Origin of the sequence: Methanobacterium formicicum, assembly GCF_029848115.1 — an archaeon.
GTDB lineage: Archaea > Methanobacteriota > Methanobacteria > Methanobacteriales > Methanobacteriaceae > Methanobacterium > Methanobacterium formicicum.
The window spans coordinates 1-44033 of the sequence record NZ_JARVXG010000023.1 but is presented as its reverse complement, the minus strand read 5'-3'; the positions used below and the strand labels follow the sequence as shown (position 1 = coordinate 44033).

At 37.4% G+C, this 44033-nt stretch carries 49 protein-coding genes; 25 read left to right on the top strand and 24 right to left on the bottom strand.

Translation table 11 applies throughout. The annotated features are described in order from the left end of the window. Window positions 1-224 precede the first annotated feature (224 nt). The 4 genes from QC759_RS01575 to QC759_RS01560 all read left to right on the top strand — a co-directional run bounded on the left by QC759_RS01575 (window position 225) and on the right by QC759_RS01560 (window position 2975). The gene (locus QC759_RS01575) at window positions 225-614 is read left to right on the top strand and encodes a hypothetical protein (protein WP_048073612.1); all 390 of its coding nucleotides are present in this window, start codon (window positions 225-227) and stop codon (window positions 612-614) included. Between the two features lie 82 nt (window positions 615-696). Then, on the top strand, window positions 697-1191 hold the full coding sequence (locus tag QC759_RS01570; RefSeq protein ID WP_048073995.1) for a hypothetical protein: 495 nt from the start codon (window positions 697-699) through the stop codon (window positions 1189-1191). A gap of 118 nt (window positions 1192-1309) precedes the next feature. Continuing rightward, entirely contained in the window at window positions 1310-2077 is a 768-nt protein-coding gene (gene ku / locus QC759_RS01565) for a non-homologous end joining protein Ku (protein ID WP_048073611.1), read from the top strand. A 10-nt stretch (window positions 2078-2087) separates the two neighbouring features. Next, window positions 2088-2975, top strand: a complete 888-nt coding sequence (locus QC759_RS01560) for an ATP-dependent DNA ligase (protein WP_048073610.1) — start codon at window positions 2088-2090, stop codon at window positions 2973-2975. Window positions 2976-3123: 148 nt separating this feature from the next. Here QC759_RS01560 and nikR read toward each other — a convergent pair whose 3' ends face one another. Then, entirely contained in the window at window positions 3124-3534 is a 411-nt protein-coding gene (gene nikR / locus QC759_RS01555) for a nickel-responsive transcriptional regulator NikR (RefSeq protein ID WP_048073609.1), read from the bottom strand. 302 nt (window positions 3535-3836) lie between these two features. Here nikR and QC759_RS01550 point away from each other — a divergent pair, with 302 nt between their 5' ends. From QC759_RS01550 to QC759_RS01540, 3 genes are all read left to right on the top strand, one after another. After that, window positions 3837-4247 (top strand): PepSY domain-containing protein, encoded by a 411-nt coding sequence (locus QC759_RS01550; protein ID WP_048073607.1) that lies wholly within the window; start codon window positions 3837-3839, stop codon window positions 4245-4247. A gap of 411 nt (window positions 4248-4658) precedes the next feature. After that, window positions 4659-5282 carry a carboxymuconolactone decarboxylase family protein gene (locus QC759_RS01545; protein ID WP_048073606.1) on the top strand — a complete coding sequence of 208 codons (624 nt, stop codon included), beginning with the start codon at window positions 4659-4661 and terminating at the stop codon, window positions 5280-5282. Between the two features lie 42 nt (window positions 5283-5324). Beyond that, on the top strand, window positions 5325-5681 hold the full coding sequence (locus tag QC759_RS01540) for an iron chaperone (protein WP_048073605.1): 357 nt from the start codon (window positions 5325-5327) through the stop codon (window positions 5679-5681). A gap of 90 nt (window positions 5682-5771) precedes the next feature. Here QC759_RS01540 and QC759_RS01535 read toward each other — a convergent pair whose 3' ends face one another. The 3 genes from QC759_RS01535 to QC759_RS01525 form a co-directional block, all read right to left on the bottom strand. Continuing rightward, a complete protein-coding gene (locus QC759_RS01535; RefSeq protein WP_048073604.1) occupies window positions 5772-6173 on the bottom strand; it encodes a RidA family protein in 402 nt (133 codons plus the stop codon). Between the two features lie 115 nt (window positions 6174-6288). Continuing rightward, window positions 6289-6828, bottom strand: a complete 540-nt coding sequence (locus QC759_RS01530) for a flavodoxin family protein (RefSeq protein WP_048073603.1) — start codon at window positions 6826-6828, stop codon at window positions 6289-6291. Between the two features lie 54 nt (window positions 6829-6882). Beyond that, complete coding sequence (locus tag QC759_RS01525; RefSeq protein ID WP_048073602.1) at window positions 6883-7287, bottom strand: DUF5518 domain-containing protein; 405 nt, start codon at window positions 7285-7287, stop codon at window positions 6883-6885. 188 nt (window positions 7288-7475) lie between these two features. Here QC759_RS01525 and QC759_RS01520 point away from each other — a divergent pair, with 188 nt between their 5' ends. Beyond that, window positions 7476-7637, top strand: a complete 162-nt coding sequence (locus QC759_RS01520) for a hypothetical protein (RefSeq protein WP_243687023.1) — start codon at window positions 7476-7478, stop codon at window positions 7635-7637. A 10-nt stretch (window positions 7638-7647) separates the two neighbouring features. Here QC759_RS01520 and QC759_RS01515 read toward each other — a convergent pair whose 3' ends face one another. From QC759_RS01515 to QC759_RS01495, 5 genes are all read right to left on the bottom strand, one after another. Continuing rightward, a complete protein-coding gene (locus QC759_RS01515) occupies window positions 7648-8160 on the bottom strand; it encodes a DUF6448 family protein (RefSeq protein ID WP_048073601.1) in 513 nt (170 codons plus the stop codon). Window positions 8161-8343: 183 nt separating this feature from the next. Beyond that, window positions 8344-9150 carry an EFR1 family ferrodoxin gene (locus QC759_RS01510; protein ID WP_048073600.1) on the bottom strand — a complete coding sequence of 269 codons (807 nt, stop codon included), beginning with the start codon at window positions 9148-9150 and terminating at the stop codon, window positions 8344-8346. A 207-nt stretch (window positions 9151-9357) separates the two neighbouring features. Beyond that, window positions 9358-10203: an MBL fold metallo-hydrolase gene (locus QC759_RS01505; protein WP_048073599.1), complete on the bottom strand. Its 846-nt coding sequence runs from the start codon at window positions 10201-10203 to the stop codon at window positions 9358-9360. Between the two features lie 416 nt (window positions 10204-10619). Next, complete coding sequence (locus QC759_RS01500; RefSeq protein WP_279844765.1) at window positions 10620-12203, bottom strand: MFS transporter; 1584 nt, start codon at window positions 12201-12203, stop codon at window positions 10620-10622. A gap of 260 nt (window positions 12204-12463) precedes the next feature. Further along, window positions 12464-13246 carry a CPBP family intramembrane glutamic endopeptidase gene (locus tag QC759_RS01495; RefSeq protein ID WP_048073598.1) on the bottom strand — a complete coding sequence of 261 codons (783 nt, stop codon included), beginning with the start codon at window positions 13244-13246 and terminating at the stop codon, window positions 12464-12466. A gap of 411 nt (window positions 13247-13657) precedes the next feature. Between QC759_RS01495 and QC759_RS01490 the strand changes: the two genes are divergently transcribed. The 8 genes from QC759_RS01490 to QC759_RS01455 all read left to right on the top strand — a co-directional run bounded on the left by QC759_RS01490 (window position 13658) and on the right by QC759_RS01455 (window position 19548). Next, window positions 13658-14017, top strand: coding sequence for an ArsR/SmtB family transcription factor (locus QC759_RS01490; RefSeq protein ID WP_048073597.1), 360 nt, complete (start codon window positions 13658-13660; stop codon window positions 14015-14017). Window positions 14018-14109: 92 nt separating this feature from the next. Continuing rightward, the gene (locus tag QC759_RS01485) at window positions 14110-14610 is read left to right on the top strand and encodes an arsenate reductase ArsC (protein WP_048073596.1); all 501 of its coding nucleotides are present in this window, start codon (window positions 14110-14112) and stop codon (window positions 14608-14610) included. 12 nt (window positions 14611-14622) lie between these two features. After that, window positions 14623-15279 carry a DUF166 domain-containing protein gene (locus tag QC759_RS01480; RefSeq protein ID WP_048073595.1) on the top strand — a complete coding sequence of 219 codons (657 nt, stop codon included), beginning with the start codon at window positions 14623-14625 and terminating at the stop codon, window positions 15277-15279. Window positions 15280-15289: 10 nt separating this feature from the next. Continuing rightward, complete coding sequence (gene arsB, locus QC759_RS01475) at window positions 15290-16393, top strand: ACR3 family arsenite efflux transporter (RefSeq protein WP_048073594.1); 1104 nt, start codon at window positions 15290-15292, stop codon at window positions 16391-16393. Between the two features lie 91 nt (window positions 16394-16484). Then, complete coding sequence (locus tag QC759_RS01470; RefSeq protein ID WP_048073593.1) at window positions 16485-16679, top strand: hypothetical protein; 195 nt, start codon at window positions 16485-16487, stop codon at window positions 16677-16679. A 208-nt stretch (window positions 16680-16887) separates the two neighbouring features. Next, window positions 16888-18075 carry an aspartate aminotransferase family protein gene (locus QC759_RS01465; protein ID WP_052660026.1) on the top strand — a complete coding sequence of 396 codons (1188 nt, stop codon included), beginning with the start codon at window positions 16888-16890 and terminating at the stop codon, window positions 18073-18075. A gap of 205 nt (window positions 18076-18280) precedes the next feature. After that, window positions 18281-18508, top strand: a complete 228-nt coding sequence (locus QC759_RS01460) for a hypothetical protein (protein WP_048073592.1) — start codon at window positions 18281-18283, stop codon at window positions 18506-18508. 146 nt (window positions 18509-18654) lie between these two features. Next, window positions 18655-19548 carry a cation diffusion facilitator family transporter gene (locus QC759_RS01455; protein ID WP_048073591.1) on the top strand — a complete coding sequence of 298 codons (894 nt, stop codon included), beginning with the start codon at window positions 18655-18657 and terminating at the stop codon, window positions 19546-19548. Between the two features lie 65 nt (window positions 19549-19613). On the opposite strand, the gene QC759_RS01450 is transcribed toward QC759_RS01455, so the two are convergent. Continuing rightward, window positions 19614-20039, bottom strand: coding sequence for a hypothetical protein (locus tag QC759_RS01450; RefSeq protein ID WP_048073590.1), 426 nt, complete (start codon window positions 20037-20039; stop codon window positions 19614-19616). Between the two features lie 315 nt (window positions 20040-20354). Here QC759_RS01450 and QC759_RS01445 point away from each other — a divergent pair, with 315 nt between their 5' ends. Continuing rightward, a complete protein-coding gene (locus QC759_RS01445; protein WP_052660024.1) occupies window positions 20355-21014 on the top strand; it encodes a zinc dependent phospholipase C family protein in 660 nt (219 codons plus the stop codon). A gap of 125 nt (window positions 21015-21139) precedes the next feature. Here QC759_RS01445 and QC759_RS01440 read toward each other — a convergent pair whose 3' ends face one another. Then, window positions 21140-21418, bottom strand: a complete 279-nt coding sequence (locus tag QC759_RS01440) for a hypothetical protein (RefSeq protein ID WP_048073589.1) — start codon at window positions 21416-21418, stop codon at window positions 21140-21142. Window positions 21419-21645: 227 nt separating this feature from the next. On the opposite strand from QC759_RS01440, the gene QC759_RS01435 reads away from it, so the two are divergent. Continuing rightward, complete coding sequence (locus QC759_RS01435) at window positions 21646-22722, top strand: type I restriction endonuclease (protein WP_048073588.1); 1077 nt, start codon at window positions 21646-21648, stop codon at window positions 22720-22722. Between the two features lie 311 nt (window positions 22723-23033). On the opposite strand, the gene QC759_RS01430 is transcribed toward QC759_RS01435, so the two are convergent. The 8 genes from QC759_RS01430 to QC759_RS01395 form a co-directional block, all read right to left on the bottom strand. Then, window positions 23034-24848 (bottom strand): PAS domain S-box protein, encoded by a 1815-nt coding sequence (locus QC759_RS01430; RefSeq protein ID WP_144405550.1) that lies wholly within the window; start codon window positions 24846-24848, stop codon window positions 23034-23036. Window positions 24849-24975: 127 nt separating this feature from the next. Then, window positions 24976-25635, bottom strand: coding sequence for an SOUL family heme-binding protein (locus QC759_RS01425; protein ID WP_048073587.1), 660 nt, complete (start codon window positions 25633-25635; stop codon window positions 24976-24978). A gap of 118 nt (window positions 25636-25753) precedes the next feature. Next, window positions 25754-26350: an HXXEE domain-containing protein gene (locus QC759_RS01420; protein ID WP_048073586.1), complete on the bottom strand. Its 597-nt coding sequence runs from the start codon at window positions 26348-26350 to the stop codon at window positions 25754-25756. Between the two features lie 725 nt (window positions 26351-27075). Continuing rightward, on the bottom strand, window positions 27076-28062 hold the full coding sequence (gene bsh, locus QC759_RS01415; protein WP_048073585.1) for a choloylglycine hydrolase: 987 nt from the start codon (window positions 28060-28062) through the stop codon (window positions 27076-27078). A 296-nt stretch (window positions 28063-28358) separates the two neighbouring features. After that, window positions 28359-30278 carry a DUF11 domain-containing protein gene (locus tag QC759_RS01410; protein WP_048073584.1) on the bottom strand — a complete coding sequence of 640 codons (1920 nt, stop codon included), beginning with the start codon at window positions 30276-30278 and terminating at the stop codon, window positions 28359-28361. Between the two features lie 70 nt (window positions 30279-30348). Beyond that, window positions 30349-30831: an HXXEE domain-containing protein gene (locus tag QC759_RS01405; RefSeq protein ID WP_048073583.1), complete on the bottom strand. Its 483-nt coding sequence runs from the start codon at window positions 30829-30831 to the stop codon at window positions 30349-30351. Between the two features lie 160 nt (window positions 30832-30991). Continuing rightward, a complete protein-coding gene (locus tag QC759_RS01400; protein ID WP_048073582.1) occupies window positions 30992-31417 on the bottom strand; it encodes a DUF3792 family protein in 426 nt (141 codons plus the stop codon). A gap of 57 nt (window positions 31418-31474) precedes the next feature. Further along, entirely contained in the window at window positions 31475-32377 is a 903-nt protein-coding gene (locus QC759_RS01395; RefSeq protein ID WP_048073581.1) for a DUF5518 domain-containing protein, read from the bottom strand. 449 nt (window positions 32378-32826) lie between these two features. Between QC759_RS01395 and QC759_RS01390 the strand changes: the two genes are divergently transcribed. Both QC759_RS01390 and QC759_RS01385 read left to right on the top strand, forming a co-directional pair. Next, a complete protein-coding gene (locus QC759_RS01390) occupies window positions 32827-33408 on the top strand; it encodes a dienelactone hydrolase family protein (protein WP_048073580.1) in 582 nt (193 codons plus the stop codon). Window positions 33409-33984: 576 nt separating this feature from the next. Next, window positions 33985-34443: an SHOCT domain-containing protein gene (locus tag QC759_RS01385; protein WP_048073579.1), complete on the top strand. Its 459-nt coding sequence runs from the start codon at window positions 33985-33987 to the stop codon at window positions 34441-34443. A 205-nt stretch (window positions 34444-34648) separates the two neighbouring features. On the opposite strand, the gene QC759_RS01380 is transcribed toward QC759_RS01385, so the two are convergent. Genes QC759_RS01380 through QC759_RS01365 form a run of 4 tightly spaced genes read right to left on the bottom strand, consistent with a single transcriptional unit; the run spans window position 34649 to window position 38494 of the window. Continuing rightward, on the bottom strand, window positions 34649-36055 hold the full coding sequence (locus QC759_RS01380; RefSeq protein ID WP_048073578.1) for a hypothetical protein: 1407 nt from the start codon (window positions 36053-36055) through the stop codon (window positions 34649-34651). Between the two features lie 46 nt (window positions 36056-36101). After that, window positions 36102-36338 carry a DUF2188 domain-containing protein gene (locus QC759_RS01375; RefSeq protein ID WP_048073577.1) on the bottom strand — a complete coding sequence of 79 codons (237 nt, stop codon included), beginning with the start codon at window positions 36336-36338 and terminating at the stop codon, window positions 36102-36104. Window positions 36339-36390: 52 nt separating this feature from the next. Continuing rightward, window positions 36391-37512 carry a 5'-methylthioadenosine/S-adenosylhomocysteine nucleosidase family protein gene (locus tag QC759_RS01370; protein WP_048073576.1) on the bottom strand — a complete coding sequence of 374 codons (1122 nt, stop codon included), beginning with the start codon at window positions 37510-37512 and terminating at the stop codon, window positions 36391-36393. After that, a complete protein-coding gene (locus QC759_RS01365; protein WP_048073575.1) occupies window positions 37478-38494 on the bottom strand; it encodes a hypothetical protein in 1017 nt (338 codons plus the stop codon). The genes QC759_RS01370 and QC759_RS01365 overlap by 35 nt, the downstream gene beginning before the upstream one ends. Window positions 38495-38945: 451 nt before the next feature. On the opposite strand from QC759_RS01365, the gene QC759_RS01360 reads away from it, so the two are divergent. From QC759_RS01360 to QC759_RS01350, 3 genes are all read left to right on the top strand, one after another. Further along, on the top strand, window positions 38946-39827 hold the full coding sequence (locus QC759_RS01360; RefSeq protein ID WP_048073574.1) for a CBS domain-containing protein: 882 nt from the start codon (window positions 38946-38948) through the stop codon (window positions 39825-39827). A 443-nt stretch (window positions 39828-40270) separates the two neighbouring features. Then, window positions 40271-41191, top strand: a complete 921-nt coding sequence (locus QC759_RS01355) for a deoxyhypusine synthase (RefSeq protein WP_048073573.1) — start codon at window positions 40271-40273, stop codon at window positions 41189-41191. 39 nt (window positions 41192-41230) lie between these two features. Beyond that, a complete protein-coding gene (locus QC759_RS01350; RefSeq protein WP_048073572.1) occupies window positions 41231-41827 on the top strand; it encodes a hypothetical protein in 597 nt (198 codons plus the stop codon). On the opposite strand, the gene pyrF is transcribed toward QC759_RS01350, so the two are convergent. Then, a complete protein-coding gene (gene pyrF / locus QC759_RS01345; protein WP_048073571.1) occupies window positions 41771-42421 on the bottom strand; it encodes an orotidine-5'-phosphate decarboxylase in 651 nt (216 codons plus the stop codon). The two genes, QC759_RS01350 and pyrF, sit on opposite strands and share 57 nt — an antisense overlap. Before the next feature lie 354 nt (window positions 42422-42775). Here pyrF and QC759_RS01340 point away from each other — a divergent pair, with 354 nt between their 5' ends. Together QC759_RS01340 and QC759_RS01335 are read left to right on the top strand one after the other, a co-directional pair. Then, on the top strand, window positions 42776-43000 hold the full coding sequence (locus tag QC759_RS01340; protein WP_048073570.1) for a TRAM domain-containing RNA chaperone: 225 nt from the start codon (window positions 42776-42778) through the stop codon (window positions 42998-43000). A 104-nt stretch (window positions 43001-43104) separates the two neighbouring features. Beyond that, the gene (locus QC759_RS01335; protein WP_048073569.1) at window positions 43105-43329 is read left to right on the top strand and encodes a TRAM domain-containing RNA chaperone; all 225 of its coding nucleotides are present in this window, start codon (window positions 43105-43107) and stop codon (window positions 43327-43329) included. The last annotated feature ends 704 nt before the right edge of the window (window positions 43330-44033 follow it).

Below are 44033 nucleotides of genomic sequence, written 5' to 3'. Positions count from 1 at the left end.
TTTTTTTTTTTTTTTTTTTTTATTTTCTTAAGGGTTTCTTGTTTTTCTAAGGATGGAATTAATCTCACGGTAATAAATTATTTTCACCTATTTTCAAGTCTCGGGTGAGGTTTCTATTTTTGTGAATTTAGAGGTACTTCTCAACTACACTCTCTACCACAACGCCCATGGCCTGGGGGGTGTATAAATTAGGGCATGTACCCCAACAGCGAAGGTGATTCACTTTGAAAGTAAGCCAGGGAGTGCTTTTTGGTAGGAAAGTGTATCTTTATCATCCTGAATACTTTAATGAACATGAGGAAGTTATTATTTTCACCAGAGAAGAGTTCAGGAGGATGTACCAGTCCATGAGTGTCCAGATGGAGCAGATCAACCGGACGTACCTGACCCTGGATCCGGGTGAAGAATGGAGGGTTATAGGGGTTTGGTTTAAAATCATGGAAAGCATTCACCGTCTAAATTTAAATCTGGATGATATTTTCAGTAATAAACCCTTACAAACCTACCTGGACACCTATATCCAGGATACCATTGATTCACCGCCAATGGTTCTCCCTTCTTCCTTGAACGAAGTGGTTACTCCTGAATCCCTGGGTGTTAACTGGTCCCGGTGACCGGTAGTATAGAATAATGATAATCTTAGTTAAGGGGACTAAATAAATAAAAGACATGATAATCGTCTAAGCGTTGATAAAAATGAGGTACAGTTACGGAATTGTTCAGGGGAAGACAATAGTCACTTATCAACCCCACCTCTTCCAGAATTACCAGGATTTGCTGGTTTTCCCTGCAGAAAATTTCCGGAAATGGCACAGCCAGATCAACGAGTACCTGGACGGAGTTTACCAAGTAAATGCCCATAAACAGGAGAAGAAAAGACCCGTAGATAGGGATGATTTAAATCTGGTGCTGGGAGTGCTGTGTGAAATTACCCTGGAAATGGAAGAACTCTTTAACCCGGAAAAGGAGACAGATAACACCTACTACTATATTTCAACCATGGATGAAGATTATAAAAAGATCAAAACCACATTCTATGGAAGATACCGCTATAAAATAGAGAGAAAGACCCTCCCTATTACACCCGAATTAAAATACCAGCACATCCTGGAAATCGTGCAATACGCTCATAAATTATGGGGTCAAAATAACCGGGGCCTTAAACTGAACATGGTTTCCAGAAAGGAATAATCATTAAGATTGAAGGTGGATAGGAAGAGGTCCTGTTCCATATTTCCCGCGGAATCTGGTCCCTATAACAAACTATTACTCTCTTTCACAACATATACACAGTGGGAGATGAGTTTCTATGCGATCCATTTGGTCAGGCTCTATAAAATTTGGAACTATTTTTATACCCATCAGATTGTATGCTGCCAGTGAAAACCTCCATATCGGTTTTCACCTGGTCCATAAAACAGATTGTGGCCGAGTTCACTACAAAAAGGTTTGCGAAAAGGATGGTAAAGAATTAGAACCCCACGAAATCGCTAAAGCAATAGACATCGCCGGGGAATGCATCCAGTTCACCGATGAAGAGATAAAAAATCTCCATCCCTTCTCCACCAGAACCATGGAAATACTGGGATTCTGTGAATATGAAGAAGTACCCCAGATATCCCTTTCCAAACCCTACTACCTGGGAACTGAAAACCCCAAAAAGGGGGGTACTGCTCAGAGTTTCCACCTGCTCCGGGAGGTTATGGAAAGGAAGGAGAAGGTGGCAGTGGTGAAATGGGTGCAGCGCAACAACGAGTATATCGGAATGCTACAGTCTTATGAGGAGGGATTCCTCCTGAAACAGTTACTGTATTTTGAACAGGTACGATCACCCCAGGAGGTGGAAATCATTACTGGAGATGTTGACCCCGCTCTCCTTAAAAAGGCCTCTCTGGTGATGGATAACATGATCTTTGATTTTGACTGGACCAGTTACACCGAAACCTACACCCAACAGTTAAGGGAACTTATTGAGAAAAAAGCTGCTGGTGAAGAATTAATACCTGAACTCAAGCCTCCAGAAACCAGGTCACTGGAAAAAGAACTGGAAAAAATGTTGGCCATGATGGAAGAGTAGGTGCAGGTCCATGGAAATGCTGGAGCCCATGCTCAGTAAACTGGCAGAGGAAGATGTTCACCTGGAGGGTGTCTGGGTAAGCGAGCCTAAACTGGATGGTGAGAGGATCATTGCCCTGCGCAAAGGGGACCAGATTGACCTGTGGACCCGCAGACATGTAGAAGTTTCATACAAATTCCCTGAAATCATTTCCAGCCTTAAAAAAAATATAAAAGGGGATAACTGGATTTTGGATGGGGAAATAACTGTCCCCGGGGGTTTCCGGAAACTTTTAAAACGTAATGTTGAGGATAGGTTTAAAATCTCCCTTCTGGCCAAGAAACTCCCGGCAACCCTTAACCTCTTTGATATTCTCCGGTTTCAGGGGGAGGATCTAACCTCCAAAGCACTGGTTCAGCGCAAGAAAATATTATTAAAGGTCGTTCAGGAGGGGGGCCATATTAAAATAGTCCCCTTTAAAACAGTAAACTCCAAAAAAATTAAAGACCATTTTGTTGAATCCATCCACAGGGGTTATGAAGGATTGATACTTAAAAATGCCAGTTCTGAGTACGAATCAGGGAAACGATCATCCCACTGGTTGAAGATCAAACGATCAGAGACCATAGATGTTAACGTAATAGGGGCCACCAAAAGCACGGGAAGCATAGCCTTCGGGGCGTTAATACTAGAGAAAGATGGTCAGTACTTTGGCAAGGTAGGTACCGGATTCAGTGATTTAGATAGGAAGGAGATACTGGAATTTTTAGAAAAAAATAGGGGAGTAACTGATATTCCACTTCCCGCTGATCTGGATATTCTCCTGACCACCCGACAGTTACCAGCCGAAATAAAGGCCAATGAAATTGTGAAGGGTAAACCCCGGGCCCCGGTATGGGTGCGATTTAGATGGGCTTAATAAATAGGGTTTAAAAAATAATTTACCCAACAGGGGAACCTAACACAATTGAAAATATACCCCCTTGGAAATCCAACACTTCTACATATTGGGCTGTTTGGTCATGTAGAATGGGTGTGTTTTTCAACTTTTTTTAAGGTTTTACCCATTATAATTTTTCCCCACCAGAGGTGGTGGTTAGTTTGACGTGTTCCACGCCCTTAAGCCTCATGATCTTTTCGGTTAGGTCCCTGATTTGCTGGGCGTCTCCCTTGACTACTATAACTTCCAGGCATTTATTTTCAGTCATATGGATATGCATGTTGGCGTTTATATATTCCCGGAACTGGTGCTGGATATTGGTGAGATCTTCCATCACACCGGTGTAATGGTGGTCGTAGATAACAGCCACTATTCCCACCCGATCTCCTTCCATATCCCTCATCCACTGGTAGCGCACTATGTAGTCTTTCAAGGCATCTCTGATACCCTTTGATCGGGAATTGTATCCCCTGTCCTTCAGAACATCATCGAATTCAGTTAAAAGCTTTTTGGGCAATGACATGCTTATTCTCATCATATACACCACTAGTTAATATGCTTGTTATAACTATTATTAAGTTATTAATTAATAAATATTTTCCTCCAAGGGCAAAAATTAGTATTAACACAACCCAAGCGGTTTCATATTTCCTTAAAGAACAGGGGTTATAAGGGATGAAAATTATTTTTTCAAGTTTTTCGTGATCTGTATCTGATTTTTTGGAAAATAAGGCCATCAAACTAAATTTAAGGATGTAGAAGAAGGTGAACACATCATTACATTTATATATATTTCTCCATGATAGTAAGGATGATAATAATTTAAGGGGAGGTGAAATAATGGACAGAAAAATTATAGCCTTAATTATAGTTGTTCTTTTAGTCATTGTGGGAGTGGGGGCTTATTTTATTTATAGCAATTCTCAAACCCCTAATATAACCGTGAATAACTCTACTAACTTACCCACCACTACTACTCATACCTACAAACACAACGAATCCAACCATCCCAGTCACACCAATGTAACCAATAACACCAAGACCAATATCACATCCCAGCAGGCCATGAGTATTGTTAACAAACTGTTAAAAGACGATGGATTCACGGACTACTCAGCATCAACTCCTCAACTGATGAAAGCACCGAACAACAAGATGGTATGGCATGTGCCAGTGTTGGACCCCAACAAAAAGTATGTATGGTCCGTGGATGTTGATGCCCAAACCGGTGAGATATATACTCTGTATTAAACCTCACCAAACCCTTATTTTTTTTAATTACAATTAAAGATCATTTCTTAACTTAACAGGCCCAACAGTCCTTTCTAATTTCTTCAGTATGCTGGGAGGGATTATAAGGTCCTTAATAGTTTTTTTGAGCTTGTATGTGGGTGTTGATATTTTTCATGTTTTTAGGAACTTAATAATTTTTAATAAGGAATTATCAAGACCTTAAAAAATCTCTCTTAGTTTAGTTTACAGAAATTACCAGAGATAAATAAGCTTTTTAAAGGAATAGAAATCATTCAACCTTAACCGAAGGAATAGAAGGTAATAAATCAGGGCAATTGATTAAATTAAGGAATGATACCAACTTTCAAATACTTTCCCACTCATAAAAAATAATCACACCTATCATGGGTAGCAATCTGGGGAGAAGTCATGAAGACCAAAGAAGGAGAAGTTAACCCGAAAAAAGAACCCGGATTTGGGCGGGAACTTTATTCAGTTAGAGAATCCTACTGGATATTTTACCAGGGAATGCGGACCATTAGATTTATGTTTAAAGCCAGAAGGAACCGGGAATTAGACCAAAAATTTGTGGAAAGACTAATGTTAAGGGTGACGGAGGTCAATGATTGTGCCCTGTGTTCCTATGCTCACTCCAAAAGGGCCCTGGAGAGTGGAATGACCAGTGAAGAAATCCAAAAAATGCTCCATGGTATAATGGAAGATGTCCCTGCCCCGGAACTCCCGGCAGTGATGTTTGCCCAGCACTACGCCGACACCCGTGGAAACCCCACCCCCGAATCATGGGAACGTATAGTGGAAATCTATGGGCCATCCAAAGCCAAAGGTATCCTGGGATCCATACGCACCATAATGATTGGAAACACCTATGGTATTCCCTGGAGCTCATTTTTCAACCGGTTGAGGGGTAAAGCAGACCCAAGGAGCAGTTTATCCTATGAAATCAGTATGATTTTAGCCACCTTTTTAATTCCCCTATCCTTTATCCATGCCTTACTATCGGATATCTTTAGAGTGCCCCTCAAATATTCCTAATCTTTATTCTTATCCAATAATATCTTCCGGGAGGTTGAATCCATGGTATCAAAGAAAATTCAAACAGTAGACGAGTACATATCTTCATTTCCCCCAGATATTCAGGGCATTTTGGAGGAAATGAGGGAAACTATCCGGGAATCAGCACCCGAAGCTGAAGAAACCATTAGCTACGGAATGCCCACTTTCCGGTTAAAAGGTAATTTGGTACATTTTGCTGCCTATAAAAATCATATAGGATTTTATCCCACCCCTTCTGCAATAAAGGCCTTCAAAGAAGAACTTTCACATTACAACACATCAAAAGGGACCGTACAATTTCCCCTGGATGAACCGGTACCCCTGGACCTGGTGAGAAAGATGGTCCTCTTCCGGGTGCAGGAAAACCTGAAAAAATAGCTCTCGGGGGTACTTGGAATTTTCATCAAATCAGTTTATTTCAAACCCTGTTTATGTAGGGGATAGAGTCAAAAACATCGGAATAGGGATCTATTCCGGGGTTATGGCCACGGCATCTATCTCAACCAGCCAATCGGGATTACCCAGTCCGGATATGAAAAGAACGGTTACAGTGGGGAAATTAATATTCCCCTTCCATTTTTCCTGGAAAACCTGAAAGCCCTCCTGTGGATTCTGTCCCTGAACAAGGTAAATGTTGAATTTAACCACATTCTCCAGTTTAGCATGGCATTCTTCTAGAATTTTATCAATATTGGATAGAACCTGTTCTGTCTGCTTTTTAAGATCACCCTTTCCTACTAGAACTCCCTCCTCATCAACCGCATTCTGTCCACCAATATAAATTGTCTGGTGATTTCCCTTGACTGATATTGCCTGGGAGTAACCCCGGGGTTTGACCATATTTTCCGGGTTTATGTAGTTAGTTTTCATTAAAACCTCTCCAACACGCTCATTACGGTTTTTAATCCTGTATTTTAAGGAGAAATATTACTTTGACCTTAGGATATTAGGAATAAATGAGCTTGTATTGTGGTTAACTTTTCCCTTACACGTTTTTCCCCATTTCATAAGCTTCGGCCATGGTTTCGCTTTCTTTGATGTCACCCACATTCCAGGCGCCAGTTCCGTAGATAATACCCCTTTCATCTGCACCGTTAAGGCAGGATGTGAATCCTCTGAAACCTTCCACTGTCCTTTCCATGGCTTCCTTTTGGGGGTTGGCTGCGGTGAGAATGAAATACATTTCTTTGGCACTGATTTCAGTGTAGCGGGCATAGGTTCGGTCAATGAGTGTTTTCAGCTGGGCGTTCATGGTGTAAAAGTAAACTGGTGTGGCCATGACAATCACGTCAGCAGCAGCCATTTTATCCATGATTTCGCCCATGTCATCATTTTGAGCACATTTACCACCGTTTCCCTGACAGGTATCACAGGCCACACAGTAGTTGATTTCTTTATCCCTCAGGAAAATTTTCTCAGCCTTATGACCTGCTCCTTCTGCTCCTAGAATGAACTGATCGCATAAAATATCTGAATTTCCGCCTTTTCTGGGGCTGGCCGATAGCACCACTATATTTTTACTCATCAAGTTAACCTCCATTGTTTTTATTTAGAATACTAAATAAAAGCTAAAATAATATCAACTTTTGGCCCGTATTCCCATTAATCCGCCCAGGGCTCCCAGAGTGATGCTTATGATTAGGGATAGCTGAAGAATAACATAAGCTGCTACCACGGCATCAACCCCGGGTATCAGGTTGACATTTAGGGATATTAAATTTATGAGGCTGTTAATGGCTTCAAATCCGGTTATCAATATTAAAGTGATAATTAGACCACCGATCATTCCGGACATTGTTCCCACAATAGCCCCGTCTTTTATATCTATTTTACTGTAATCTTCATATTTCTGGCTAAAGTATGCTGCCAGGAACCCTCCCATTAACGGGCCTAAAAAGAAGAGAGGGTAGAATAATATAATTAGAATGATAGTTAAGGTTGCGTTAAGGAGTCCACCTAGTCCGATGATTTTCCAGTCTGCCATTATAATCCCCAGATTTATTATGGTAATTGTTTTTACTGCATTTTATGGTGTTTAACTTTTTTATATGTATCTTTGGTAATTCAGCATATAGATAAATTGTTTACTTCCCAGATACAAGCTTTAAGAAGTTGATTTTAATAGTTATGAGATTTATGGTATATTATAATGGAATGAGGGGATGGTAAAAAATGGTTGAACTATGGGTTAAAATTCTATCTTTAGTGATTTTCATTGCTCTAATTGTAGGTGTGGATTTCCTGTACCTTAAACATGACTTCCGGAAACGTCTGACCTTCAATGTGGGACTTTTCCTGGTGTATTTAGCTATATTTATCGCATTTTTGGATTAGCATAATTTTTTTAGTGTTTTTCGCCGGAAATTATGTATTTGTAGGTATGGTGGGAGGATAAGACAAAGTTAAGCATTGATTCAGTGTATTCTCTGGCGGCTTCAACATCTTCCAGGTCGTAATTTTTAAGGGACATGGCCTTATTAAATTTTTTTCTCAATTCTTCTTCTAAAACCTTTTTTAAAAACCCTATGGTTTCATTGGGATCTCCTTTTTCAATGTCTGCCTCTGCTCGAGGCACAACTGGCCCCCAATCCAAACCTGCTGGTTTAAGGCCGGTGTAGGGCGCTCCTTCACCTTCACGATGTAGTCGCACCGCGGTTTCAAAGAACCAGAGATCCGCAACTTCTGCGGCGTCTTCACCTAACTTCCGGGCCCTAAGTGTTTTATTAAAACTTCGGCTTAACTCTTTTTCTGCAGTTTCAGGTACAAAGGGAAGTACATAATTCACATCCATCATTTCTAAAGCCTTTTTACAGGCACTAACAACCGGTCCGTCCATGGTATCACAATGGGGGGCCATTTTAAACACCTCCAACTGATTACATATAATAAAATATGGAGCTCAAAATCATTATTTCTTTCTATTTCCTAATCAGAGTTGATATTAACTCGGTAAGGATTATGGGGGAAAGTGATGGTAATATTTGATATGTAGTTCTACCTAATGGATTAAGCCATTTTCAGGGAGTGGACAGTCAAAAACTTAGGGGAGGATCATATCTGAAATTTTCACTTCAGGGTGATGATAATTTTTAATACCCAGATCAGAGTCTCCCGGGTTGATGGATCCATTCGGGCACCAGTTTAGGCAAGCGAAACAACTTATGCAGTGATCCGACCACTGTGGTTTGTTATCCACTAGTTCAACGTTGTGCTGGATGCAGATTTTTTGACAAGTTCCACAGCCAGTGCAGTTTTCATTGGAGGTAAAGGCCAGTGAATCCACACCTTTAAAGAGCACCTGATTAAGGAATGTTAAATAAACCGGGATTAATTTCAAGTTTTGTGTTTTAAACATATGGAAAAACAGGATACTGGTCTCTATTTCCCCTTTTTGCCTGTTTTTTATAACCTCAGAAACCTTCTTTACCCTGTTTTTCCATTGACTGAACATTATTTCCTGTTGAGTCTCAGTCACCTTTCTGGATCCTAAGCCATTCTGGGGCATACCCACAGCAAATCCTGCAGATAAGTGCCCGCCATATGAATTAATGGTTGTTTCCAGATGTTTCAGAGATTTAGAGGGGGTTACTCCATAGGTGCATTGAGCGAAAATGTACTTGGACTGGATATCTTTAATTCTGGAAATGAATTTTTCCATGAACTGGGGAGGTTTAAAGTCATAAATGGGAAATACAAACCCTATAATATTGGCTTCAGTATCTACACTTTCCTGGTCAATAACCGCCATAATTGGGGTTAAAACAGCATTTAACTCCAGGGCAACATCTCGGGCTACTGCCAATGAATTACCGGAACCTGAAAAATAGTATATTTCTACCTTATCCATATTCCCACCCCTGTAAAATGAGTTTTCCCAGATTTTATTGCTTATTATTATATGGTGTTTTCATATTATATCAACCTGAACTTTAGGTTTCTAAAAGAGGCGGATTCTCATGATCCATCCCTAAACTAGGCCAAAAAGATGGATAAAAATTGCTTAAAAACAAGTTAAACAGTCATTTTGAGGGTGTCTGGAAGAATGAAATTTAGTTTATAGCTTTACAGTATCTCCCGTGGCAAAATAATCCACACTATCTCCCAGAACATTTTTCAAAAGAGGATAACCCTTTCTACCAGTGCAATGCCCGGTATAAACCCGTTCTATTGGATATTCTGCCAGTTTCATCCCGATATTTTCAATGTTTTCCTTACTCTCTGCGGTGTGATTTAAAAAAGGAAGGCCAATAAAATGGAATCCTCCAAAAAGGGCCTTTATAGGAGTGTTTGGAAATTGATCAAGGGCGGCTTCAACCATGTTTAACACCCCGTGATGTGAGCAGCCTGAAAAAATAACCATTCCATCCTCTTCCTGGATAACCATCATCTGCTCATGGGAAAAATCATCAGGGACCAGCTGGTTACTTTTTTCCACGTAAAGATATTTTCCACCAGCAGGAGCAGGATATTTCAGGGGCATATCAGTAAAAAGGTAGGTATCCCTGGCAATTTCAGTTAATTTGTTTATTAAATGAATCCTATTTGCATAATCAGCGAATAACTCTTTATCCAGGCCAACATCTTTTTTTAAAAAATAAAATGCTTTAAAAAAATGGTTCCCATTTGCTTGGGGGCGTAGGTAAACTGGGGAGGATTCGTTCAATTCCATAAATCTGCCCAGGCCCCCGCCATGGTCAAAGTGCCCGTGAGATATGGCGGTTACATCAACCGCTGCCAAATCGATTCCTAATTTAAGGGCATTATCTACAAAAGCACCGGTTACTCCGGTGTCAAAGAGGATGTTATCATCGTCCCTTTGAATGTGGATTGATAATCCCTTTTCAGAAAATAAATCTGAATTATCCGGTTTGGTGTCTTCAATCAGGGCTGTAACTCGCATTTTTCCCCCTCCTAACATTACTGTTATTTTTTCCCTACCAAGGCTTATTAATGGGAAAGATTAAATAGCCCGTACCATTAATCAAGAATCTTATTTAGATTTTAGGGGGCTTTAAATATAAATAAAAAATTTATTGGTCACTATTTTTTTTATTATAAGTGTTATATGCATTTTTCTACGTAAATGCAGCAATATACATCGAGATATCCAATATGATATTTTCTGAAAAATAAATAATTTATTAACCTATCATTGGCAATGAAACGAAAACTGGGGGTCAAAATCAAAATTTATCAATGCTACCGGATGGTTAGGATAATGGAAAACAATCATATGGAAATAGTTAGTGGTTAAATTTTTCCCGGCAACATTTTTGTCGTGTTTTTAAGTTTTAATATTGTTTTTTAGTCCTAATACTAATTTTCAGCGTCAATTTCACAGTACTGGGCCAGTAATTTTTCCTCTTCCTCTTTTTTGGGGAATTTAAAGAATACTATGGCGGCTCCAATCAGGATGGCAATAATCCCGGCCAGGTAAGCCCAGTGATCCCCGGCTAAAAATGAATATTTGGCTGCAGATATGATCTGTGCAGAATACTGGGGGTGCTGCTGGGCCAGGGTGGCTGCACTGGAGAATGATTTCTGTAGGGTGGTTTCCACGGTGCTGGTTATCTGCTGCTGGGCATAGGTCGGTAAACTGTCAATCTGTGCGGCAATTGACCGGGCATAACCGGCGGTGAGCAGTGCACCGAATATGGAAGTCATTATAGCCCCCCCAAAATCACGCTGCAGATCTGCGGTTCCCGAGGCCATACCCACCCTTTTCACAGGAACAGAACCAGTAAGGGAATGGGAAGCAGGAGTTCCCGCCAATCCCACCCCAATTCCTACAAAGGAGTAGGCCAATCCCACCTTCCAGTAGGGTATGTGGTCCTGCCACAGGAATAGCATGGTTAAAAAACCCAATAAACAGAAGAGGTAACCGGCCAGGAGGGTGAAACGGGAGCCACGGGATTCAATGAGCCTGGCAGATTGGGGTGCCACTAAAATCATGAATAATGCGGCTGGTAAAATTGCCAGTCCTGCATCCAGGGTGGAGTAGCTGAGAACGTTCTGTAGAAATTGCTGACCAATGTACATGGCACCCATCAGGGCTCCGAAAACTATTATCCCGGCACAGGCTGCTACCCAGAAAATGCTGCGACTGGCAACTTTAAGATCGTAAAGGGGATTTTCCACCCTGCGCTGGCGCCTTATGAACAGAATCCCAGAAAGGGCAGCGATGACTAGGAAACTAATTATCAGGATTCCAGAGTCTGGCACCGGGGCGAAGTTAATGGCCAGAGTCAATGTTCCTAAAAGAAGGAGAGACAGTAAACCTCCCAAGTTATCCACGGGAGCACTTGTCTCGCTGATGTGATTGGGGATGAACTTAATGGACATCAGTAGGGCTACCATCGCCAGGGGTAAGGTGATTAAAAATACCGAACCCCAGTCATTAAAGGTTAACAGGTATCCGGAGATTATGGGTCCCAGAGCAGCAATGGCTGCCCCAATACCGGACCACAGGGCTATGGCCCTGGTTCGTTTCTGTCCAGCCCACAAAGCAGTTATAAGGGCCAGTGTAGTGGGAAAAGCCATTCCCGCAGCTAAACCACCAATGATACGGGCCAAGATCAGTATCTCGATGGAAGGGGCAAAACCAGCGACGATGGAGGCGGGTATGGCCAGTAGAGTCCCCAGGATCAGCATCATCTTTCTACCGTGGTGGTCACCCAGGGCACCGAACCATAGCACTGATGCTGCCAGGCCCAGGGAGTAGCCCACAGCCACCAGGTTGATCTGGACCTGGGAAGCATTAAAAACCAGACCTATGGAAGGAAGGGCCACGTTAGCCACGGATAAGTTAAGATTGGCCACTGCTGCCACTAAGATGAGGGTGGCTAATGCTATCATTCCTGGTTCAGTTATTTTAGAAGTTGATGTCCGGTTCATTTTCATACTCCCTGTATCCCCCTAGTACTAGTAGATATTATGTTCTAAGATGATTTATATAGTCATCCAGTACCCGAATTATTAATGCCTGCCATATTTGGTCGATATGCTAAAAAGGGTTAGGTGAAAAATGGTTATCCCTTTTGATTACTTTATTCCATCATATTTTTCCGGATATTTAAGGAATTAAACTGATCCTTATTAATTCACCACTGGGAAATAAAAAAAAGAAAGATTGGGGAATTATTTTTAAATCAGGTTAAATTCTATTCTTGCTTGGTTGGATAATTGAAACCTACTTTTTTGGAGGCCCATACCCATAAAATAACCGTGAAAACTAAACCACAGACCAATCCTAACAATCCGCTTTCTGGGCTAAAGATGTTGGTTGCTTTAATCCCTAAAATACCGATGCTGCTGCCGAAGCCAAATAGAATGTAAACTATGGTATTCCATAGGGCATGGGAGAATGATGACACAATTATAGAACCGGAAATGTAACGTAGGAGTCCGAAGGTCACTCCTCCAATAATCCCCCCGGTGATGTATATGGGAAGCATGCTCCAGTTGAACGAGGAATTCAGGAAGAATAATGGTAAATGCCAGGAGGCAAAGGCCAAGGCCGTGAGTAGGAGAATTAATTTGGGATTCATTTTACCTCTTTCCAGTATCCCGTAAAGCCATCCTCTGAAGAAACCTTCTTCAGTGGCGAATGCTAATATAAGTGTGTATAAAAAGAGATAAACAATTTTACCAGTCATTTCATTGGGGTATTTTATTCCACCCAGGTTCCCGGTTACCAGGGCAATAACAATAATAACCAGACAAATACTCAGAGGATACAGGATGGCCCAGATATAATCTCGTAACCTTCCAAATTCCAAACCCAACTCTTTACCATTCATTTTAGTCCAGTAGGCTAAAATTAAAATTAGGGGAAATATTATCAGTGCCTGGAGTTGTTCATTGCCGAATATTACTGGAAAAAGTGTGCTGCAGATCATAACCAGGACATATCCAATTAAACCATATTTATAAGCGTTTTTCATGTTTCACACTCCAATTCAATTTAGGCAGGTGGAAACAAAAAAAACCAAGACAACCCGCCAAATCCTTATTTAAAAACCTTTCACTCGGTTAAAGGAAGAGGTATCTGTTTAAAATCATATTTTCCCTTAACAATATCACTTCAACTACTAAGTTAGTAGTAACCCTCTTTAAATGTTACTATTCCCTTCTGAATATTTTATTCTATCATTTCCTGGTGCTAATGGAAAAATCGTAATTTTACACTTATTCCATGTATTTTCCTTTTGTTGGACTGAAAAATAAAGGGATAACACCCCAAATATTTATATATTCCACTTTATCAATACATCAACATATGTTGATATATGGTTTTAATTAACATAAAATTAGAACGACATATTCATAGATTATGAGGATATATGGGAGGTATCATGACAGGTTGCCAAATTCAAGGCGAAGATAGGCCTAATGAAAATCAAAAGAAAAGAATTAAAGAACTTATGGGGTCATTACCTGATGATGATCACTATGAAAAATATTCAGGGAAACTTAAAGCACTATCCGATGCAACACGGCTCAAAATACTGTATTTACTATCGGATGGAGAATTATGTGTCTGTGAAATAATGCACGCTCTCGATAAGCCCCAGTCAAGTATATCGCATCACTTGAATATTCTAAAAAACTTGGGTTTTATTAAAGGGCGTAAAGAAGGTGTATGGATTCATTACAGTCTTAAAAACCCTGAAATTACAGGTACTATTGAAAAATTAATAGAACTAATTAAATAGAGTGATATTTTACTGGGACGGCCATAATGGCACAATTTCGAACATGATAGGCACACATCCTTATTAAGGATAATATTCATTTAGGTGATTGAATGGTGAAAAAAAGAGTTTTATTTATGTGTATTCATAACGCAGCACGCTCACAAATGGCAGAAGGACTATTCAGGGATCTTTATGGGGATATTTTTGATGTTTATAGTGCCGGGAGTGAACCTCAGGCTGTTGATCCACTGGCCATAACGTGTATGGAAGACCTTGGAATTGACATCTCTCATCATAGATCTAAAAGTCTGAAAGAATTTGAAGGTCAAGAATTTGATTACGTTGTAACTGTCTGCGGAAACCCATATAATGCATGTCCATTCTTTGTGGGGGGTAAAAAATACTTCAAACAACCATTTGAAGATCCATCAGTTTTTGAAGGCACAGAAGAAGAAAAATTTGAATTATTTCTAAAAATTAGGGATGAATTAAAGGAATGGCTAGAAGATTTGTATTATTCATACATGATACCCAATGATGACTCCTGTAATTTCTCGGAAGAGTTTGAAGGATGCTGCGGACCAAGGGATAAAGAATTTTCATGTAGATAAGGGGCATAAATCATGTTAAAAGTTGTAATAGTTACTGATGGACCATACGGGGAAAGGGCATTTGAAAATATTAAAAAAAATTTTGAAACAGAATTTATTGAATTAGAAAAGCCGACCGCTATGTTCATGGATGAAATAGACATTCCTGAAGATAAACTAGCAAAGATAAAGGATGCCAATATCCTGATAACTTACACTCAACATCCGGATCTCACCTTGGATCTGGTGGATCTGGTTAATAAAGATGTAAATTGCATAATTGTAGCGGCATGGAGGGGTGAAGGCTTTAAAAATCAATTAGAAGTCTATGAAAATGTAACATGTCCTTATATAATGTGTGAATTGGAAGAAAATGGTAATGAAGCATTTGACGAGTTCACTTCTAAAATTGGAAAGCCTGAAGTAGATATACAAATTGAAAATGATCAAATTGTTGATATCAATGTAGTCCGTTCTTCTCCTTGCGGTTCAACAACATTTGTAGCCGATTACCTCTTGGACAAATATTCAGGTGTTCCGGATCTAGAGAATTTACCTATCGAGGCCGGACTTAAATTACAACATTACCCTTGCAGAGCTGCCAAAATGAGATTATTCACTGATGAAGAATGTAAAAAGGAAATGGCATCAGGTTTTCATAAAGATGCCTTTGAAAAAGCCTTAAAATGAGATGAAAATCATGTCTGTAGACATAGAGCCAGTAACTGATGAAATAGGGGATACTCCCCAACTGGGATTTTTGGATAAATTTTTAACTCTTTGGATTTTTCTGGCCATGGTCCTTGGAATTTCTCTGGGTGTCTTCTGGCCTGATTTTAAGGGCATAATGAACCAATTTCAGGTTGGAACCACCAGCATACCCATTGCAATTGGTCTCATACTCATGATGTACCCTCCACTGGCCAGGGTTCGTTACGAAGAGTTACCCCATGTATTCCGTGACTGGAAAGTTCTAGGATTAGCCATGTTCCAGAACTGGATAGTAGCCCCTTTATTGATGTTTGCACTAGCCATAATATTTTTATCTGCCTATCCAGAGTATATGGTGGGATTGATTCTAATTGGAATAGCCCCCTGCATAGCCATGGTCTTAGTCTGGAACCAACTAGCAAAAGGGAACAATGAATATGCGGCCAGTCTGGTGGCTCTAAACAGCATATTTCAAGTCCTTTTCTACAGTGTATACGCCTGGTTTTTCATCACCATCGTACCACCATTATTAGGAATTCAGGGAACTGCGGTTGATGTTAATATCCTGCAGATAGCCCAAAGTGTTTTCATTTACCTAGGTATACCATTCATTGCCGGTTTTTTCACCCGGTTCTTCCTGGTTAGAATCAAGGGAAAGGAATGGTACCATGAAAAATTCATACCAAAAATAAGCCCCATAACTTTGATAGCTCTTCTATTTACCATTGTGGTAATGTTCAGCTTAAAAGGAGATTACATTGTTCAGATACCTTTAGATGTGGTTATCATAGCTATCCCTCTAGTGGTATATTTTGTGGTAATGTTTTTCATCACATTTTTCCTAGGATATAAATTAGGTGCTGACTACACCAGAACTACAGCTATATCATTTACAGCAGCTAGTAACAACTTTGAACTTGCAATAGCAGTTGCAATAGCAGTTTTTGGAATTGGATCCGGAGTGGCATTCGCCACAGTAATAGGGCCCCTGATAGAGGTTCCTGTCTTAATAAGTCTGGTAAATGTCGCACTAATGTTTCAAAGGAAATATTTCGCCAAACAAAAGGTTTCAAAGACGGAAAGGGAGTTATAATTTATGGAAAATAAAAGAATTATTGAATCAACTGAATCAGGTTTTGTTTCCTTTATTGATTTACATATAAACAATTTAAGAGGGTTATAAAATGGCAGATAAGAATAAAAAGGTATTTGAAGGTAAAAGTGCTGTGGATTCGGCTTTACATGATTTTTGCATAAAAACAAAAAAACCAGGATTTATAGATGCCATCTGTGAAGTTTGTGAGAAAGTCTATGAAACTGACCAAGATACGTATATTTGTCCAGAATGCCAGGAAAAATTGAAAAATAAAGGGATTTAAAAGATAAACCTTTGTTAATAGTTAAATTGATGCCAATCCTAAAAAATGAGTATCTAGCGTGTGTATCAATATAATGGAATCTTCTACTTTTTAAAGTGAAGGTTCTAAATATACAGAAAAACTACTGAGGAAACCCCTAAATCTTAACTGAAGTTATTTCATCTAAAATTAGAGCTATAACTTACTACCAAAAATCTGGGGACTAACCATGGAAAAACTAAACACTTATGAAATTGAAGATGAATGCTACGCCTCTTTTGCTAAAAAAGCAAGGTTATCAATAGAAAAAGGTGAAGGAGTCTATGCTTATGCTGAGAATGGTAAGAAGTATCTAGATTTTACTGCAGGATGGGGAGTGACCAGTTTAGGGCATGCCCATCCGATTATCACCGAAGCCCTTTGCCAGCAAAGTAAAAAAATTATACAGAATCCCAACTCTGGAGCAACCTATTCACCAGCAAGGTCCAAACTTCTGTTACTAATGAGAGAGATACTACCTGATAATTTAACCCGTATATTTTTTTCAAATAGTGGTGCAGAGGCTAATGATGCAGCAATTAAACTTGCAAGAAAAGCAACCGGGAAATTGAATATTATATCTACAGAGAAAAGTTTCCATGGGCGAACTATTAGCACCGTGTCTGCAACCGGTCAAAATGTCCATAGAAATAAGTTTAATCCCCTAATTCCCCATCATATATTCGTTCCGTATAATGATATCACGGCAGTTGAAAGAGTAATAGACAAAGATGTTGCGGCGGTAATAGTTGAGCCTATACAGGGTGAAGGTGGTATCAATGTACCTGATTCAGATTACCTGGCTAAATTATCTAGTTTATGCACAGAAAATAATGTCCTTTTAATAGTGGATGAAATTCAAACTGGATTTTGCAGAACCGGACCCATGTTCATGTCCGATGGTGTTAAAATTGATATTTTAACCATGGCTAAGGGTATTGCCGGAGGTTTCCCTTTCGGAGCATTTGCATTCTCTGAAGAAATACACGATAAGCTCGAAAAGGGAGATCATGGTGGTACATATTGTGGTAACCCTTTAGGTTGTGCAGTTGCCTATTCAGTTATCAAATATATGTTGGACAATGAAATCTGGGAAAATGTTGGGGATGTAGGAGTATACGCCCTCACAGAGTTAACTAAATTGAAAAATGAATATCCTAATCTTATAAAAGATGTAAGGGGGAAAGGGTTATTGATTGCGGTGGAGATGGTGGACGAAAATACTGCGGCATCCATATATTCTAAATGTTTGGAGTGGGGCCTCATTCTGAATGTTACCCAGGGCAACATAATCCGCATATTTCCTGCCTTGAACATATCAAAAGAACAACTGGAAGAAGGATTAACTATATTTAAAAGGGCTTTAACCACCAGTTGAATTTGTAAACCATTATGGGGGTCATTGAATTATTCTTTATTTTGAATTGTTAGGATGCCCTAATGATGTTAGTTAAGCCTAATTAAAGCCTTAGGGGTCACCGAAGCCTTTATATGTTTTAAAATAATAAGAAAATAAACTAAATGTAAAGGTTTAGTAAGCGAGGTAATATCTTAAATTTTCAGAGGTAGGGTGAGAGAAAAAAATGTTTGATCCAAAAAAAATAATGGACACTGCAATTGACCAGGTCCAAAAGACGGGAAAAGACTCATACAGAAGCCGGGGGGAAATCGATGACATTCTTTATAAGATGTCTCGAGACCTTGAAGAATTAAGAATGAAAAACAGAGAACTTTCCGAGAGATTAAATGATCTAGATATGCAGTTTAATCATCTTAAAAGTTTGCTTAGTCAAAATAATAGGCGTTATTAAATCAAATGGGGGTTTAATATTTTAATCCCCTTTTATTTTATATAAAAGTTAATCAAAGTTCTGTAATCGATGTGAATCTTGATTTTACCTTAGTTCTGTAACGGTATATCCTGCCGGAATTTTTTATAGGAATTTAAGTGATTTATATGAATGAAATAATTGATCGGGAAAGTACTGGTCGTAAAGCCTCAATGGTAGCAATAATGGGGAATATCTTATTGACCATCTTCAACTTTATTGTCGGAACATTGTCAGGCAGTACGGCATTGGTTGCTGAAGCTGCACACACTCTTTCCGATGTTATTACTTCTATTCTGGCTTTCATTGGTTTTAAAATTGGGATGAAACCTGCTGATAAGGAACACCAGTACGGGCATGGTATGGCGGAACCCATTGTAGGTTTAATAATTGTAATATTTTTGGTGTTGGTCGCCTATGAAATTCTTTCCGATGTTTATATCAAACTTTTAATGCATGAAGCGCTTAAAGCACCGGATTGGACCGCTGCAGTAATGGCCTTAATTGGAATAATTGTTAACTACACTATGACCACCTACTTAATCCGTTCCGGGAGAAGAATTAACAGTCCTGCACTCATTGCTGATGGTCAGCACCAAAAAGTAGACATTTTCTCGTGTGGTGCTGTACTTGTTGGTGTGGCAGGCGCACAACTAGGATTTACCATGTTAGACCCTATTGTGGCTCTATTCATTGCTATGATGGTGATAAGAACAGCATTCATAGTTGCCCGTGACAATATTAACACTATCATGGGTAAAATACCATCTGAGGAAATTTTAGATGAAATACGAACAGTAGCAATGTCTGTAGATGATGTTAAGGGAGTTCATGATGTGAAATTAAATAACATGGGTCCCTATGTTTCAGTAGAGTTGCATATTGAACTTGATGGGGATTTAAAACTCAGGGAATCCCACAAAATCTCGCATATAGTTGAAAAACAGATCATAAACAGTGTAAACTCTGTAAAAATGGCTATTGTTCACACTTGCCCCTTTGAAGAAAATAAAAAAGAATAAAATTACTTTAAACAGTAATTGTCCGGTTCCAGTTCCATACCCGAGTACTGTGAATCCCCACTGCTTTAAGCTTCTTTTTGGTTTTTCCTCTTTCTACTCACTATATTCCCAGCAGTGGTAGCGATTAAAAACACGAAAAACATAACTACACTGTTTCTGGGGGAAGGATAAGGATAGGAAAGATCCCCGGTGTATATTAAACCAGTAGTCATAAACTTGGTGGCGTTATCCCCGTAGGCCAGAAGCCAGTCAAGGTGCACGTTCACAATAAGGGTGTCTATTACTATGAAGGTAACGGTTAAAAGTATGGCATAAATAGCGGCCTGGTTAATGTTAAGTTTGTATCCGGCCAGGAATGGTAAAAATAGAAATCCGACAACGAACAGAATTAATGCAGGTGTATTAACATTATTTAAAAGCAATACTTGCCAGACTGCACTTATAATGGCAACAAGGATAAATATACCCATCAACAGTAACTTATTGTTCATATTAAACCCCTTCCCTAAATATATAAATAGTATTCTGATTCGTTATTTTTATTTCTATCTATTTTATCTTCCAAAATACGGTGAGGCCCATTCCGAAACGTACTCTAAACTGGAATCACTATTTCTTCCACTTTTCAGTCAGTGAATATTTAACTCAAAGTGGTACTTCGGGAAACCGCATTTTCATGATGATTTTACAATAATGTTTTTTTTGATTTTTATGGTGAAACTGGTCACATTAACTGGGCACCCAACTTATCTGGGTGTGAACTCATAGTTTCCTCTGTAGAACTGGGTTCATAGAAGGGAGTTATAATGGGTGAAAACGGTTTAATAGGGAGATTTAACGGGCAAAACCTGTTTAAAATAGCTATATTTTTTGGATTACTTTTTTTAATGGCTGCACCGGCCACTGCCTGGGAGTGGGCTGCCCATAAAAAGATCGTGGACGAAATCAACATTAACCTACCCTCAGATGTGCAGAAAAATCTTAAACCCTACCTGGCGGTGATGAAGGAAGGATCCACCTATCCAGACACCATCCCCAATGATAAAATCAATCACGGATACCCGGGCAGTTATCCTCAAACTAATACCTGGCTGGACAAGGGGAAAGTAGCCTATGAAAAGGGTGATTATCGGGAAGCAGCCTGGTGTTTCGGTGTTGCATCACACTACATCACTGATACTTACTCTGCACCGCACTGTGGATGGATCAAGGATAAAGAAAAGTACTGGCAAATAGGAAACCAACTATCTCCTAAAAAACATGACTTCCACTACTCTAACCTGAATAACATGCTCCAATACGGGAATGAAAGGGGAAAAGAAAGTATTGCCAGTTGGAATAAAACCGGGGACCAGGGAATTGTACAACAGGATCTAAATCGAGGAGTCTCTGCAGCATATGTAGCAATCCTCTACCATGCCCATCCTTCCATGCTGCAAAGCCCGGAATACTATGAGGAATCATAACATAACAATAAATTTTAAAAACCATTTTTTATGCCTTTTCAGGCTTCAAATATGTTTATTTTACAGAAAACAATTAAATTCAGCCATAGCGGTCATGATAAAATAAAATAAAATAAATTTGATTTTTATAAAAGCAAGTCATCATCATTCAAAATGTCAATGTTTAAACATAGACGTGCACATCTGAGATCTCCATCTTCAAAGAAATTCAAACTAAGTAATTTACCGTTTATTTTATGCTCGTGGGCCATGTTTGCGGTATCAATGACTACTAGTGGATCATATTCACCGGTATCCGGATCAGTTACATCATATACCACATCAACCTCATTTTCATCAAATTCCACACCAACAACATTTTCCTGGCCCTTTGATATTTGTTCTACAAATTCATCTTTATCCATACAAATCACCCCAAACTTACTAAATCTAATATAGATATTATTCCAGAATGTTAAATATATAGGTTAAGTTATGAAGATGAGTTGAAAAGTTGAAGAGTGAGTTAATTTTTAATTCATAATTTAAGGCCAATTGTTCCTTTCGTTATCTACATAAATAAATATAAATTAATCATTATATAATAATCAGTATCATATTGTTAAATGGTAAATAAAGGGGGAGAATTGAAATGGGTTTGGAGGAAGAAGTTAAACAATTTTCTAAAAGTATAGATGAAAAAATAGACAAAGTGAAAACAGAGGAAGCCACTAAAACTGCATTTATACTTCCATTTATTAGATTAGTTTTAGGTTATGATCACACAGATCCGGGAGAAGTAGTTCCTGAATTTATTGCGGATGTTGGTAAAAAGAAAGGTGAAAAAGTTGATTATGCTATTATAATCAACAACAAACCTATCATATTGATGGAATGTAAGCCAGTATATACAGATCTTGATAAAGAACACGCCGCCCAATTGAGAAGGTATTTTACTGAAACAGAAGCCAAATTTGGAATTTTAACCAATGGAATTATTTATAAATTCTATACGGACATTGAAAAAGCTAATTTAATGGACGAAAAACCATTTTTCGAACTTGATTTGAGAGATGTTAAAGATAATCAAATAGAATCACTTAAACAATTCACTAAATCTAATTTTAATATGCAAAACATTTTAGAATCTGCTAGTGAGCTTAAATATAAAGGTGAAATAAAAAAAATAATGGCAGAACAACTTAAAGACCCATCAGATGATTTTATCCGATTTTTTGCTAAACAAGTTTATAAAGGCGTATTAACTAAAAACGCTAAAGAACAGTTCAATCCGATTATTAAAGCTGCGATTAAAGAATTTATCAATGAACAGGTTGATAAACGGTTAGAAATCGCTAGACACTCTACAGAAAAAAGTGGAGAATCTGAAGGGGAAATTAAAGTAAAACCCCCTAAAAGTGAAATTGTTACCACGGAAGAAGAATGGGAAGGATATTATATTGTCAAGTCCATTTTAAGTGAAATAATTGACCCTGAGAGAGTCTTTATTAGGGATAGAAAAAATTATTGTGGAGTTTTACTGGATGATAATCAACTTAAAGTAATCTGTAGAATGCATTTTGACGGAAGACAAAAATATCTTGGTCTATTTGATAAGCAGGAAAACTTCAAAGGTTCAAAAAAAGAAGAGAGAGTGCCCATAGAAAATGTTAATGACATATATAAACATGCAACCAGAATAAAAAATACTATAAATCTGTATGGGTAGTTAAGAGAGATTATTTATCATCATTTCATTTTTTAACCCTCTATTCTATTTGTTAGATAACCGACATTCAATCTTTGTTCTAATATACAAGCACTTATATTTTTTTTAATTAAAAAGTTCCTGGAATTAAAAATACAGAATAATAGGTTTTTTTATATTCTTAGAAATGAAAAATGAGGTGAATGAACTGAATAGGTGGGGTTTGAGGCTTATTTTTTCTGATTGAGAATATTAAATTAAGTTTTTATTACTTATTCAATTAATAGTTTAGCTGATTTAGGCTTTAATGCCCCAGAGATGAGCATGGAGATTTAAAATCTTGTTTTATACTCTAATTCCTTGAATTTAATGGTATACTTAGTGCCATGACTTTTATCAAGTGACAGTTTACCTTCAATCTGATTTACAAGTATATTCACAAGTTCTAAGCCAAAAGAATTTATTTTACCGATTTCACTATCTTCTGGTAACCCAATACCATTATCGCTGATGGTTAGCTGGTAAGTATCATCCGAGGAGTGCAGTGAAACATGGATTTCCCCTTTCTTCCCCTTGGGGAAAGCGTGTTTAAGGCTGTTTGAGACCAGCTCACTGATTATCAAACCACAAGGCACTGCAGTCTCAATATTGAATTTCACGTCCTCAACGTCAATTACAGTTTTAACTTGTGTTCGCTGGGTTTGGTAGGTGTTGTAAAGGTAAGTAACTATTTTTCTAATGTACTCCTCAAAATCAATACGTGATAAATCTGGAGAATCATAGATTGATTCATGAATCATGGCCATGCTCTGCACCCGGTTATCACTATTCTTTAAAACGATCATAGCTACTTCATCATCCCCCACATACATACATTGCAGATTCAGCATGCTGGAGATTATTTGCATATTATTTTTAACCCGATGATGTATTTCTTTAAGCAGTAATTCTTTTTCATGTAAAGAAGATTTAATTCGGTTTTCAGCGATTTTCTGTTGAGTTATATCCGTTACAATTTCCAGAACATGAGAAATTTCATTATCCTTCATAATGGGGGTCATGTTCACCAGCCCCCAGTGTAAGTTGTCATTTTTGTCCAAAAATCTGGATTCAAATGTTCCAACCTTTTTTCCACCCACTACCATGAAGAGATTTCCTAAATGGAATGCCAAGTCTTCGGGGTGTATTAATTTCAATTTATTTAAATTAACGCCTTTTAATTCATCTTCAGAGGAACCAGTTAAATTAGTTAAGGCATGATTTACCTCAATTATGGTGCCAGTCGAATCAACAAGCAAGTTATAATCCGGGCTTTCTTCAAAAAGAGTCCTATATTTTTTCTCACTTTCAGTTAATTCCAGGGTCCGTTCCTGGACCTTGCTTTCCAACTGATCATTAGCATTTATTAAGGCTTTTTCAGCTTTTATACGTTTAGTTATATCACTATGCATGGCAAGATTGCCTATATGGTTTCCTTCACTGTCGTATAATGGTGAAGCCATGGCTAAGGTCCATAGAACTGAACCATCTTTGCATCTAAATTTGAACATTAAGTCAAATTTCACCCCAGTTCGGATTTTTCTCCGGGCCTCAGCAAACATGGCCTGCTGTTCTTCAAAAAGGAATTCTGCTATATCGCGGCCAATGATCTCCTCTTTTTCATATCCCAGAAGATCAGCAAATCTCTGGTTAATGTAAATACACTTAAGGGTAGCTGGATCACTGATGGATACCCCTTCATGTGTGGTTTCAACCATGCTGCGAAATAACTTTTCACTGTCTTTGAGTTTCTTTAAGGTGTGATTGTAAAGAATTAATTTAATGGAATATTTTAGTTCAGTGGGATTAAATGGTTTTTCGATGCATCCTTCGGGTTCTGTGAGTTTATATTGTTTAACAATAAGTTTATCAGAGGAATTAAGTAAGAAAATCAGAGGTATATCACGTTCTTTAATTTTAGAGGCAATTTCTAAACTTTCTTCAATTGGATCTGTTAAATCAATTATAACAAGATCGAGAACTAATTCATTGAATTCAATTGCTTCTACATTCGTAGGGGAGATATGGGCAACTTCGTGCTCCCAAGACTCTAAATCTGCCTTTAATACGTCACATTTTCCATCCCCCACCAACATAATCTTAGACAATTCATTTCCCCCCTCACAAGATGCTTGTGTAATTTTCCTATTTAAGAAAGGACATTGAAATTGACTATCTTTTTCATCTTCATCTGGCACCCTAGGTAAAAGCAGCAATTGTTAAACATCTTTAAGTTTATTGTATTTTTACCATTACTTCATTTTTCCTGAAAAAGCCAGGTACAGCAGGATGGTTGTATTGGGCAATGATAAAATTGGATTTCGGTTTTATATCATTTTTTTCAAGCCAATTTTTAAGTTCTGCCGTTTCTTTATCTGCTAATTTATGATTAACCCTTCCTTTAAATCTTAAAACCGCCATCTTTTGGTTTTTAACTTCTTTAAATTTTATTCTTTTATCCTCAGGTTCAGGTAAAGTATCTAATGTGTATTTAGATGGCATTGTAAAAGAAATACGGTATAAATGAGAATCAGATTTTTCTTCAGTAACGGGGGCGGTCATTGCGATTTTCTCGGACTCATCAACAGATTCTTCAGTTACTGGTGCAGCCATAGGTATCTTTTCTGAATCTACACTTTCCTCAGTGACAGGTATGGTCATGGCGATTTTCTCAGATTCAGATAAATTTTCACCAGACACGGGGGCAGTCATAGATATCTTGGATTTTTTCCTATTGCCACCAAAAATGTAATTAGCTAAAATAGAAAAACCCATTCCAATTGCTTCATCGAAATCAGCCTTCACATCTGTTTGAGCCAAAATATAACCCGGATAAACCCTAATTTCAATATCCCCCTCTTTACTTTCCACAGTATAAGCAGGACTTTCAGTCATAAAATAAATTCCCCCCTTAAAATTAATTATCTAATTATATATTGATTAAAAAATAAATTTTTTTCCTAATTAAATATGATTTAAAGAGTAATTATCATTAAAATAAAAAAAATAGTATTTATTCTTCTTTTCGTTTACTGGTGGTTTTTAGAAGCAATATCCCTATAAAACCAACACCCAATATCAATGCAAGTAGCCAGTCTAGGGAGCTTAAAGCATGGGCATAGTAAGCATAGAAGAGGGTTACCACACAAAATGGGTTTAAAACCAACCAGGTAGTTAAAAATCCAGGATTATATCCTGGTTTTTTTATCTGGAAGATAATGGTATGTTGTATGCCATTTATGAGTAACTGGAAGAATATTAACCCCATACCAACCCAGGGTAAAACAGTAACCAGTAACGCACCCAGTATAGCCCAGATCCATATGGACATGTTTACAAATAGTTTGTAAGCCGGCGATAGGGGCGAGTCCTCCTTTGGTGGATCTTTACTTAATACCGTGTAGAAGTTAGCGAATTTTTCAAATCCAATGGGAGAGAGGATATATTCTTCTGTTTCATGGATCATGACCAGTGGTAAATGAATCCAGTATAAAAAAGCCAGCCACGAAAAATTAGGGTCGGTAACTTTGAAACAGATAAAAATAGTTATTAATATTGGCCCTAGAAAAATCCCCACTCTTTCCCAGATGTCATTATACGTTTTATACATGTTTTATACCTTTTTGGCCTGAATTTTCCCATTTAAAGGAGAATACTCACCATAAATTAATTTTTTTCATCTTCATCTGGTCCGTAGGTTAAAGCAGCAATGGTTAGAATAATAATTGCAGCAACTATGATCACGATGGCGATATTGACAATGGTCAATGCAGAAATACTATGCAGATAAAACAAAGTCGAAACTAACGATATCAACCACACCAGGTAATAACCCATCCTTGCCACGTTCTTGGAGCCGGCCCCCAGCTAACATGTTTAGGCCCAAACCAGCGTTTATTAGTTATTCTTTTCATAGTTCCCCGTCCTATTATTATGTATTAAAAGATATGTAATTGAATACTTAATAAATATATACCGCTATGAGCAAAAAAAGTATTAAATTACAGTACTAATCATACAAGCTTCAGGTTTATGATATGCATTTTAACCATCTATTTTCCAGGGAATGATGTTTTCAACATATTTTAACTAATCTTCCTAATAATAAGAAAATATATTTGCTTTGATCAAATAGATATACTCCTTAAAGCCTCACTTGAAAGGTAATTAACAGCTGTTAGAATAGAGTCTCCGAGATGAAGAAAGAGATGAAGAAAGAGTTACAAGAATTGAAGGGTGATATTTGAGGTTATTTTTTCTGCAATTTTTAAACAAAAAAGCTATTTTTAATACTAAAAAAAGAAGGTAAGAAATGGAATATAATTCCATTTTCAACTAATTTTGATAATTTATATCCTGTGTTGTTAGATACTGGCATTTTATTAATTCGTCGCCATCCAAGTCTTCTTTATGCATATCAACGGCATTTATTCGGTTATTTTCATAATTTTTGTAATAATAGATGCCGTTTTCCTGGTCCATACAAGCAGAATATGTTGTTTTTTCTGCCATTCCCTCTGTTAAAACCCCAGCTTTAACCATTTTTACAGAGTCCAGCATGTGCATACACTGGGTCACGGCACTGATATCATCCTCCAGAACTGGCATATGAGCTCTAGCATAGGCAATTCTCACAAATCTTGTAACGCTATGAGAATCTCCGGGAAGTCCCAGAGTACCCGCTCCAACACCATGAATCTGCAATAATTGGTCACTCCACTTGACTGGTTCTGGTTGATTAGGACTAATAGATATGTATCTGTTTAGATTCATTAAATGCCAGTCAAAGGTTGGTTGATTGGTCATTACTCCCACAGGGTTATCAAAAACTGCAAGTTTCTCTTTAGTTTTTTCAACTACAATTGACGCACCAGTTTTATCAGCTATCATCCAGTGGAGTGTGGGAACTGGTGTCTTGTCATTTAAGGGCACATCTACTAAATCTATGTTAGAAAGAGCACTTTTAACTTCATCAATTGTATCGTAGTTGGAGATTACCCAGTAAATGAAGTCGTAAGGTGTGATATTTGTTTTACCAGGTACTGGTTTTGCTTCAAAATGTGCGAATCCTTCAAAATTCAGACCAGCACAGACTAATCCATTTTCATTCATGGCATCAAACATGGAAGGATGGTCGTCAATTACAGCCCCAATGCCAATAATAGCTTTGTTGGTCGTTTGCATATCTCCGGTAACTTTATCTTCCAACAGGTAATTTCTCGGAAGAATTAGGGGAGATTCATTTACATTATATGCCAAGTCCAAATTTCGTCCAACAAAATTATTCCCCTCTTTGGTTTGTATACTAAAGGTCGTACACATTTTTTTTCACCAATCTTTTTCTTATGTTTTTTCAATTATTTATTTTTTCAGTGAGTGCAGATGAAATCAGAGAGAATGATGGGGACATAAACTTAAGGATAGGATTCAGGATTTATACCTTCTAGCAGACTCTGATGACCTTCTAAAAACTTACCGGGGTTATATTACTTGAAATTGAATAGATTCCCGGTTAATTATTTAATGAATGAGGTCTGGGGTTTAAAAAAATGGGTTTAGAGATAAAAAAGAGTTATAATGTGGATTTTAAGATATTATGGTTTTGTTTCTAATATGGATTATAAATCCATTCTAGAACTATTTTTTGCCCATAAAAAACTCCCTAGGACTATTAAAAGAGCCATGATAATCGCGGAGGAGGGCATGCCTGTATTTTTCATCCCCACAGTTTTACTGGCATCTACAGTTTTAATTTTATCTGGGGCATGAACTGTAAGGAATAGGGCCTGTATTTTTTGATTTAAATTGGGGTTAAAGCTGGCAGTGCTTATTTCTGGAGTTATAATAAAGTTTCCAATACGTTCTACCATAAATTGAACATAAGCATAGGGGTCACCCACTGGAACATCTCCCAGATTCCAGATAACCGTCCGGGTAGCAGGATCGTAATAGATGCTACCGTTATCTGCCCAGGTATTTATAAATTGCATGCCTTCAGGGATTGTAAACTTCAAAATGGTTTGATAGGCAACGTTGGGTCCATTATTTCCCAATTTCAATGTAGCTGTTACTATATCACCTAATGTGGGATTTGGATTATTTATTGATGTTAATAGGTAAATATCTGAAGCTGGAGCCATAAAAGCATAAATTATTGAGGTGTATATTTCCAGTTCTGGGGAACCATCAACAAATGTACCTCCGCCATATAGGGTTCCATCTTTTGCTATGGCTGGTTTAGTTGATGATGGTATATTAGAAGTCCATTTTAAAGTTCCATTGGGGTTTATAGCATGCATGGGGGACAGGGCAGACAGAACATATATGGTGCCATCAGCTCCAATTATGGGGGATGACTCTAGGTTATTAATGGGATATTTCCATACTAATGAAGCTGCACTCCCTAAATCTATAAATGAATATAAATTTCTCTCTTTTGAAACTAAATCAGATGCACCTAAGTATACAGTTCCATTTGAAGATATGGCCGGAGGAGCCATTATTCGATCAAATTCACTTATAATCCATTTCAACATCACGTAACTGTCCTTATCTTCAAAGGCATAAAGGTAAGAATTCCAGGAGCCAGGTGAAATCAACTTTTCAAATCCCACATAAATAGTGCCATCCGGGCCAATGGTGGGGTATCCTACCGGGAAAATGGACCTTTCATCCCTGATTGTGTAGGTCCATTTACAAATGGCACTAGATTGTATGTCTTTCAAGGCATAGAAGACAGAATAATAATCTAAATATTGGCGTACAAGCGCGTTAAAATAAATATAACCTTCTTTGGATAAACTTATTGAACCCACCAGGCTGCTGCTATCTCCATCCATAACAGTGTAATTCCATTTCTGCGTACCATTGGAATTAAGTGCAAAAATAACCAACCTGCCATCATCAATATTCATTCTAGCACCGAGGTAGATGGTTCCATCAGAACCTATTACTGGTGATTGGATGGGAGACGAGCCAGTGGGAGGATCGCGAAGCTCTAAAGGTAAAATGTATTCCCACGTGCATTTTGCTTCGGTTCCGCAATCTTTCAGGGCCATTATAGTTCCCTGGTAGTAAGACATATCTCCATTGGATTTTAGGGGCACATAAATAGTTCCATCCGGACCCAGGATGGGAGTATGTGTTATGATTGATTTTTCAGGTTCTGAGAATGTATAAGTCCATTTCAAAGTTCCATTGGAATTCAGGGCAACTAAGCGGTAAATATCATACTGGGTATCACCAACGTCATCGTAGGAAATATATACTGTGCCATCAGAACCAACGAGTGGTGTAGATGCAAATAACACACTTTTACCTTCAAAAACAGAGTTATTGGCCGATGAATAATTCCACTTTATTGCGTCGTTCTGAGAAGATAGGTAAGGTGATTGGCCGGTTTTTTGATTATCATAAGCCTGTTGCGGCCATTGGTTATCTGATTCGGCTGCGCTAACCATTGAAAGAGATACTAAAAGAATAAATGATGTTAAAATTAGTTTTAACCCGGTTTTGCCAGATATTAAAGTTATAATCATCGCCCCCCATGTAAATGTAAAAAATAGTATTTCAAAAGCAATATTTAAGGTTTTAGATTCTAGGGATGGGTTAAGTGTGAAAAGTAGGTTTTCCTATCTTTTTCCTTTTCTCTTTTTTTGTATCATGGTTGACATACATCACTGCAAAACCTATGATTATGGACAATACTAGGTCTAGGTTGTTTAACATTCCAGATACTAAAAAGTTGTAGTAAATATACAATGAAACGGGAACATATATTGCACTGGCAGTCACAACCCCTGGAGAATATTCACCAGTGCGTAGGGTGTAGTATGCATGGATCAAGAAGTTTGAAAATATCCATGCAGCGGAGGATAATCCGATAACCAGGGTTAATTCGCTGGGATAAAAGATTGCAAGTGATGTGGCTATGATAACGTAAGCCATGAAAATAACATTTCCAATAACGAACTGGCCGAAGGTTTCAGGTGCACCAATGTATTTAATGGCCCACGGAACGAAACGTGGTGATTCTTCTAAGATATGTATAAAATATGCTACCGGTACCAGCCATAAAATTGTTAAGTCCATTATAACATCCCCCCACTAATATTACATGCCTAATCTGTAATTTTTTTTATTTATAATTAATCATAGTATGTTTCGAGTCGAAAATTTGGGATGTTCCCCATTAAATAATTAAAACGTATATTAAAACATCCAATACTAGATACTCATTTTCTTTTGGATATTAAGTTGCTCTGATTGCGAGGTAGCTACCTAAAGTTGGAGCTAAAATATATCCTAAAGTTGCAAATAGGGTAATGATCGGGCTGGATGAGTCGAGATTTGAATGGCCTTGAATAATTAAATACACATGGGATATGATTGAAATAAGAATAATTCCTAACCCTACACAGATTCCATTTAGTAATTGTTTTTCTTTTCCAATGTATGTAGCTATAAATCCTCCAATAACTGAAACTCCAATAACTTCAATTGTATTAATTAGATTAATTTCTAATATGCTTAAGTTGGTTGAAGGAATAATTGTGTAAGTTATCAAAGATATGAAAAAACAAATAACAAATGTGATAATGATTCCGGTAATGATGGAAGTGAAATTAAATCCTTTATCCAAATATTTAGTTTTAAAAGATTGTTTTTTATCTACCATCAGCCAACCCCTAAAATTATAGATAAGATATTATACTTATATTTCTTAGAAAATTTGTTAAGCTGGCCCAAAAGTACTTAGAACCGCACCCACACGAATTACATTTGCTAAAATAAACACAAGAACAATTACAACAGCTGCTATTAATATGTATACTCCTTTTTTATTGGTCTTTTTTTGCACAGCCACTGCGATGATTCCACAGATTGTACCAATGAACAGAAATAGTATGAAACCTGAAATTGTTCCCAATATGTATGAAATAGCAGTGATTGTTTCTGGTGATATGTTTAAATTAGCCACTTGAATGTTTGTTTGATTTGGTGATAAGAAAACGACCAATGGGGCGGATATAAGTCCCGCTATGCTTGTTGGCAGTCCTCCGTAGAAGATTCCATTAATATAAATCACTTCCACAAGATAAAGCGCAATGAATCCACCGATTACTGGTGCTATTAAACCCATTTTTGGTAAATACAATCCAGTAAATAGAGCTATTAAAAATGTAACCCCAAATCCAGCAATAACCGCCTTCCAATTCACCTTTATTTTTTCCCCACCTACTTTGCCCATATTAAATTTGTAACCTTTTATTTCTGCCCCAATACCTCCTAAAATTGAGCCCACAGCGGAACACACGATTAATGTAATAATGAGTGCATACATCTCTCCCATAATAACTATGCTTGCTGGAGCCTCACGGGGAAAAATTAAATCAAAGATCATTGAAACTCCCCCTAATATTATGGCAGTGATGATGCCCATCACTATCCCGTGTTTTGCTCCTTCCACATAAGTTCCTCCGACCATATAACCGGTTAATAGAGCACCGATTAGGAATCCAACGTATATTCCATAGGAATAAATTGGAGATAACATCAATAAAAACGAAGATAAAACACCTAAAACTATTGCGGTAGCAGAACCTGCCAGTACTGCTTTCCAATTAATATTTTCCATTTGATTACGCCCCCATCATAATAAAATTTTCCAGGTAATTTTAGATTACTATGATTATCTTATTTATTAATATTGTAAGCTGATTAAAAATTTTATTATTATTAATTTGTGACATCAAAAACTTTTTTGATGTCAGGTAAATTCTCCTATCATGTGCTATTAACATTATATATAATGGATGAAATCCGGGAACTGCATAATATTAGTAGTGGAGATGAAAAGGAGATAAAAAAGTTGAAAGGTGAGGTTTAGGAGGGATTATTTTTTTTGATTGAGAATATTAAATTAAGTTTTCACGATATTAACTCATCATTATTTAGTAGGGTTAATCACAATAGGTTAAAACTCTAAAACAGCCTTACAAAGCTTCGAGAAGCATGAAAAATCTAAGAACCTAAATTATTAATAGTTTCAAAATAAAAGGGATTGTTAAATAAGGAGAGCGATTTATGGCAAATATAGTAATCTTTCATTCGGTTTTAGGGCTTCGAAGGGGAATAATTGAAGCTGCAGAAATGTTAGAAGATAAAGGACACAATGTTCTCACTCCAGATCTTTATAATGGTGAAACATTTGATGATATGGAACAAGCACTCCAAAAATTTGAGGAAATTGGAATCGCAGAAATGGTGTCTCGTACTATTTCTTCAGTTAAAGATTTTCCCAGTGAAACAGTTTATGCTGGATTTTCGAATGGAGGAACGTCGGCTGAGTTACTTGCTGGAACAAAGCCGGGTGCCAAGGGATGTATTTTATTTCACGCTGCTTTACCTCTTAATATGATTGGTATTGAACGGTGGCCATCCAGTGTCCCTGTTCAGGTTCATTATGCAGCTAAAGATCCGTGGAAAAATCAACAATTTATCGATGAATTTTCAAAGAGCATTCATCAATCTGGCGCCAGTTATGAATATTTTGAGTATCCTGTCACAGGACACCTGTTCACTGACCCAGATTCACAAGATTACAACAGAAAATCATCTGAATTGTTATGGCAACGGGCAATACAGTTTTTACAGGATATTAAATAATTTCTCAATCATCACAGCATATTCCTGGCTTAATTAGGATTCTATTATGGATTTAATGGCAGATCCTTGAATTAAACTTGGGTTATAATGTTATCATGACTATCCTAAAATAATATCGAAGGTAAAGGATTTATGCAACTCTTAAAGGTTTAAAAGGCCCTCAAAGAGATGCACCCCCAAAATTTGTGGGTAATAACCGGGAGCTCCACTTTACAAATATTGAAAGGAAATTATTTTTCAATGAATATGTTCCTCGTGTTTTTGGAAGTCCATATAAGAAAGGTACCATAGAAATGGTTGAAATTTAACCAGAGGGGAGTAGAAGAAAAGTAGAGGGACTTAAAGAACCTGAGATACGTGTAAATCTTACAAAGGATATTTGTCAGATTTAGAGGTTTGAGGACTTTTAATGAAGCAATTATCTTGGCTCATGCATCCTCAGGACTGGGGTGATCTTAGGGAAATTTTTGCTTATCCTGTATTATATTTAAACATTTTTTAAATCCTCCAAATTTTAATAAATAAAAAATTGCAAGAATTAATTCACTTACTTCACAATTACTAAGGAATAAGGAAATGACTAAACCCGAAGAACAAGCTATTAGTTTGCCGTGTAACCATAATTCGAAATATGGTACGGTCACCTTAAAAGATGAAGGAGTTTGCATTATATTAAGAAGTAACAATCCTTTTGCAGATGATTCAAAGAGTGAACTAATTAAATATCAAGATATATTAAGTGTTCGTTATGATAAAGGGTTTACCTTATCCAGATGGCCCAAATTATACATTGAAACTACCACATTTTCTAAAAAGATTGGTATAAATGTCACTGACCGTGACTTGTTAAAACAGTTTGTGGATAAGTTGAATTCTCGTATTTTGGAGGTTAAAACTTCTGAGGTTAAAACTCAAGAGATACCTGAACAAACTTTGGCGGAGAAATTAAAAGAGGCTAAAGAACTATTGGATATTGGAGCTCTCAGTCAGGAAGAATTCGATGAAATTAAACAGAGATATTTAAAAGATTTTTAATTGGGATATTCATATCACTTGAATACCCAGATGTAAAAAACTCCAGAGTAATCTCACACTTCAAGGATACTTAAACGTAAAAAGTTCCTGGTTAATTATTCAATGGATGAATTCCGGGATTTACAAAAACGGGTCTCAGAGATGAAAAAGAGTTAAAGGAGCTGAAGAGCGAGGTTTAGAGGGCTATTTTTTTTGATTGTGAATATTAACTTGAAAAGAAATTACAATTTAATTTGTATGTTCTAAGTGATGATGTTCTGGGAGTATCAATAATATTATTAATTAATAGACATCTAATTGGATATTTTTCAATAAATGTATCAGTTGTTTCTCCGAAAACTTTTTCAGAGAACTCTGATGCAAAAGAATTATTATTTTTAATCTTTAATAGTAATGGCATCACTTTGTTTAAATTATGCCCTGAAAAGTCTGAAAAAACAGGGTTCATCCAATATTTTGTTTTTGGATTTTCAAATTGCAGTTTGAAACAGTATAAAGTTAAAATTAAGCTAAATTGGCATAAGTATTTTAAAAATTCTTCTTTAGATCTGAAGAATTCATTTAAAAATTCTTTGTATTCATAAGATTCATATAAAAACTTGAATGCTCCTACTAAATAATCTGAATCTGCAAAGATTGATGGGTAAAATACACTTTCTATTAACCATATGGGGTTTGATATAAGATTTGAACTATCTTCATTAATCATTTCAATTTTTATGAGCTTGCCTAAAATATCCAATCTTTCATTTTTGATTGCACAAGCGCCTAAGCAACAATAAGTGTTAAATAAAGTTACATGAGGTAAATATCTTATTATGTGTCTTGAGCTATAATTTCCTTTACCTTCGAATAATATATCTGATAAATTATAAATATTTTGAAGACTTTTAAGAAATTCATTCGTATAATCAGAGGAGTATTCGATCAAAGTTAATCCAATTGAGGTTATTTGGTCAGTGTAATTTTCTAATGCTTTTAAACCATCAATAATAACTGTATTGCCTTTTTCCGCATATGCCTCATCAAGTTCAGGATAAAGATCTAACCATTGATTTTCAATTGTTTTCATTTGTTTTTTAATTAATTCACGTAAGCTAACATCATCTTTTTCTTTAATATAATCTTTCGATTCGTCAATCACATTCTTTTCAACAAAATTCCTTAAGTTCTCTTGATTAACTAATTTTAATCGTTTTTTTATCTGTTTTTCTAATTTAATTTTAAATTCATTGAGATCATTTGGATCCCAAAAGATAATGTCATAACCGATTAAATCAAAATGAATTTTTGGACCATTTTTTTTAAAATTAGGGCTTTCGGGGAGATGATCTTCTCTAGCAATTAAAATTAAGTTTTGAAATTTATTTAGGCCCATCGTGTATCCTACTTCCAAATAACAATTGGGTCTTTCATTTGTCAGATCTGCGAGAATAATATCTGAAGATTTTATGAAGTTAACAATCTCACTTTTAAGTAGATTGCCTTCATTATGTTTGTCAACACGTTTTACATCCAAATCACATGTTTTCAATGTAGGAACTAGAATTTCGTCATAAAAACTGTCTAATTCCGGATTACCAATTTGCATGATGACAAATGCTTGTTGCATTGAATTCAGACTCCTTGAAGTTTAATAGTCTTAATTATGAAATAAACTATTTCTCATCCTTGGGAGGGCAGGGATCATTACCGAAACTACTACGTCCTGTTTTTTGGAATTTTCCATCTTTTTTGTGAGGTATTACTTCAACTTTGTCTTTTTGACCTTGTTTGTTTGCATATTTTTGTGCTTCAGCCTTTGTATCAAAATTTTTCGAGGCTTTTGGTGCTCCTTCTCTTTTAACATCCCAACCTTTTTCACCTTTGACAATGTGAATATTTTTTTTAGGCAAATTAATACCCTCCTATTATGGTTATTTTTACATTATCTAGACGCATTAGTTTTTAAAGTGATGAATTATTTTTAATGAAATCGAAAAAGAATTTTGCTGCAATATTCGAGCTGTAGTTATGCCAATTGTTATCTTTATCACAATCACCATAATCTGAAATGCCACTAATAATTAAAACCCCTTTATGAACTTTTTGTTGATATGCAACTGTAGCGATTCCTCCACCTTCCATTTCTAAAGCACAAATTTTATCATGCACGTTTTCACGGATGTCATGCCAGATTTTTTCTGATCTAATTAATTTATTCCCTGTTGCTATGGGGGCTATAATGTGTTTTGATTCATTAAGTCCATCATTATTCCATTCAAAATTATCAATCAAGTTGATTAGTCTAAAGTCAGATCTAAAAACTTCTGGTCGTATTTTGGATATGTTATCAAGCTCTTTGGTGTAATCATATACGAATATCTGATCTGAGATAACCACGTCACCAAGTTTTACATCTCCTTTGTATCCCCCTGCAATACCAATTTTAATTATAAAATTTGGGTCCCAATCTCTTATTAGATCTGCAGTAACAGCAGCTGAATCATTACTACCTGCCTTTGGTGATTTTACAACTATTATGTTATATAATTTAGAATCTGAATTGACACTTCCAATATAATATGTGCGAACTCCAACATCGACTCGTTCCAGATTAATTAATTTCTTAACAGCATCTAATTCGGGTTTAATTGCAGTAATTATTCCAAAATCAATATTTATTTCCTTTTCAACAACATCTTTTTTATTTGTTATTTCTTTTTCCTTTAATTTGGTCTCGAACAGTATTTTGTAGCTGTTTTTTATATCATCTTCGGTGACAATATGTTCTTTACCGCAAATATCACAACAAATTTCAAATGGAGGAATAGTCCCTCCTATCTCTCCAATTGGGTATCCATTACAGAAGTAAACCAATGACAACTCGAACAAACCGTCATTTGATCCTAGTTTGAATATTTGTTCTAGTTCATGTTTTTTACGACCTGTAAACGCAGCGATGTGATCAATACTTATTAAATCCCCATAGTCCATATGTGCTTCTTTAATATAATTCTTAATTAATTCAACATCTTCCTTAAATCGAGTATTTTCATGGTAGATGATGTCTAATTCTTCCAATGACATAATTTACCTCTTCTTCATGCCTTTCGCCATAAACTGAAAATCTATCAGGATAAATTCTGGTATATAATTCTTTTCTTAAAGCATCATTAGAACGTTCTGGCAACCAATAGAAGTTACCTCTCCTCCCTACTGCCATGTTGACACTATTTCTAGTAGTTAAAGCATCAGGATCATCATTAATGCTTTGTTCTTTTGAGGGACTAACAATTTCAATGTTAGACATTCTAGGTGTTTGAAGATTTATATTTCTAGTTCTAACTTCTCCTGAAGCTTCTATATGCACAATTGCAGGATTTAATTCAATAGGATTTAGAGGATCCCAATTAAAAATTTCGTAAATCTGATTCATGTATTTTTCCTTCTCTTGTTCATAATTAGAATCAGTTGAACGATGAATTAATAGTTCAGCATCTCCATTAACCATTGATACTTGGAAAAGAGTGGTCTCGCGTATATTTTTTATCAAAAATTTTTGTATCAAATATTTTTGACCATCATCTTCTTGTATTATATTCTTTTCAATTGGAGTGCCGAAATCTTCTTTTTTAACTCCCCATCTGATTTTAAACCAATCTAAATCATGATTAATAGAAATAATTTCTGGATTTTCTGGCAAAAAAAGAGGTTGATATTCATTATATAATTCTAAAATTTCATGTCTTTCAAGGTGTAGTCTTAATGATTCTTCATCTCTTAACAGGGATAAATAGTTTTCAGGGAGAGTAAATAGGTAAATATGTTGATTTCCGTACTCCTCTAATTGATCTAAAAGTGCAATGATTTCTTCAACTGTGACATCTCCACTATCATAATATTTTCTTAATCTTTCTCTCAATTTTTGAGTATTACCTGAGAATGTTAATTCCTTTGATTTAAGAAATTCTTGAATTTCTCGATTATTATGACTTAATGTAAGATCAATCAAAAGAGATACATCATTTTCGTTAATTGCTTCTGAATTTCCCTCTCCTTCGCCATTCATATAATTCCCCAAAAAAGGTATGATTCATTAACATATTAATATTTTCTATTACTCTGAATTTTGATATTTGAGAGCACTAAAATAAAAATAAAAACATTACCTATTAGAATGAAACTCCCAAACTCAAAACTCCTTCTAATCATTTTATTCTCCGAATAAAATACAAACAAAAACTTAGCCCTTCCCTAACAATTTATTACTTCTCCAACAAAATTTTGATGGAAAATCCTCAAGTATTAACTTATCCTACTAATTTTCCTTTTGATATCCTTAAAAATAAGGCGTAATAATCCAAATCTTTATATAATCATGAGTGACAATTAATGATAATTATAAATAATTATAAATAAGGGTAAATCATAACTACCTTTCGGATAATAAATAATAATTGAAAATTAATGAAAAATAGAAATAACATTCAAGTATTTATGTACTAAATTACGGTGGTCCAATGCTTACATCAGTTCAGAAGGAAATACTACAGAGTCTCATAAATTTATACCGCAACTCAGAAGGAATGTCCGTTAAAGGGGAAGAAATAGCTGAGTTGATGAACCGTAACCCTGGAACCATCCGTAATCAGATGCAATCCCTCCGGAGCTTGGGCCTGGTCAAAGGAGTCCCCGGACCCCGTGGGGGTTACAAACCAACCATCAAGGCATACCACACCCTCAACATCCAGGACACCGACAAAAAGAGTCTGGTGCCCATATATAAAGATGGAGAACCAGTCAGGGATATTTCCGTGGCCAAAATAGAATTCACCAGCATCCCCCACCCGGGGGAATGTGAAGCAGCTATCAAGGCCGTGGGAAACATTAAAACCCTGGATCTGGGTGATAAGATACGGGTAGGTCCCACACCAGTAAACAAACTGGTGGTGGATGGAGTGGTAGTAGGCCGGGATGACATGGACAACATACTCCTCCTGGACACCACTGGAATCCGCAGTATCCCCAAAAGAAGAGTAATGGATGTAGCCACACCCAATCTCATAACTCTGGACGGATTAACCACCATCCGAGACGCTGCCCGGGTTTTATCCACCAACAACATAGAAGGCGCCCCCGTAATGGATGACGGGGAAGTCAGGGGAATGGTAACTCTCTCCGATATCAGCCGAGCCCTGGCTGAGGCACGGGAAGATATGAAAGTAGTGGATATAATGACCAAAAAAGCCATCACCGTGGACGAAGATGTGGTCATTGCCGACGCCATTGAACTCATGAACAAAAAACACATTGGTCGTTTAATTGTGGTGGACAAGGCAGGAAAGGCACAGGGCATTGTAACCCGTACTGATCTCCTGGATAAAATCGCCGGACTAAAATAAAAGATTAAAATAACTCTTTTTCATTAAACTAACTAAGTTCAACCGTTATTCGATCATTTTCAGGACTGATTGATCATTATTTTACAGGACGTAATTGATCATTATAGATCGTGGGGTGATTCCCACCGATATATTAGAGGGGAGATGATTCTCCCAACCTAATTTTTAAATTTTGTGGAGTGATTCTCATACTTAACCCAATTTTTAAATAAATCATTAAATAAACCAAAACCCAAACTATATTTTTCAAGGATTCTCATCAAGAATTTCCTTTTCCTATAGATCCACGGGATCTTCACATATTAATTACCGGTCTTTTTAGATCTCTTTATAACTTTATGGATCCACTCCGATCCGTTTATAATTCAACATGAAGTATTATAACTTGACAAAAAGTATTATCACTCAGTATAAATTATTATAAATCAACAGGAAGTGCAGAATTGAAGATTAATCATATGAAAATAGACCCTGGAATGACCACCCTCCAATTAATTGAGGAAATGGGTAAAAGTGGGGTTCTAGGGGCTGGCCGAATGTACAGGGCCACCGAACTCCTGGCAGAAGTAATCAGTGACGAGGAAACCACGGTTTTCCTGAGCATTGCCGGCCCCATGGTCCCCGGAGGCCTCCGGAAGATCATCCGGGACTTGATAGCAGATGGCCACGTGGACGTGGTTATCACCAGTGGAGCCAACCTCACCCACGATCTTTTGGAAACATTTGGTGGTTCACACTACCGGGAACACGATGAAACTGATGAAGAACTCTGCCAGATGGGCATGGGCCGTATCGGTGATGTTTACACCAAAGCCCAGGACTTCGAGGTCTTCGAAAAAAAGATAAGCACCCTCCTGGAGGAAATTGCCCAAAAAAACAATCAACTCAATATCCGGGAGTTTATAACCGAGATAGGAAACTCTATCCAGGACCCGGAATCCATAATCTGCACTGCAGCGGAAAAAAATGTCCCTATCTATGCACCCGGCCTCATTGACAGCATGCTGGGCCTGCAACTGTGGATGTTCACCCAGGAAAACCAGCTAACCCTGGATGCACCCGGAGACATGCACGAATTATCAGACATAGTCTACAGTTCAAAAAAGGTGGCCACCGTGATCCTGGGAGGAGGACTCCCCAAACACTACGCCCTGGCCTCCAACATCTTAACCGGTGGAGTGGATGCTGCTATACAGGTGACCCTGGACCGCAGTGAAGCCGGCAGCCTGGGAGGAGCACCCCTGGAAGAGGCCAAATCATGGGCCAAGGCCAAATGCGGATCCAAACTGGTGACTGTAATTGGAGATGCCACCATAATATTCCCCCTCATGGTGGCCGGAGCCCGGGAAAAACTAGATAAATAGAATAGATTAAAAAAATAACTTTAAGGAGTCTTAATAATCATGATTTTAGAGGCAGTACTCTACGCATTATCCGGATTTTTCATGAAATTCTCGGATGATGCCCTGGACATGGAGAACAACACCCGGCTGGGCATCATCGGCGGGTTAATATGTGTGGCGGCCATAGGATACCTCTCGGTGAACTTCGCTGATGCAGCCACCATCTTCCTGGCCATACTGCTGGGAACCCTCCTGGCCGGTAAAGTGGACAAACTGGGCCACCTGGTCACCTTAGCAATTTTTGTGGGAATTCTATTCATATTTGGCATACCCGAAATAGGGCTAGCCGCACTCATCATCTGCACAGCTGCAGCATGGCTGGACGAGGTGGGGAATGACCGGGAAAGTCTAAAAGGAGTAAAAATAGTAGAAACCTTCTTCCAGTACCGTTGCGTCCTCAAAATAGCAGTTCTGGTGCTGGCGGTAGGGGGAGGATTGCAGATGATCTACCCCCATTTCCAGATCCCGGGAGTGAACCTTTTCCAGCCAGTAACCTTCCTTTATTTCATACTTTTCGACGTGGCCTATGAAATGGCTGGCCTAAAATTCAATAGAATCTATGATGGACTCAAGGGACTCTACCGGGTCCGGGGCTAGGTATATGCTCCGGCCAATAATCAGTGCATCAGCAAATTTAAGGGTATCCCGGGGGTCTCCTCCCTGAGTACCCACACCCGGGGATATGAGGAATGAATCCTTCCCAATGATACTTCTAATTTTTTCCAGACGGTCCAGGCGAGTGGAAGGACCAACATAGTTCTGGATACCCATCTCCACCCCCATACGGGCTATGTCCATGGAAACTGGCTGCAGGAACTGGGATGCACCAGGATGTGACATTTCTGTCAGGAGAAAAACCTCCTTACCATACTTTTCAGCAGATTCCACACAGCTGCCCACACTATCCGGCCCCACAAAGCCGTGCACAATAAGGGCATCGGCACCAGCCTGGAAAGTCACATCGGCGATCTTCTGGTTGGTAGCCGGTATATCCGCCACCTTGAAGTCAGTGATGATCTTACACTGGTATTCTTCTTTCACCTGGGTTACCGCTTCCAGACCCTCGGCTAAAACCAGAGGATAACCAATTTTAATGGTGTCCAAGTAGTCACTAATTTCATCCAGTAATTCCCTGGCCTGGTCCATGCTGAGGACATCCAGAGCCAGTATTATCTTGTTTTTAACCTCCATGGAGGATAGTATGTACCTGGTTATTAAATTACTTTTGTACAGATCAGGATCGGTTTACGGGAGTATAACCTAAACCTGGAGTAAAACTTGAACAGGGAGTAAAACCTAAATCTTGGAAGGTTATAATTGGTAGTAAGTACCAGCTCCAAAAAGGGGCCTACTCAGCTTCGTTATACTGACATGAGTGTGAGTTTTTCCACATCATTGTCCCTTTTTGAGTGTATGCATCTATCCCAATTACACTACTCCCTATAGAATTTAGTCAAAAAAGGCCAGAAATTTAACATACCTTTATAAGCATCCAGTTCTATAGTAAAGTCAGCCATTTCTAATGGCAAATTTGGAAGTGAATAAATGTTCGGAAATGATTACGGAAGAGATGAAAGGGAAAATTCCTCCCCTATTAACGAAGGGGAAGAATACGATGTTAAAATTGAAGATTTAGGTAGAGATGGTGACGGCATTACTCGTATAGAAGGGTTTGTTGTTTTCGTTTCAGGAGCTAAAGTTGGAGATGAAGTTAAAATCAAAGTGAACTCCGTCAGGAGAAACTTCGGTTTTGCAGAAATTGTAGAATAAAAACTAGAAATTCTTGAAGCGGAATAAAATCAATTTTATTAAGTTTTTTAAGAATTCATGAATTTTTTAGCCATTTAGGCAAATTATTTGGAAGTGAATATAAAATGTTTGGAAGTAGTTACGGAAGAGATGAAAGGGAAAATTCTGCCCCTATTAACGAAGGGGAAGAATACGATGTTAAAATTGAAGATTTAGGTAGAGATGGCGACGGCATTACCCGTATTGAAGGGTTTGTTGTCTTTGTTTCTGGAGCTAAAGTCGGTGACGAAGTTAAAATCAGAATCAACTCCGTCCGCAGGAACTTTGGTTTCGCTGAAGTAGTAGAATAAGGTAATTACCTTTTTCAAAGTAATCTTCAAATATTAAGGAATAAAATCTGATTTTATTCCTTTCTGACTATTTTTTTTAAATTCCCTTAAATTTATCCCTATTCAAGTTTACCTACTAGTTTTTGCTTTAGGTTGTTAGATTAATTCTCTTAGGTTTTGTTTTAGTTGTTAGCTTGTTTTAGTTGATTTGTTTTTAGTATTAACTTGTTAAGTTTGTTTTTAGTTGTCAGGTTGTTATGGGTTTTGTTTTTAGCTGTTTAAGTTGTTTAAGTTGTTTAGCTGTTTAGGTTGTTTTGTTTTAGTTTAGTTTCCGTTATCCCATTGTTTCCTAGCTTGATTGTTTTGGTCAGATTATGGGTTTTGCGAGGAGTGAAACTCCCCATAGTATTAGGGGGAATGTTAGTCCCGGAGATTTATCCTGGAATTATTACTTTTGACAGCCATAGATATTTAATCTGCATAATAACGTATTAATTTCAATGGATGGTTATTTATGGTACTGTAGAATTAATTGGGGACAAATTGGGAGAGATTTGGGCATATCCATTTAAGTGATAAAGGGGTATGTAGTTAGTGTGTGGTGTTTTCTTATAACACCACACGGGGGGGGGGGGCGCCCCCGGCGGGCGGGGGGGGGTGTTGGGGGCGGGTTTGGGGTGGGGTGCGTGTGGGTTATTAAAGGATTTAATTTATATATTATAAAT

Coding starts and splice junctions, on each gene's coding strand:
- QC759_RS01570 (WP_048073995.1), top strand. CDS start 697: ATGAGGTACAGTTACGGAATTGTTCAGGGGAAGACAATAGTCACTTAT.
- ku (WP_048073611.1), top strand. CDS start 1,310: ATGCGATCCATTTGGTCAGGCTCTATAAAATTTGGAACTATTTTTATA.
- QC759_RS01560 (WP_048073610.1), top strand. CDS start 2,088: ATGGAAATGCTGGAGCCCATGCTCAGTAAACTGGCAGAGGAAGATGTT.
- nikR (WP_048073609.1), bottom strand. CDS start 3,534: ATGATGAGAATAAGCATGTCATTGCCCAAAAAGCTTTTAACTGAATTC.
- QC759_RS01550 (WP_048073607.1), top strand. CDS start 3,837: ATGGACAGAAAAATTATAGCCTTAATTATAGTTGTTCTTTTAGTCATT.
- QC759_RS01545 (WP_048073606.1), top strand. CDS start 4,659: ATGAAGACCAAAGAAGGAGAAGTTAACCCGAAAAAAGAACCCGGATTT.
- QC759_RS01540 (WP_048073605.1), top strand. CDS start 5,325: ATGGTATCAAAGAAAATTCAAACAGTAGACGAGTACATATCTTCATTT.
- QC759_RS01535 (WP_048073604.1), bottom strand. CDS start 6,173: ATGAAAACTAACTACATAAACCCGGAAAATATGGTCAAACCCCGGGGT.
- QC759_RS01530 (WP_048073603.1), bottom strand. CDS start 6,828: ATGAGTAAAAATATAGTGGTGCTATCGGCCAGCCCCAGAAAAGGCGGA.
- QC759_RS01525 (WP_048073602.1), bottom strand. CDS start 7,287: ATGGCAGACTGGAAAATCATCGGACTAGGTGGACTCCTTAACGCAACC.
- QC759_RS01520 (WP_243687023.1), top strand. CDS start 7,476: ATGGTTGAACTATGGGTTAAAATTCTATCTTTAGTGATTTTCATTGCT.
- QC759_RS01515 (WP_048073601.1), bottom strand. CDS start 8,160: ATGGCCCCCCATTGTGATACCATGGACGGACCGGTTGTTAGTGCCTGT.
- QC759_RS01510 (WP_048073600.1), bottom strand. CDS start 9,150: ATGGATAAGGTAGAAATATACTATTTTTCAGGTTCCGGTAATTCATTG.
- QC759_RS01505 (WP_048073599.1), bottom strand. CDS start 10,203: ATGCGAGTTACAGCCCTGATTGAAGACACCAAACCGGATAATTCAGAT.
- QC759_RS01500 (WP_279844765.1), bottom strand. CDS start 12,203: ATGAAAATGAACCGGACATCAACTTCTAAAATAACTGAACCAGGAATG.
- QC759_RS01495 (WP_048073598.1), bottom strand. CDS start 13,246: ATGAAAAACGCTTATAAATATGGTTTAATTGGATATGTCCTGGTTATG.
- QC759_RS01490 (WP_048073597.1), top strand. CDS start 13,658: ATGACAGGTTGCCAAATTCAAGGCGAAGATAGGCCTAATGAAAATCAA.
- QC759_RS01485 (WP_048073596.1), top strand. CDS start 14,110: ATGGTGAAAAAAAGAGTTTTATTTATGTGTATTCATAACGCAGCACGC.
- QC759_RS01480 (WP_048073595.1), top strand. CDS start 14,623: ATGTTAAAAGTTGTAATAGTTACTGATGGACCATACGGGGAAAGGGCA.
- arsB (WP_048073594.1), top strand. CDS start 15,290: ATGTCTGTAGACATAGAGCCAGTAACTGATGAAATAGGGGATACTCCC.
- QC759_RS01470 (WP_048073593.1), top strand. CDS start 16,485: ATGGCAGATAAGAATAAAAAGGTATTTGAAGGTAAAAGTGCTGTGGAT.
- QC759_RS01465 (WP_052660026.1), top strand. CDS start 16,888: ATGGAAAAACTAAACACTTATGAAATTGAAGATGAATGCTACGCCTCT.
- QC759_RS01460 (WP_048073592.1), top strand. CDS start 18,281: ATGTTTGATCCAAAAAAAATAATGGACACTGCAATTGACCAGGTCCAA.
- QC759_RS01455 (WP_048073591.1), top strand. CDS start 18,655: ATGAATGAAATAATTGATCGGGAAAGTACTGGTCGTAAAGCCTCAATG.
- QC759_RS01450 (WP_048073590.1), bottom strand. CDS start 20,039: ATGAACAATAAGTTACTGTTGATGGGTATATTTATCCTTGTTGCCATT.
- QC759_RS01445 (WP_052660024.1), top strand. CDS start 20,355: ATGGGTGAAAACGGTTTAATAGGGAGATTTAACGGGCAAAACCTGTTT.
- QC759_RS01440 (WP_048073589.1), bottom strand. CDS start 21,418: ATGGATAAAGATGAATTTGTAGAACAAATATCAAAGGGCCAGGAAAAT.
- QC759_RS01435 (WP_048073588.1), top strand. CDS start 21,646: ATGGGTTTGGAGGAAGAAGTTAAACAATTTTCTAAAAGTATAGATGAA.
- QC759_RS01425 (WP_048073587.1), bottom strand. CDS start 25,635: ATGACTGAAAGTCCTGCTTATACTGTGGAAAGTAAAGAGGGGGATATT.
- QC759_RS01420 (WP_048073586.1), bottom strand. CDS start 26,350: ATGTATAAAACGTATAATGACATCTGGGAAAGAGTGGGGATTTTTCTA.
- bsh (WP_048073585.1), bottom strand. CDS start 28,062: ATGTGTACGACCTTTAGTATACAAACCAAAGAGGGGAATAATTTTGTT.
- QC759_RS01410 (WP_048073584.1), bottom strand. CDS start 30,278: ATGATTATAACTTTAATATCTGGCAAAACCGGGTTAAAACTAATTTTA.
- QC759_RS01405 (WP_048073583.1), bottom strand. CDS start 30,831: ATGGACTTAACAATTTTATGGCTGGTACCGGTAGCATATTTTATACAT.
- QC759_RS01400 (WP_048073582.1), bottom strand. CDS start 31,417: ATGGTAGATAAAAAACAATCTTTTAAAACTAAATATTTGGATAAAGGA.
- QC759_RS01395 (WP_048073581.1), bottom strand. CDS start 32,377: ATGGAAAATATTAATTGGAAAGCAGTACTGGCAGGTTCTGCTACCGCA.
- QC759_RS01390 (WP_048073580.1), top strand. CDS start 32,827: ATGGCAAATATAGTAATCTTTCATTCGGTTTTAGGGCTTCGAAGGGGA.
- QC759_RS01385 (WP_048073579.1), top strand. CDS start 33,985: ATGACTAAACCCGAAGAACAAGCTATTAGTTTGCCGTGTAACCATAAT.
- QC759_RS01380 (WP_048073578.1), bottom strand. CDS start 36,055: ATGCAACAAGCATTTGTCATCATGCAAATTGGTAATCCGGAATTAGAC.
- QC759_RS01370 (WP_048073576.1), bottom strand. CDS start 37,512: ATGTCATTGGAAGAATTAGACATCATCTACCATGAAAATACTCGATTT.
- QC759_RS01365 (WP_048073575.1), bottom strand. CDS start 38,494: ATGAATGGCGAAGGAGAGGGAAATTCAGAAGCAATTAACGAAAATGAT.
- QC759_RS01360 (WP_048073574.1), top strand. CDS start 38,946: ATGCTTACATCAGTTCAGAAGGAAATACTACAGAGTCTCATAAATTTA.
- QC759_RS01350 (WP_048073572.1), top strand. CDS start 41,231: ATGATTTTAGAGGCAGTACTCTACGCATTATCCGGATTTTTCATGAAA.
- pyrF (WP_048073571.1), bottom strand. CDS start 42,421: ATGGAGGTTAAAAACAAGATAATACTGGCTCTGGATGTCCTCAGCATG.
- QC759_RS01340 (WP_048073570.1), top strand. CDS start 42,776: ATGTTCGGAAATGATTACGGAAGAGATGAAAGGGAAAATTCCTCCCCT.
- QC759_RS01335 (WP_048073569.1), top strand. CDS start 43,105: ATGTTTGGAAGTAGTTACGGAAGAGATGAAAGGGAAAATTCTGCCCCT.